We start from the raw sequence: 56,861 nt of genomic DNA, 5'->3' as shown, positions 1-56,861 counted from the left end.
GCCCTGCTTGACCATTTCAGCCAGCGCGCGGATTTCGCCCGCCTCGTTGCTGAAAGCCATGGTCTTGTAGGGATTGCTCCAGTCGCCCAGCACGCCGAGGCGGATGAAGTCGGCCTTTTGGCCTTCGATCTGCTCGGCGGCGTAGGTACGGCACAGCTCACGGGTCTTGTCCGAGGCCATGTTCTTGCCGTGGGTGGTTTCGACCTTGTGCTCGATGGGCAGACCGTGGCAGTCCCAGCCCGGGACATAAGGGGCGTCATAGCCCGCCAGGGTCTTGGAGCGGACGATGATGTCCTTGAGGATCTTGTTGACCGCGTGACCGATGTGAATGCTGCCGTTGGCGTAAGGCGGGCCATCGTGCAGGACGAACCTCGGGCGACCTTCGCCGATCTGCCGCAGCTTTCCGTACAGGTCGATGCTGTTCCAGCGCTGCAGCAGTTCCGGTTCGCGCTGGGGCAGACCGGCCTTCATCGGGAATGCCGTCTCTGGCAGGTTCAGGGTCGCTTTGTAATCGGTCATTTCAGTCCAGGCTCTTCAATTTGATTGAGTACCCTGCCAATAGGCACGGGCGGCAGCGACATCCGCATCGATCGCCGACTTCAACGCCTCCAGGGAGGCAAAACGCTGCTCATCACGCAGCTTGTGGTGGAAGGTCACGCTGATCCGCCGGTCGTAGAGGTCGGAGGAATAGTCCAGCAGATGGACCTCCAGGTGGGCGCGTCCGTCACCCTTCACGCTGGGGCGCACGCCGATGTTCGCAACGCCAGGCAGTTGCCTGCCTTCCAGCTCCACACTGACCAGGTACACACCATTGAGCGGGACGCGGCGGCGCTTGAGCTGCACATTGGCAGTCGGGGTACCCAGCTGGCGGCCGAGCTTCTGCCCGTGCAGCACACGGCCGGTAATGGTGAATGGACGCCCCAGCAGCCGCTCGGCAAGCACGAAGTCGCCCTCGGCCAAGGCTTGGCGCACGCGGGTGCTGCTGACCCGCAAGTCGTCCAGCTCAACAGTTGCAGCGGCTTCGACACTGAAACCTTCCGCTTCGCCGGCTTGCAGCAGGAAATCGAAATCACCGGCGCGGTCGCAGCCGAAACGGAAATCGTCGCCGATCTCCAAGTGCTTGGCGCCCAGCCCCTCGACCAGTACTGCATGCACGAATTCGGCGGCACTGAGCTCACGCAGGCGGTGGTTGAACGCCAGGCAGAGCACCCGATCCACCCCTTCACGAGCAAGCAGCTCGAGCTTGTCACGCAATCGTGTGAGGCGGACAGGAGCTGTGTCAGGGCCGAAGTATTCGCGTGGCTGCGGCTCGAAAATCACCACGCAAGTGGGTAAACCCAGCTCAGCCGCACGCTCGCGCAACCGCTTGAGAATGGCCTGATGGCCGCGGTGCACGCCGTCGAAATTGCCGATGGTGGCGACACAGCCCCGATGATGGGGCCGCAGGTTGTGTAAACCTCGAACCAGCTGCATAGCACAAGTCTTGTTCACAAAGTGGTCGATTATACGCACAGCCGAGGCTGGACAACAGGCGCTACAGGCCCGTCACCGCGACAAGCGGCGACGAGTCGCAACCCGAAGAGTCACACGGCCCGTCGTGCGAAGTCCCGAAGACGGAAGCCCAGCAGTGCCAGCATGCCGAAATAAGTGATCACACCCGCACCCACAAGGGCAGCCAGGCGCAGCAGGCGCTCGGCCATCCCCCCCTGCTCCCAGGCGGGCAGCAGGTACATCACCCCGAGCAGAACAGCACACATTGCCAGCACCGCGAGCAACAGTTTTGCGAGGAACTTCCCCCAGCCCGGCTGCGGCTGGAACAGCTGCTGCTTGCGCAACTGCCAGTAGAGCAATCCGGCGTTCATGCAGGCGGCGAGACTGATGGCCAGTGCCAGGCCGGCATGTTTCAGGGGGAAGACGAAGGCGAGGTTCATCAACTGGGTCGCCACCAGGGTGAAGATGGCGATCTTCACCGGCGTACGGATGTTCTGGCGCGCATAGAAACCGGGTGCCAGAACCTTGACCAGGATGATCCCGAGCAGACCCACGGCATAGGCGATCAGCGCGCGCTGGGTCATCAGCGCATCGATGGCGGTGAATTTCCCGTACTGGAACAGCGCCACGGTCAGCGGCTCGGCCAGCAACGCCAAGGCCAGGGTGCATGGCAATACCAGCAGGAAGCAGAGACGCAGGCCCCAGTCGAGCAACTGCGAGTAGGCATGGCGGTCGTCGCTGGCGTACGTCTTGGCCAGGGAAGGCAGCAGGATCGTCCCCAAAGCCACGCCAAGCACGCCTGACGGCAGTTCCATCAGACGGTCCGCGTAGTACATCCACGACACCGACCCCGCCGCCAGGAACGAGGCGAAGATGGTGTTGATGATCAGCGAGATCTGTCCTACGGATACCCCGAAGATCGCCGGCCCCATCTGTTTGAGTACGCGCCAGACGCCGGTATCTCGCAGATTCAGGCGCGGCAACACGAGCATACCGATGCGCTTGAGCGCCGGCAGCTGGTAGAGCAGTTGTGCCAGGCCGCCTACGAGCGTCGCCCAGCCAAGAGCCATGATCGGCGGGTCGAAATAGGGAGTCAGGAACAGCGCGAAGACAATCATGCTGACGTTCAACAGGGTCGGCACGAAAGCCGGAACCGCATACCGGTTCCAGGTGTTGAGGATGGCCCCCGCCAGGGAAGACAACGAAATCAGGAAAATGTACGGAAAGGTCACCCGCAGCAGATCGGTGGTCAGCGCGAACTTCTCGGGGGTGTCGGCGAAGCCCGGCGCGGTCACCCAGATCACCCACGGCGCCGCGAGTATGCCCAGCAGGGTCACCAGCGCCAGCACCAGCGTCAGCAGACCGGAGATGTAGGCGATGAACGTACGGGTCGCCTCCTCGCCCTGCTGGGTCTTGTACTCCGCCAGGATCGGGACGAATGCCTGGGAGAACGCCCCTTCGGCAAAGATGCGACGCAGCAGGTTGGGCAACTTGAAGGCGACGAAGAACGCGTCAGTGGCCATTCCCGCGCCGAAATAGCGTGCGACGATGGTATCGCGGACGAAACCCAGTACGCGGGAAAGCATGGTGATGGAGCTGACGGCCGCCAGCGACTTGAGCAGGTTCATTCAGGGGTCCGGACAGGTGTTGCACAGCCCTTAGGCAGTGCTGCCAGGGGACGGTCAAGGCTGCCGAGTGTAGAGTCCGTGCGGGATAAAAGCATCCAGCAAGAAAAGCTGACGCTCGTCGCCCGACCTGCCTGATCGCCCTTGACAAGGCCAGATCACGTCGGCATGATTCGCGGCCTTAATTTGATTCAATTCCCCAGTTTCGAGGAGCTTGACGGTGGCCAACACACCTTCTGCCAAAAAACGCGCCAAACAGGCTGAGAAGCGTCGTAGCCATAACGCCAGCCTGCGCTCCATGGTTCGTACCTACATCAAGAACGTGGTCAAGGCTATCGACGCCAAAGACCTGCCCAAGGCACAAGCCGCTTTCACCGCTGCTGTACCGGTGATCGACCGCATGGCCGACAAAGGCATCATCCACAAGAACAAAGCTGCTCGTCACAAGAGCCGCCTGAACGCCCACATCAAGGCGCTCGGTCAAGCTGCTGCCTAAGCTTGAGTTCTTGCGAAAAACCGGCCTTCTGGCCGGTTTTTTATTGCCTGCATTTTATGCAACAGGATCTGCATCCATGAAAAAGCCCGGAGATTCCGGGCTTTTCTTCGCTCTGGCATTAACTCAAGGCCGGTTCGGCCATGGAATGATCGGGATCGCGGTAACGGCATTCTGCGGACTGCCCTCGATTATGCGATCGCTGTAGACCAGATAGACCAGCGTATTGCGCTTGCGATCGAAGAAGCGCACGACCTGCATGGTCTTGAACACCAGCGATGTGCGCTCCTTGAATACCTCTTCGCCATCCTTGAGCTCGCCATTGAAGCGAATGGGCCCCACCTGACGACAGGCAATGGACGCCTCGGCACGATCCTCGGCCAACCCCAGACCACCCTTCACACCGCCAGTCTTGGCTCGCGAAAGGTAGCAGGTCACACCCTCCACCTTCGGATCGTCGAATGCCTCGACGGTAATCTTGTCATTCGGCCCCACCCACTTGAACACCGTGGATACCGAACCGATTTCCTCCGCGACAGCCACCAGCGGCATTGCCAGAAGCGCCACCACCATTCCCTTGATCAGTCGCATCTACCCCTCCAACTCAGACCAGAACCAGGTTGTCTCGATGCACCAACTCCGACTCATCGACATAACCCAGTAGCTTTTCGATGAGATCGGACGATTGGCCGATGATCTTCTGCGCCTCGAGCGCATTGTAATTGGCCAGGCCGCGGGCGATTTCCGCACCATCAGGCCCGACGCAAACGACCATCTCGCCGCGACGAAAGCTACCCTGGACGGCTTTCACGCCGACCGGCAGCAGGCTCTTGCGGTCTTCGCGGAGCGCCTTGACCGCCCCCGCATCGAGCACCAGGGTGCCACGGGTCTGCAGATGACCAGCCAGCCACTGCTTACGCGCGGCCAGCATGCCGCGCTCAGGCGCAAGCAGCGTGCCCAGACGCTCACCAGCCTTGAGGCGATCCAGAACACGCTCGATTCGCCCACCAACGATCACCGTATGGGCGCCGGAGCGAGCCGCCAGCCGCGCAGCGCGCAGCTTGGTCTGCATGCCACCGCGCCCCAGAGCACCACCGGTTCCGCCAGCCACAGCATCCAGCGCCGGGTCATCGGCACGGGCCTCGAAGATCAATTGAGCATCAGGATTGTGGCGAGGGTCTGCATCGAACATGCCGTCGCGATCGGTAAGGATCACCAACAAATCCGCCTCCACCAGGTTGGCCACCAGAGCCGCCAGGGTGTCGTTGTCACCGAAGCGAATTTCATCGGTAACCACGGTGTCGTTTTCGTTGATCACCGGAATCGCACCCAGCTCCACCAAAGTGCGCAGAGTGCTGCGAGCGTTCAGGTAGCGCTTCCGATCGGACAGGTCGTCGTGAGTCAGCAGGATCTGCGCAGTGTGACGGCCATGCTCGGCGAAACTGGACTCCCAAGCCTGGACCAGCCCCATCTGCCCTACGGATGCGGCAGCCTGCAGCTCGTGAACGGCGCTCGGACGGCTCTGCCACCCAAGGCGACTCATACCAGCCGCCACGGCACCGGAAGACACCAGCACCAGCTCCACCCCCGCATCACGCAAGGCCACCATCTGCTCGACCCAGACAGCCATTGCCGAGCGATCCAGCCCGCGACCGTCAGCCGTGAGCAAAGCACTACCAATCTTCACCACCCAGCGCTGCGCGCCAGTCACCTTGTCCCGCATATCGTCCAACCTTAGCTAGAAGGCCACGCGGCAAGGCGCGCGGCCATGCGAACACCCACAGCGCCGGGCGGCGCCGGGATCAGGGTACGTAGAAGATTTCCGGCCCGTCGCCGTCATCCTCGTCGTCATCGAAATCGTCGTCGTCATCGACGCCAGTGCTCTTCATGCCGGCACGACGCAGGGCACGCTGGTCATCCATAGCCTGCAGACGGGCACGCGCCTCGTCCTCGATGCGCTGATCCAGCTCGGCAAGCTGCTCGGCATACTCCGGCTCCTCGCTCATGCGCAAGGTGCGCTCGTCGAGGTAACGCATGATCTCCTGCGAGAGTGCCTCGGTACCCTCGCGCTCCAGCGCGGAGATCACGAACACCGGACCCTCCCACCCAAGACGCTCGAGCACAGCCTTCAGGCGCGCATCGCGATCATCATCAAGAAGCTGGTCAGCCTTGTTCAGCACCAGCCAGCGATCACGCTCGGTCAGAGCCGGACTGAAGCGCCCCAGTTCTTCGATGATGGTTGCGGCAGCCTCGGCCGGATCGCTCTCATCCAGCGGCGCCATATCGACGATGTGCAGCAACAGACGGGTCCGCGCCAGGTGCTTGAGGAAGCGAATGCCCAGGCCGGCACCTTCCGCGGCACCCTCGATCAGACCCGGGATATCGGCCACCACGAAGGACTTGAAACGCCCCACACTGACTACACCGAGGTTCGGCACCAGCGTGGTGAACGGGTAATCAGCCACTTTCGGCTTGGCGGCGGAAACAGCACGAATGAATGTGCTCTTGCCCGCGTTCGGCAGCCCCAGAAGACCGACATCAGCCAGCACCTTCAGCTCCAGCTTGAGATCGCGGGACTCGCCCGGCTTGCCCTTGGTGGTCTGACGCGGCGCGCGGTTGGTACTGGACTTGAAACGGGTATTGCCCAGGCCGTGCCAGCCACCCTGGGCAACCATCAGGCGCTGCCCCGGCTTGGTCAGGTCGCCAATGATTTCCTGGGTCGCAGCATCGATGATCGTGGTCCCCACCGGCACCGGCAGGATCAGGTCCTCGCCCTTGCGACCAGTGCAATCCTTGCTGCCGCCATTTTCGCCACGCTGGGCATCGAAACGACGGGTGTAGCGATAATCAACCAGGGTATTGAGGTTCGGATCGGCCTCCATGAACACGGAGCCGCCATCGCCCCCGTCACCACCGTTGGGGCCGCCCTTTTCAATGAATTTTTCGCGACGGAAACTCATCAGGCCATTGCCGCCGTCGCCCGCTTTTACAAAGATCGATACTTCATCGACGAATTTCATCAGGACGCCTCCCGCCACGGGGACGGGTTGAGTGAAACAAAGCACATAGGATACAGGGAACCCTGCTCAATGCAGAGTTTCCATGAAGCAGAAACGAAAAAGCCCCGTCGCAAGACGGGGCTTCTCCAGCGAAGTCGCAATCAGGCTGCGACGATGCTTACGTACTTGCGGCCGAAAGCACCTTTGACCTCGAACTTGATCACGCCGTCCACTTTCGCGAACAGGGTGTGATCCTTGCCCAGGCCAACGCCGACGCCGGCGTGGAACTTGGTGCCGCGCTGACGCACGATGATGTTGCCAGCTTTGACAACCTGGCCACCGAACAGCTTCACGCCAAGGCGTTTACTTTCTGAGTCGCGGCCGTTGCGGGTAGAACCGCCAGCTTTTTTGTGTGCCATGAGTCAAATCCTCCAAAAAGGAAATTAGGCCTGGATGCCGGTGATTTTGATTTCAGTGAACCACTGGCGGTGGCCCTGGCGCTTCATGTGGTGCTTACGACGGCGGAACTTGATGATGCGCACTTTGTCGTGACGGCCTTGAGAGACCACTTCTGCGACCACTTTGGCGCCATCAACAACCGGAGCACCGATCTTCACGTCTTCGCCATTGCCGATCAGCAGGACGCGGTCGAAAGTCACGGATTCGCCAGTGGCGATTTCGAGCTTCTCGACTTTCAGGAATTCACCTTCAGCGACTTTGTATTGCTTGCCGCCGGTAACGATAACTGCGTACATGGATTTTCTCCGTTAAACCTGCTCACCCGACGCTTTATAAAAAGAGGTATCGGTCGGCATGGCTGCATGGGGCCGGAACTGACGCCCGTGCAATTGCGTAAGGCAGGAAAATGCCCAAGGAAGTTCAGGGGCCGCGATTGTACGCAAGCCGAGATTACCGCGCAAGCACCGCCAGCGCTCGCCTTGACAGCCCCCGGCCCGGTCCCTAGCATGCCGCGCATCCCAACAGGAGCACATCTGGCCGATGCAACCCCAGGCTTTCTACCGCGTGGTGGCGGACGATTTTACCGCAGTCGACGACATCATTCGCCGGCAGTTGACCTCTCGCGTCCCCCTGGTGGAAAAGATCGGTGACTACATCGTCTCCGCCGGAGGCAAGCGCCTTCGCCCTCTGCTCGTACTGCTGAGCGGCAACGCTCTCGGTTTCGGTGGCGACCAGCTCCGCCTGCTGGCCGCCACCATCGAGTTCCTGCACACCTCCACCCTGCTCCACGATGACGTGGTGGATGCCTCCGGCCTGCGCCGCGGCCGTTCCACCGCAAACGCACTGTGGGGCAATGCGCCCAGCGTGCTGGTGGGCGACTTCCTCTATGCCCGCTCCTTCGAAATGATGGTGGAACTCGGCTCCATGCCGGTGATGCGCATCATTTCCCAGGCCACTCGGGTCATCGCCGAAGGCGAAGTGCTGCAGTTGTCGAAAATCCGTGACGCCAGCACCACCGAAGAAACCTATATGGAAGTCATTCGCGGCAAGACCGCGATGCTCTTCGAAGCCTCCACACACAGCGCCGCTGTGCTCGCCGGTGCAAGCACCGAGCAGTCCGAAGCCCTGCGCCAGTTCGGCGACGCCCTGGGCATCGCTTTCCAGTTGGTGGACGACCTGCTCGACTACCGTGGCGATGCAGCCACCCTCGGCAAGAACGTCGGTGATGATCTGGCCGAAGGCAAGCCCACCCTGCCGCTGATCGCCGCCATGCGCGACGGTACTCCGGAGCAGGCGAGCCTGGTGCGCAAGGCCATCCAGCAAGGCGGCAGCCAGGACCTGGAGGGTATTCGCGCTGCCGTGGAAGCAGCTGGTGCCCTTGACTACACAGCCCAACTGGCCCGCGACTACGCAGCCCGTGCCATCGCCTGCCTGGACACGCTGCCGGCCAATGCTTATCGCGATGCGCTGGTCGAGCTCACCGAGTTCGCAGTCGCGCGAACCCACTGAGGTTGAGCCAGCCGAAAAGCCCGTCCTGGTGACGGGCTTTTTTCTGCCTCGACGAAAAGCATCGACTAGCACTTGTTATTTATAAAATAAGAATTATTCTCATCTCGAAGATTTTCAAGGAGATGAGCCATGACCTACCTGATCGATGCCTGGCTGGATCGCCCCCACCCTTACCTGCGGATACTTCATCGGGAAACCGGTGAGGTCTGCGCCGTGCTGGAAGAAGAAGCCCTCGACGAACTGCGTGACCAGGGCGACCTCGACCTCGCCGGCCTCAACTCCAGCGAACCGCTGGTGCTCAAGGAACTGGTGCGCAACCTCTTCCTGTTCTGCTACGCCAGAGCATTGCGTCCGCACGGCGAGCTGCACTGAAGGTCATTTGGGAATCTGGATGACGCCAGGATGCGTCATCCGCAAGAGCGGCGCCCGGGCGCCGCTCTTGCAGCGAGGGCAAAGGCGCCCTCGCCGGTTCCTGGGCGTGTCAGGGGCGACTAACCCAGGGGTCGACTGGATCAGAGGATGTCCAGGAGTTCCACGTCGAACACCAGCACGCTGTGCGGCGGGATACTGCCGACAGCCTGGCCGCCGTAGGCCAGTTCGCTCGGAACGTGCAGGCGCCATTTGCTGCCGGCATTCATCAGTTGCAGGGCTTCGACCCAACCGGCGATCACGCCGCCAACCGGGAATTCGGCCGGCTGACCGCGATCGTAGGAGCTGTCGAACACAGTGCCGTCGATCAGGGTGCCGTGGTAGTGAGTCCGCACGGTGTCTTCAGCGGACGGCTTTGCGCCCTCGCCCGCTACCAGTACTTCGTACTGCAGGCCGGACGGCAGGACGGTCACGCCTTCGCGCTTGGCGTTCTCTTCCAGGTAGCTACGGCCGGCGCCAGCGGCGGCTTCGGCCTTGGCCGCGGCTTCTTCCTGCATGCGCTCACGGATCACGCGGAAGCTGGCGGACAGGGCGGCGCCATCAACACGGCTTTCCAGGCCCTGGAAGGCATCGCTGAGGCCAGCGATCACAGCTTCCAGACTCACGCCGGGCGGAGGATTGTCACGGATCTGGTCGCCGAGCTGACGGCCAATGCCATAGCTGACGCGGGTTTCGTCGGTGGAAAGATCGAGTTGGGACATGGCGGAACTCCGCTCCGGGAAAAAAGGCCGGCCAGACTAGCACAGCTTCCTTTCCCCGGCGCGGGCTCCCGCCGGCAACAACCGGGTCAGTGGGAGACGCGAGTGGAAATGGGCACGCGCACCGTGTCCTGGCTGTCCGCCTCCATCCCACACATCTCATCGTGCACCACACTGTGCACCAGATGGAACGGCAACTCCGGGAACTCGCGAAGCACTTCCCGCGCATGTTCCACCGAGCGCAGGTGCGTTGCATGCCCCTGGCCGTCGTCCAGATGATGGGTGCGGCCATCGATCCGGGCTTCCAGCAGGTAGATGCCGCCCTCCAGGGAGATCAGGTTGATTTCTTCGACGTGCCCGGCACGGGCATGACTACTGAGGTCGTGCAATTTCATGGCGTCGCCCTCGCTCGATGTACACCTCAAATCTAATGCACAGGAACCAATGGGGGCGGCAGATACGCAACCGCCCGTCCGCTTTTCAGCGGCCGGGCGGTCTGGATGGCGATTTCACCCGGTCAGTGGTCGTGCTTGGTCATCTTGTCCAGGTAACCCATGGCGAAGGCCGAGACGACGAAGGTCATGTGCAGGACGACGTACCACATGATCTTGTTGTTATCGATGTTCTGCGCGTCCATGAAAATGCGCAGCAGGTGGATGGATGAGATCGCTACGATGGATGCCGCTACCTTCATCTTCAGCGAGCCGGAGTCCATCTTGCCGAGCCAGCTCAGCTTCTCTTTGCTGTCGTCGATATCCAGTTGCGAAACGAAGTTCTCGTAGCCGGAGATCATCACCATCACCAGCAGGCCGCCCACCAGCGACATATCGATCAGCGACAGCAGCACCAGGATCAGATCCGCTTCGGTCTTCTCGAAGACGTGCGGCAGGATGTGCACGATTTCCTGGAAGAATTTCAGGGTCAGAGCCAACAGAGCCAGGGACAGGCCGAAGTAGATCGGGGCCAGCAACCAGCGTGCGGCGTACATCGAATTTTCTATAAAGCGTTCCATGGCTTCTCGTAGTCAGTAAAAAACCGGCCGCGAGTATAACTAGCTGTTTCCTACAGAAAAATAATGGCAGCACGGGGAGAAATATCCCCAAACACTGTGGATAAGTCTGTGGACCAGCACTGGAGCGTCTGGCGAACGCCGCTTCGGCCGCAGGCTTGCAGCCGCTGCACAAAAGCTGGCCAGCCGAAATCCGTCAGGTTTCAGGACGGAACTGGTAGTCACCAAGGTTTCGGCAACGTGTGCCATTGATGCGTCGCAGCTCACCCTGGAGATGCAGGCGCCAGATCGGCGGATCGTGGGCTTCGGTGTAGCCCTGCTCGGCCAGGCAATCGGCAATGGCGGAGAGTACCGACTCCGCCACGAGAGGCCCATGGAACGGGCCCTGGGCTTTGATTGCCGAGGGTTGCTCCCCCGACATCCCCGCTGCGCAGAGCAGCGTCCAGAGTCCATTCTCTCCCGCCAGCGGACGGATCACGCACTCGATCCGGGTCACGAGTCCCAGGCACTGGCGGGTAAGGCAGAGGTTGCGCGTCATGGCGGCTTTCCTCGCAGAGGCCTGTTTTCAGCCTACACCCGAGTTCAGACCTGCGAAAGCGCGATGCTTATCCACGTGAACTGTGGATAACCCTGTGTACAGGGTGAGGGAAAGGCGGTGGGGCGTTGGCTGACCGAGGCTCCTCCCTCACCGCTCAATGACTGACCAGCCACACCGGGCACCAACCCCGGCGTGGCGAGTCAGGGTTTGCTCACGACGGGCCCTGAGTCTTGTCCGGAACCGGCGCCTTGCCCGGCTCCTGCTTGGGGCCCTTGCGCGCAGGCTTGGGCGGTGCCGCAACCTTGGCGACGGCCTCCACCACCTCCTGGGCAAGTGCTGGTTTCTCTTCTTCCTCCAGCCCCATCTCGGCGATTTCCCGCAGTCGCGCCACGACGCGGGCGTTGACGCTGCCTTCAGGGAACTGGCCCTTGTCGTCCGGAACACCCGCCGGCTCGCCCACCAGCAGGCTCAGGGCCTCGTCGGCCTGGCGAACCGCGTAGACGTGGAAGCGGCCCTGGCGCACCGCCTCCAGCACGCGCTCGTCCAGCATCAGGGTGGTGACGTTCGCGTGAGGAATGATCACCCCCTGCTCGCCGGTCAGGCCGCGGGCCTCGCAGAGCCGGAAGAAGCCCTCGATCTTCTCGTTGACGCCACCCACCGCCTGCACTTCACCGAACTGGTTGATCGAGCCGGTGATGGCAAAGCACTGCTTGAGCGGCGTGCGCGAGAGAGCGGAGATCAGGGTGCAGGCCTCGCCAAGGGAAGCGCTGTCGCCGTCCACATAGCCGTAGGACTGCTCCAGGGCGATGCTCGCGGAGATTTCCAGGGGGAATTCCTGGGCATATCGGCTGCCGAGGTAGCCAGTAAGGATCATCACGCCCTTGGAGTGGATGGGCTGGCCCAGGTTGACCTCGCGCTCGATGTCGACGATGCCCGAGCTGCCCGGGTAGACGGTCGCGGAAATCCGCGCCGGCACACCGAACGCCGAATCGCCCACTTCCAGTACTGTCAGGCCGTTGCACTTGCCTACTGCGGCGCCAGCGGTGTCGATCAGGATGATGCCCGCCAGCATGTCGTCGAGGATGCGCGCGGAGACGCGGCCAGTCCGCGTGGCCTTGGCCTTGAGGGCGCGGTCGATATGATCGGCGTCGGTCAAGGGCTCATTCGCCAGCTGACGGATGAAGTCCGCTTCGCTGACCAGCTGGAACAGGTCGCCAATGCGCGCAGAAAGGCGGCCCTGGTGTTCGGCCAGACGGGCGCTGTAGGTCGCCAGACGGGCTACAGCTGCGGCAGTGAGGGGGGCCATGCCTTCTTCCGAGGTGCGGGTCTTCAGCAACTGAGCGAACTGCTCCAGGCTGTCGTCCGACAGGGCAATTTCCTCGTCGAAGTCCACGAGCACGCGGAACATCTCCTGGAAGTCGGGATCCAGGTCCTGCAGCGTGTAGTAGAGCTGGCGCGAACCGATGATCACCACCTTGACCTGCAGCGGGATCATCTGGGGTGTCAGGGTCACGGTGGCCAGGCGGCCGAGCTCCGCAAGGGGCGACTCCATCTTCAGCTTGCGCGACTGCAGTGCGCGTTTCAGGGCATCCCAGACGAAGGGTTCGCTCAGCAGTTTCTCGGCTTCCAGGATCAGGAAACCGCCGTTGGCCCGATGCAGCGCACCTGGGCGCAGCTGGCGGTAGCTGGTGTAGAGGGCACCCTGGTCGGTGCCGTACTCGATACGGCCGAACAGGTTGTCATAGGTGGGGTGCGGCTCGAATACCACAGGGGCACCGCCGCTGGCGTGATGGCCCACCACCAGGCTGGGGCAGTATTGCTCTTCCAGCAGCTCGCGACGCTGGGCGTCCGGCTTGTCGTCCAGCAGCTGGTCCACCACCGTCTTCAGCAGATTCACCTGCATGGCCTGCAGATAGGCCACCACGCCGGCATTCTCCGCGTACTTTTCCGACAGAGGCGAAAGCAGCGGTTGCAGTGCCTGGGTAATGGTTTCCTCGTTGAGATGGCGCAGCTGGTTGCTGGACTCGCGCTTCCACTGCGGCAGGCTGGACAGCTCCTCGTTCAGGCGCTCCTCCAGCAGGGAAATGTCGTCATGGAATCGATCGCGCTCGGCTTCATCCAGCTGGGCGAAGTCCGCTTCGTCCAGGGCCTTGCCGTCCTTCATGGGCGTGAAGGCGATGTTCGCGCTATCGCGATAGAGGGCGACATCCTTCTCCAGGGCCAGGCGCTCGATCACGTCCAGAGCACGGTCGTAACGCTGGTTGAAGGCGCGATCGATAGCGCTCTTCTTCTGTTGGAAAGTGGGCGTCTCGAATACCGCTGGGAAAGTAGCCAGCAGGTTATCCACCAGATGCTCGATGTCGCTGATGAAATCGTTCGCCTCGCCAGCCGGCAACTGCAAGGCCCGAGGCTCGCGGGGCTCTTCAAAGTGGTTGACGTAGAGCCAATCAGCCGGGGTTTCCAGGCGTTTGCCCTCGGCTTTGAGGTAGCGCTTGACGAAGGAGAAGCGGCCGGTGCCCGGCTCCCCCATCACATAGACGTTGTAACCGGGACGTGGCATCGCCACGCCGAACTGCAGGGCCTCCACCGCGCGCTCCTGGCCGAGCACGCCGCGGAAAGGCTCCAGATCTTCGGTCGACTTGAAACTGAACTGGTGGGGCTCGAAGGGACGGGTCAGCGCATCGGGCGCCAGTCGTAGGCTGGCAGCGAAGGAGTCAGGCATCGAGTGTCCTTAATGGCTCGGCAAGAAAGCAATGGCCGCATTCTGGCGCCGCCCTGACATCACTGGCAAGGCATAACGCCAGAGGTCTTCAATGGGGCAGGTCAGCGCAGCTCAGGCAGTACTCGGCCGCAGGTAGCACCGCCAGTCGCGCCGGCTCTATGGGCTCGCCGCAACGCTGGCAGTAGCCGTAGCTGCCGTCCGCCAGACGCAGCTTGGCCATGCCCACACGGCGCAGGGCAGCCTCGGTCTCGGCGAGGATGGCCGTCAGCACTTCGTCGTTCTCGCGCTCCCCCGCCTGTTCGGCGAAATCCGGTGAGTGGCTACTGGCCAGGTCTTCGCGAATCGAATTGGCGCGTGCGGTGTATTCCACTATCAGGGCGTCGAGGGCGGCCCGAGGGTCGGTGGTATTCATGCTGGAATCTCCCCTGTTCACTCCCTAAGTGTGGACGCTGTAACGCAGCCTGCACCCCGCTTGTGCAAACTTGCGCAAATGCACGTCTTAACCTTGCTTGACACCCGCCCCGGCGTTACCCAAAGCTCCGGGCGAATCTCTCACCAGGAAGAGCTGTGCCCTTGAAACGGATTTTCCCGTACCTCGCCCTGTGCATCTGGATCAACGCCCACGCCACTCCCCAGATCCCAGCCGAGCGCCTCGAGGCGCTGGCGAACAATCCCTATTGGATTGCCCTCGGCCATTACGAGACCGGAAAACTGGGTGGCTGGCGCAGCTATGTGGATGATCCCGACTTCTTCCTCGCCGAAGAGGGAGCGAGCGACCCGGCAGCCGAGCTACGTGCCACCCTGACGGCCCTCTACACGGCGACCGATCAAGGCGACAAGCATCCGCAATGTGTCTACCCCGCTCGCACCCGCTGGCTTCGAGAGCAGCTCCAGCTCAGCGACCTGCCGCAGCCGGTTTGCGGCGAATACAAGGCCTGGTACGCCGACATCAACCCGCACAGCACCGTTCTGGTATTCCCCGCCGCCTACCTGAACAGCCCCTCGTCCATGTTCGGCCACACGCTGCTGCGCATCGACCAGCCGGACATCCACGAAAACAACACGGCAATGCTCAGTTATGCGCTGAACTTCGGCGCATTCATCGAAGGGGCGGACAACAGCATCCTCTACGCCTGGAAGGGCCTGATGGGGGGTTACCCCGGCCTGTTCGCCCTGGTGCCCTACCGCGACAAGCTCAAGGAGTACAGCCGCCTCGAGAACCGCGACCTCTGGGAGTACCGCCTGAACCTCACCGCCGAGGAAACCGGGCGCATGGTGGAGCACGTCTGGGAGCTCAAGCAGATCCGCTTCGACTATTACTTCTTCGACGAGAACTGCTCCTACCGCCTGCTGGAACTGCTGGAGATCGCCCGCCCTGGAATCGAGCTCACAGACCAGTTCCCGATTACCGCCATCCCCACCGATACCGTGCGCGCGGTCAAGCAGGCCGGCCTGGTGGAATCGATCGACTATCGTCCCTCGCGAGAAAAGGAACTGCTGGCACGCGCCGAGCCGCTGAACCATGCCGAGCAACAATGGGTACGCCAGCTGGCCGAAAACGAAAAGCTGCTGGATGCCCCGGACTTCCTCGCCCTGCCCGCTCCACGCCGTGCCCTGATCCAGGACGCCGCCTTCCGCCTGGTTCGCTACCGCGCGACCGGGGAAGCGCGCAGCAGCGAAAACGCCACGCGCAGCTACAAGCTGCTGCGGAGCATCAATCGCAATCCGCCGCCGGAGCTGAGTCTGGACCGCCCCGGGCTGCCCGAGGAGGGCCACGAATCGCGTACCTGGCAACTGGGCGCTGGTACCCGTGAGGACCGTGCTTTCGCCGAGTACGGCCTGCGCATGGCCTATCACGACCTCAACGACAACCTGTCAGGTTTCCCGCTGGGTGCGCAGATCGAGATCCTCCAGCTCAAGCTGCGCCAGTACGAGGACAACCACTGGCAGTTGCAGCGCCTGGACCTGGCCACCATCCGTTCACTGACCCCACGCGGGGAACTGCTCAAGCCCCTGTCCTGGCAAGTGGCCGGTGGACTAGAGCGCGTGCTGGGCGAAGATGGCGACGAACGCCTGGTCAGCCATCTCAATGGTGGTGTCGGTGGCTCCTGGCAGCTTGATGAAGACGCCCTCGGATTTGCCCTGGCAACTGCTCGCATCGAGCACAACGAGGACTTCGCCCCCTTCGTCGCCACTGCAGCGGGCTTCAACACCGGCCTGCTATGGCACAACCCGCTGGGCAGCCTCAGCCTGGAGGCGGCCGGTGACTACTTCCACAACGGCGAGGTCCGCCGCCGGCTCTCCCTCAACCAGCAATGGGACATCTCCCGCAACCTCGGCTTGCGCCTGACAGCACAGCGGGAGTTCAGCCAGCTTGCCGCGCCAGTGAACGAAGTGATGCTCGAACTGAAGTGGTATCACTATTGATGGGTTTCCTACCTTAAAGAAACGCCGCGCGTCCCATCCCAAGGTGCCTGCCTTGTCACGGCGGCGGCAGCGATTACCGCCGGCGCAGCCATCTGTAAGATGCGTCGCCGGCCTGCCCCGACAGGCCCACAATAGATATCCACTCCTACCTGGCAGCACCGATGAAACCGAACAACTCACAACTGCTGGAAGTGGCCGGCGGCAAACCCATTCGCCTCTGGACGCAGGGCGTGCCGGTGGAGGACGAAGCTCGCCAGCAGTTGATCAACACCGCGAAGATGCCCTTCATCTTCAAGCACCTGGCGGTGATGCCCGACGTTCACCTGGGCAAGGGTTCGACCATCGGCAGCGTGATTCCCACCGTGGGCGCCATCATCCCCGCAGCTGTCGGCGTGGACATCGGCTGCGGGATGATCGCCGCCCTCACCTCCCTGCACGCCCGCGACTTGCCGGACAATCTCCACGGCCTGCGCAGCGCCATCGAACGCGCGGTCCCCCACGGAAAGACCTTCGGCAGGCGTGACCAGGGCGCCTGGGATGATGTACCGGACATCGCTGACCAGGCCTGGCGGCCGCTGGCCCGACGTTTCAAGGCCATTACCGCGAAGTACCCTCGCCTGGAAAAGACCAATAACCGGCATCACCTGGGCACTCTGGGAACCGGCAATCACTTCATCGAGGTCTGCCTGGACGAAACCGACCGAGTCTGGTTCATGCTGCACAGTGGCTCGCGTGGGGTCGGTAATGCTATCGGTACCCTGTTCATCGAACTGGCCCAGGCCGACATGCGCCAACACATCGCCAACCTGCCCGACCGGGACCTGGCCTACTTCGAGGAAGGCAGTCGACACTTCGACGACTACGTGGAAGCCGTGGGCTGGGCCCAGGACTTCGCCCGGCAGAACCGCTCGCTGATGATGCAGGCGGTTATCGAGGCTGCCCGCAAGGCGCTCAAGCGTTCCTTCGAGGCCAGCCTGGAAGCGGTGAACTGTCACCACAACTACGTGCAGAAAGAACGGCACTTCGGCCACGAGGTACTGGTGACGCGCAAGGGTGCGGTGTCAGCGCAGAAGGGCGAACTGGGCATCATTCCCGGCTCGATGGGCGCCAGGAGCTTCATCGTACGCGGCCTCGGCAATGAAGACGCCTTCTGCTCCTGCAGCCACGGTGCCGGTAGGGCCATGAGCCGTGGACGGGCAAAAAAACTGTTCACGGTGGAAGACCAGATCCGCGCCACCGCCCATGTCGAATGCCGCAAGGACAAGGATGTGATCGACGAGATCCCCATGGCCTACAAGGACATCGACGCCGTGATGGCAGCCCAGCGCGACCTGGTGGAAGTCGTGCACACCCTGCGCCAGGTGGTCTGCGTCAAGGGCTGAGCGCCTTGACGTTTTCATCACGCGCCTCGCGCTAGAGTCGCTCGCAACCCCCATTGCGCGTGCGCCCGCTTCCCGGCGCACGGGAGTCAACATGGCGTCGCGTCACGCCGCCCTCTTCATACTCATCAGCAGCCTGCTGGCAGGGTGTGAGTCCACCCATGACCACCTGATCGCCCAGGGTTATCCACCTGCATTCGCCGACGGTTTCGCCGATGGCTGCAGCAGCGGCCGCCAGGCCGCCGGAACCATCAGCGGAGAATTCCGCAAGGACGTACCGCGCTATCTCAAGGACGCAACGTACGCCGAAGGCTGGAGCGATGGTTTTCGTCAATGCCAGGCGCAGGTGCAGAGCGAGGAACGCCGCGAGTACGAGGATTGGCGCCGCGATCGGCACGACGATGAATGGGAACGGGACAGGAGCAACGCCATGGGGAGGGCGTTGCATCCGGATTGACGGCAAAGAATCTGTAGGGGCGAATGAGTTCGCCCCCACGAGGTCTGCCTCAGGAAACAGCAGCGTTACACCACACCTTGCGCCAGCATGGCATCAGCCACCTTCACGAAGCCGGCGATATTGGCGCCCTTCACGTAGTTCACCCGGCCGTTCTCCTCGCCGTAGCTCACGCAGGCGTGGTGGATGTTCTGCATGATGCCGTGCAGGCGCTGGTCCACTTCACCCGCGGTCCAGTGCAGGCGCATCGCGTTCTGACTCATTTCCAGGCCGCTGGTAGCAACGCCGCCGGCGTTGGATGCCTTGCCCGGCGCAAAGAGGATGCCCGCTTCGTGGAACAGGTCCACTGCGGCCAGGGTCGACGGCATGTTGGCGCCTTCGGCGACGCAGACACAGCCATTGGCCAGCAAGGCGCGAGCATCGTCGGCGTCCAACTCGTTCTGGGTCGCGCAGGGCAACGCGATGTCACAAGGCAGGGCCCAGGGACGCTGCCCAGACAGGAAGCGCAGACCCGGGGCGGAGAGCTCACTGAGACGGCCACGGCGGACGTTCTTCAACTCCATCGCTGCTTCCCACTGTTCGACGGTCAGACCCGCCTCGGCGAACAGGGTGCCTTCGGAGTCGGACAGCGAAATCACTTTGCCGCCCAGCTCCATCACCTTCTGCGCCGCGTACTGGGCCACGTTGCCAGAGCCGGAAATGGCCACGCGCTGGCCGTCGAAGCCACGACCGATGCCTTTGAGCATTTCCTGAGCGAAGTAGACGCAACCGTAGCCCGTCGCCTCCGGGCGGATCAGGCTGCCGCCGTAGGCCAGGCCCTTGCCGGTGAACACCGACGTGAACTCGTTGGACAGACGTTTGTACTGACCGAAGAGGAAGCCGATTTCACGGGCGCCGACACCAATGTCGCCGGCCGGCACGTCCAGGTCGGCGCCGATATGGCGGTAAAGCTCACTCATGAAGGACTGACAGAAGCGCATGACTTCGGCGTCGCTCTTGCCCTTGGGATCGAAGTCCGAACCGCCCTTGCCGCCGCCCATGGGAAGTGAGGTCAGGGAGTTCTTGAAGACCTGTTCGAAGGCGAGGAATTTCAGCACGCCCAGGTTCACCGAGGGATGGAAACGCAGGCCGCCCTTGTAGGGGCCGATGGCGCTGCTCATCTGCACGCGGAAACCACGGTTGACGCGGACCTGCCCTTGGTCGTCGACCCACGGAACCCGGAACAGCACGGCGCGTTCCGGCTCGACGATCCGCTCGACGATGCCGGCCTCCAGATACTGTGGATGGGTTTCAAGGAACGGCCAAAGGCTACGCAGTACCTCTTCCACGGCCTGATGGAACTCAGGCTGGTCGGGGTCGCGCTGCTTCAGGCGCAGCAGGAAGGCGTCGACAGATTGCGTCATGACTCTCACCAATTTCTTCTTTTGTGAACAATTTATGGCGCGAGACTCTACCAAGCCAGGCAGCACCTCGATAGGGCAAAATGACGCATATATGAATCTTTTTGGTGCAAAGAATATAAATCTTCACCAGCCGCAGTGAACTTACCTGCCAAAAGCCCAATTCCACGGGCACATAGAACGCACCCGTTCAAGCCATGAAGGCACCATCACAAAGCATCAACGCACCACAACGGACACTCAACCATTCATGCCTGATTGCTACATCGATGCCGGCGCTGCTGCCAGTCACGACTGGATACAATTCGCCATCTCAGGAACATGCGACGCGAGGAGAAATCATCGCGATGTGCCATATCGGCACTCATTGAGGAGTCCAAGGGATGCCCGGCCTGCGAAACGAACCCTGCACATTCATTGACACGGCACTTGGCGTCTTGATGCTGGGCAAGCTGATCACGCCAGCAGCAGCTCCAACGAACTGGATCGTCTCAAGCGCACTGTCGATGAGCAAAAGAGCCAGATGGATCAATTGAAGCGCAGCGTCGAAGACCTCAACCGCAAGGTGAAGTAACCCAAGGCGTGGGACGGGGCCTGAACGGTTCAGCGCCCCGCCGACGTGCGCAGCACCTCTCGGGGATTGATGCCCAGTGCACTGCGCTTGCCGCGCAGCACTACCGCGCCGTGGTCCGGCAGGGAATGCCAGACATCTTCCGCAACGCAGACACCGACGCCCATTGCCGCGTCGTCCAGCACCAGCTCCACCCGGAACTGGCAGCCGAGGCCGCCGTCATCCTTGTCCAGAACCCTGGCCGCGAACTCGGCGTCCTCCCCCAGCCACTGGGTGTAAAGCGCCGCCACCGGCACCTGCAGCGCGCCCCAGACCACCAGGATCAGTAGCGACCCCAGGACAGCGTGTAGCTGCCAGCGCGCACTGTCGGTTTCCAACTGAAAGAGGCTGACGAAACGCTCCCGCCAGGCCAGCCAGGCGTACAGCCCGCTGCCAGCCACGAGGGCACAGCCGACCGAACCGGCTTTCCAGGCAGGTGACGGGTAGAACGAGAAGTACAGGCCGCAGACCCCGAACAACGCCAGGGACGAGAGCCAGAACAGGTAGTGATTGAATCCCTTCATGGAGCCTCCTGAAACGACAACGGAGCCAAAGGGCTCCGTTGTCTTCTGCTGCCTGCCCGGTAAATTACTGGGCGAGCTTCTTGTAGCGCACCCGGTGCGGCTGGGCGGCAGCCTCGCCGAGGCGTTTCTTGCGGTCCGCCTCGAACTCGGTGTAGTTGCCTTCGAAGAAGGTCACCTTGCCGTCGTCCTCATAGGACAGGATGTGGGTGGCGATACGGTCCAGGAACCAGCGATCGTGGGAGATCACGATGGCGGCGCCCGGGAAGTCCAGCAGCGCTTCTTCCAGCGCACGCAGGGTTTCCACGTCGAGGTCGTTGGACGGTTCGTCGAGCAGCAGCACGTTGCCGCCCTGCTTCAGGGTCAGGGCCAGGTGCAGGCGGCCACGCTCACCACCGGAGAGGTCCTTGACGAACTTCTGCTGGTCGGCGCCCTTGAAGTTGAAGCGGCCGACATAGCTGCGCGACGGGACTTCATAGTTGCCGATCTTGATCTGCTCGAAACCGTCGGAAACCTGCTGCCAAACGGTCTTGGTGCCTTCCAGGCTGTCGCGGCTCTGGTCGACGCTGGCGATCTGCACGGTCTCACCGATGTCGATGGTGCCGGAGTCCGGTTGCTCCTTACCGGTGAGCATGCGGAACAGCGTGGACTTGCCCGCACCGTTGCCGCCGATCACGCCGACGATGGCGCCTTTCGGAATGCTCAGGGACAGGTCGTCGATCAGGACACGATCACCGTAGCCCTTGGTAACGTTGTGCAGCTCGATGACCTTGTCACCCAGGCGCGGACCGGCCGGGATGTAGATCTCGTTGGTTTCGCTGCGCTTCTGGAATTCCTGGGATTGCATTTCCTCGAAGCGTTGCAGGCGCGCCTTGGACTTGGACTGGCGAGCCTTGGCGCCCTGGCGAACCCACTCCAGCTCGGCCTTCATGGCCTTGGCGTGGGAGGCTTCCTGCTTGGCTTCCTGGGCCAGGCGGTTGGCCTTGGATTCCAGCCAGCCGGAGTAGTTGCCCTCGAAGGGGATGCCGTGGCCACGGTCCAGCTCGAGAATCCAGCCGGCTACGTTGTCGAGGAAGTAACGGTCGTGGGTAATGGCTACCACGGTGCCGGGGAAGTCGTGGAGGAAGTGCTCCAGCCAGGCCACGGAGTCGGCGTCCAGGTGGTTGGTCGGCTCGTCCAGCAGCAGCATGTCAGGGGCGGACAGCAGCAGGCGGCACAGGGCCACGCGGCGCTTCTCGCCACCGGAAAGGTGTTCGATCTTCGCGTCCCACTGCGGCAGGCGCAGAGCATCGGCGGCGACTTCCAGCTGGCGCTCCAGGTTATGGCCATCGGAGGCCTGGAGGATGGCTTCCAGCTTGGCCTGCTCGGCAGCCAGGGCATCGAAATCGGCGTCCGGCTCGGCGTAGGCGGCGTAGACCTCGTCCAGGCGGGCCTGGGCCTGCTTGATCTCGCCCACCGCCTCTTCGACGATGTCGCGCACGGTCTTGGTCGGATCCAGCTTGGGTTCCTGGGGCAGGTAGCCGACTTTGATGCCAGGCATCGGGCGGGCTTCACCATCGATCTCGGTATCCACCCCGGCCATGATGCGCAGGAGGGTCGACTTACCCGCGCCGTTCAGACCGAGCACGCCGATCTTGGCGCCCGGGAAGAAGGAAAGGGAAATGTCTTTGAGGATCTCACGCTTCGGGGGCACGACCTTGCCGACCCGGTGCATGGTGTAGACGTATTGAGCCATGACTGACCTTGGTGCTGTGACGAATGTGGAATAAGGCGGGGAGCGACTATCAGGGAACAGGCGCTCCCGCGCGCGTGCGGCAAAGCTACCGGAATGCACCGGGGAGGGCAAACGACACTCGTCGGTCGTACTGGCACTTTGCATGCCTTCAGGGCATGCTAGCCGCCCGCGCCCCATGTGGCACGGGACACCCCGTCACCTGCCAATCGAGCAGTAGCAGGAACGCCACGCTTGCCAGTCAGCTCCCGCCCTCCGACCCAGCATGAGCCAGGACATCTCCTGGCCAGCGCGCCCGCGCGCGGCTCGGTCAAGGGACTGCTGGTCGGTCTCGTGCTGCTGATGCTCGCACTACTCCTCTGGCAGCTGCATCAGGAGTACCGCCAGCTGCAGGACGGCGCCCGGGAGCGCAACTACACGCTGACCCGCGAGCTGGCCAGCCACCTTGAGCTGGTCATGCAGATGAAGGCCGACGCGGTGCTTGCACTGCTTCGCCAGCAACCGACCAGGCCCGAGGTCGAAGACGAGCGACTGGCCGAACTTGAGCTCGTGCGCCCCATCCTGCCAGCGATCACCAGCCTGGCCTGGCTCAACCCCAATGGCGGCGTACTGGCAGATACCCAGGCCGACAGCGACGATGAACTGTTCCTCGCCAGCCTGGCCCAGCGTAGCGAGGGCCAGACCTATCACTTCGCCTTCAGCACCGCGGGTCGAGGCGAGGTCTACCTGATCCTGCGCCAGTCGCCGCTGCCCGAGCCCAGCGGCTACTGGGCCCTGCGCCTGGACGCCGAGGCCATTCGCACCTGGCTGCTCAAGCACGAAGACCGCAATTACCGCTGGCTACTGGAAGACCATTTCCTGCAGCGGGTCCTGGCGCAAAGCGGCAAATTCAGCCACAGCAATCCCATCGTGATGCCCGTGACCGCCGAGCAGGAAGGGCAGACCATCCTCGTTTCGGCGCTCAAGAACAGCGATTGGCAATTGCGAGCGCTGCACGACGAGCGCCAGGTACGCGCCCGACTGCTGCCTGAACTGCTCAGCAAACTGCTGCTGTTCCTCATCAGCGCCAGCCTGGCGTTGATCGCCCTCTACTACCTGCAGCGCGAGCAACGCGGCCTGCGCGAACTCAACGCCGCATCACGACGCTCGCTGCGCCAGGCTGCCAGTGCCCTTGGTGTGATCGAGGAGCGTGTGCTGGTGACCCAGGTAGACGGCCGCCTGAGCTACCTCAACCCCCAGGCCGAGACCATGTTCGGCATCAGCGGCGAAACCGCCCAGGACCACCACCTGCTGGCCCTGCTGCCGGGCCTGGACCCGCTGCTGCTCAATGCGCCGAACCTGGACCACGAACTGGGTTCGGACCTGGTGCAGTTTCGGCGCAACGGCGAGACGCGCCTGCTGGCTGTCACCCGTAACGATCTCAATGACGGTAGCCAGCTGCTCGGCTATGTCTGGGTGGTGCGCGACGTCACTGAAGAGCAGCACGCACTGCGCGTACTGCAGGAAACCCGGCGTCGCTACCAGGACATCTTCGAGGGCAGCGGCATCGCGCTCTGCGTGCTGGACCTCGCCGATCTGCGCAAGTACCTGATCCAGCAAGGTATGCGCGATCACGCCAGCCTCGCGGCATGGTTCAAGGACAATCGCGAACGTCACGCCGAACCGCTGCGCCTGCTGCGTATCACCGAGGTGAACCAGGTGGCCATGCGCCTGCTGGAAGTCAGCAGCAGCGAGCAGGCCTGGTGCCAGTTGATCGGCACGCACCCACTGCGTGAGGGCGGCATCCGCTTCCAGGTGATGGCCGCCCTGCTGGGAGGCAACAGGCACCTGGAAATGGAAAGCCAGATCGTCACGGCCCAGGGACAGGTGAGACACATCTGGCTGGTGCTGCACCTGCCGGACATGATCCAGGACCTCGAAGCCGTCACCCTCAGCATCAGCGACATCACCAGCCGCAAACAGGTCGAGCTGTCGCTGATCGAACGTGAGCGATTCTGGTCCGACGTGGTGCTGGCGGTGCCCGATACCCTTTATGTGCACGACATCATCAGCAAACGGGTGATGCTCACCAACAATCGCCTTGCCCAACAGCTGGGCTACAGCCGAAAAGATGTGCGCAAGATGGGCGAGCGCTTCTGGGAGGAAGTGCTACATCCCGACGACGCCGAACAGTACTGGCGCGTGCGCAGCCTGCAGCAGGTAGTGGGCGATGGCATGCTTCTGCAGTGCCAGTTGCGCTGGCGACACAAGGACGGAAGCTGGCACTGGTTCGATGTGCGCGAGCAGGCCCTGGCCCGCGACGACAAGGGCCGCGTCAGCCGCCTGATCGGCGTGGCGAAAGACATCACCGAGCAAATCGAAGCCACCGAGTCCATGCGCGAGAGTGAACGCCGCTACCGCATGCTGGCCGAAAGCATCAGCGACGTGATCTTCACCACCGACAGCGAACTACAGCTCAACTACGTCAGCCCCTCGGTCCAGCCAGTACTCGGCTATAGCGCTGACTGGGCCATCGCCAACGGTTTCCAGGGAATGGCGGCCGACCCACGGCAAATGCTCGAGCTGTTCGATCAGCTTGAGCAGATTCGCAGCGCCCTGGGCAACCCCCAGCGCCTGGCCGAACTGCGCAACCAGATGCCGGCGCGGCTGTTCCTTTTCGACTGCATGCGTGCCGATGGCCAGAAGATCCCGGTGGAACTGCGCACCATGCTGATGTGGGACGAATACGGGCGCTTCGAAGGCATGCTCGGCGTCGGTCGGGACATCAGCCAGCAACGCCGCGCCGACAAGGATCTGCGCATGGCGGCTACGGTGTTCGAGCACTCCACCTCGGCCATCCTCGTCACCGATCCGGCGGGTTACATCGTCCAGGTCAACGAAGCCTTCTGCCGCATTACCGGCCACAAGGCCGACGAAGTGCTGGATCAGCTGCCATCGATGCTCACCGCCGACCGCCAGCAGGCCAATCAGCTCAACTACATCATTGGCCAACTCAACCAGCGCGGCAGTTGGGAAGGCGAGATCTGGCTCAAGCGCCACGAAGGCGACACCTACCCCGCCTGGGTCGGCATCACCGCCGTGCACGACGAAGACGGTGACCTGGTCAGCTACGTCTGCTTCTTCAGCGACATCAGCGAGCGCAAGGCCAGCGAGCAGCGCATCCATCGCCTGGCCTACTACGACGGCCTGACCCACTTGCCCAACCGCACGCTTTTCCAGGACCGGCTGCATACGGCCCTGCAGTACGCCGAGCGGCACCAGGAATGGGTGGTGCTGATGTTCCTCGATCTCGACCGTTTCAAGCCGATCAACGACTCCCTCGGTCACGCCGCCGGCGATCGCATGCTTAAGGATGTCGCCGTGCGCCTGGCGGCCTGCGTTCACGATGACGACACCGTGGCGCGCATGGGCGGCGACGAATTCACCTTGCTGCTGCAGCCACGCGCCACCCGAGAAGGCGCCCTGAACCGGGCCGTGCATGTCGCCGAACAGATCCTCGACAGCCTGGCCCGCCCCTTCGTTCTCGAAGGCCGCGAGTTCTTCGTCACTGCGAGCATCGGCATCGCCCTCGCGCCCCAGGACGGCCGCGAGCTGAGCCAATTGATGAAGAACGCCGACACGGCGATGTACCACGCCAAGGAACGCGGCAAGAACAACTTCCAGTTCTACCAGGCGGATATGAACGCCCGCGCCCTGGAACGCCTGGAACTGGAGAGCGATCTGCGTCACGCCCTGGAGCAGGGCGAATTCCTTCTCTACTACCAGCCGCAGTTCTCCGGCGACGGCAAGCGCCTGACCGGAGTGGAGGCCCTGCTGCGCTGGCGCCAGCCCAAGCGCGGGTTGGTACCGCCTGGTGAGTTCATTCCGGTGCTGGAAGAGCTCGGTCTGGTGGTGCAGGTAGGCGACTGGGTACTGAACGAAGCCTGCCGCCAACTCAAGGCCTGGCACCAGGAGAAGATTCGCCTGCCGAAGATTTCGGTGAACATTTCCGCCCGCCAGTTCGCCGACGGACAACTGGCCGAGCGCATCGCCGCCATCATCGAAGACAGTGGCCTGCCACCGGCCTGTCTGGAGCTGGAATTGACCGAGAGCATCCTGATGCGCGACGTGGCCGAAGCCATGGACATCCTCGAGAACCTCAAGCGCCTGGGCCTGTGCATTGCGGTGGACGACTTCGGCACCGGCTACTCATCGCTCAACTACCTCAAGCAGTTCCCCATCGACGTACTGAAGATCGACCGCAGCTTCGTCGACGGCCTGCCCGATGGCGAGCGCGACGCACAGATCGCCCGCGCCATCATCGCCATGGCCCACAGCCTGAACCTGGCGGTGATCGCCGAAGGCGTGGAGACCCACGCCCAGCTCGAGTTCCTTCGCGAACACGGTTGCGACGAAGTCCAGGGCTACCTCTTCGGCCACCCGATGCCGGCGGCGCGCTTCGAGCACCTGTTCGGCAGCAGTGCCAACTTCATCCTCAGCTGAGTCGGCGTTCAGTTCCGCACAAGCGCTGGCCATGAGGGCCACTTGTCTGTCACATGACCGACCTTCATATGCCAGCCAGCGACCTATCAGGTAGAATGCGACCCTTTCCTAGCACCGATCCTTATGAGGACCGCCATGTTCAGCCGTGATTTGACCCTCGCCCGCTACGATGCCGACCTGTTCGCCGCCATGGAGCAAGAAGCCAAGCGCCAGGAAGAGCACATCGAGCTCATCGCCTCCGAGAACTACACCAGCCCGGCGGTGATGGAAGCCCAGGGCTCCGTGCTGACCAACAAGTACGCCGAAGGCTACCCGCACAAGCGCTACTACGGTGGCTGCGAATACGTCGACATCGTCGAGCAACTGGCCATCGACCGCGCCAAGGAACTGTTCGGCGCCGACTACGCCAACGTTCAGCCACACGCGGGCTCCCAGGCCAACGCTGCCGTCTACCTGGCGCTGCTCAATGCCGGTGACACCATCCTCGGCATGAGCCTGGCCCACGGCGGCCACCTGACCCACGGCGCCAGCGTGAGCTCCTCCGGCAAGCTGTACAACGCCGTACAGTACGGCATCGATGCCAATGGCCTGATCGACTACGACGAAGTCGAGCGCCTGGCCGTCGAGCACAAGCCGAAGATGATCGTCGCCGGCTTCTCCGCCTACTCCCAGGTTCTGGACTTCCCGCGCTTCCGCGCCATCGCCGACAAGGTAGGCGCCTACCTGTTCGTCGACATGGCCCATGTTGCCGGTCTGGTCGCCGCTGGCGTCTACCCGAACCCGGTTCCGTTCGCCGACGTGGTCACCACCACCACCCACAAGACCCTGCGCGGTCCGCGTGGCGGCCTGATCCTCGCTCGCAAGAACGAAGAGATCGAGAAGAAGCTGAACTCCGCTGTATTCCCGGGCGCCCAGGGCGGTCCGCTGGAGCACGTGATCGCCGCCAAGGCCGTGTGCTTCAAGGAAGCCCTGCAGCCTGAGTTCAAGACCTACCAGCAGCAGGTCCTGAAAAACGCCCAGACCATGGCCCAGGTCTTCATCGACCGTGGCTTCGACGTGGTTTCCGGCGGTACCCAGAACCACCTGTTCCTGCTGTCGCTGATCAAGCAGGACATCACGGGTAAAGACGCCGACGCCGCCCTGGGTCGCGCCTTCATCACCGTGAACAAGAACTCGGTACCGAACGACCCGCGTTCTCCGTTCGTCACCTCCGGCCTGCGTATCGGCACCCCGGCGGTCACCACTCGCGGTTTCAAGGAAGCCGAGTGCCGCGAACTGGCCGGCTGGATCTGCGACATCCTCGAGAACATGGGCGACGAGTCCGTGATCGACGCGGTTCGCGAGAAGGTCAAGGCCATCTGCGCCAAGCTGCCGGTTTACGGCAAGTAAGCGACAGAGCAACGAGAAAGCCCGGCAAATGCCGGGCTTTTTTGTGGGTGTTCAGCTCGTACCGGATTGGCAATCCGGTACGAGTCGGCTTCGACATAGGTGACCCGTTCATTGCCGAGTGGACTTCCACTTTCTGTTTCGTCTTCCCAGGCGAGTCCCTTCCTCAATCGGCAGATGGCCGCACCCGGAAAGAAGCCAAAGGGCTTGCCCCTGCATCCGGCCCCGGCTTCGCCGGGGTGCCCTCCCTCCATCATTGCGCTGGGCTTACTGAAGAGGCGGAGTCGCTGCCCCACCTCCTCTGCAAACCTTCAGGCGATACCCACGCATCAGCATTGTTCTGCCACTTCCGGTGCGAGTCCCCCCTCTACCTCGGGGAGAGGGACGGGGGTGAGGGAAGCCCGCGCCTCTCGCGCAATCTTGCCAATCGAGGATGAGACCTTGATCTGGAAATCCGCATACCTCCAAGGCCTCAGGATGCTCCACCCCTCACAACGCAGTACGCGCCGCCTTGATCTGCTGCCACAGCGCGTCGACGTGCGTTTTCTGCTCTGGCTTCAGGCGCTCCAGGAAGTACAGGCGCTTTCGCTCTGCCTGGTCGGGCACCAGCATCGGTTGCTCCTGCGCCAGCCGGGCCATTTCCGGCGAATCTGCCGCCATGGGCGAATAGAAGCGCGATGCCAGGGCATTGCGCCGCGCATTCTCGGGCTTCAGCAGATAGTCGATGAACCGGTAGGCAAGGTCGGGCCGCGCGGCATTGGCGGGAATCGCCAGGCTGTCGATAAACACCAGGGCACCCTCATCAGGAATCCGAAAACGCAGCGCAGGGTTCTTTTCCGCCGCCGTCAGCGCATGTCCAACCCAGGCCATGGCCACACAGAGCTTGCCGCTGGCGAGGTCGCCGACATAGCCGTCGTTGTCCAGGTTACGGAACTGCCCCTGCATGGCCAGCAACTGCTTGCCGGCCTGGTCAATCTGCCGGGTGCCTGCCTTGCTCAGGTTACGGCCTCGATAGTTGAGCCATAGTGAAAGGGTCTCCTCCGGTGCATCCAGCATTCCCAGGCCGCAGCCCGCCAGGCGCGATCGCTGCTGCTCGTCGAAGAGCAGGCTCCAGCTGTTTGGCAAGGCACCGCCAAGCGCCGCTTCAGCCAGGGACGGATTGCTCACCAGGCCAACCGAGCCCCAGAGATAGGGCACCACGTAGCGGTTCGCAGAATCGAATCCGGCCAGCATGGCCAGCAGTGCAGGGTCCAGGCTGCCGTAATGGGGCAACTGAGCGAAATCCAGAGACTGCAGGCGCTTTTCGCCGATCAACCTTGTGAGCTGGAAATGCGAGGGCACCACCAGGTCGTACTGCGCCGACCCGGCCAGGGCCGCATCCAGGTCAGCGGCAGTATTGAAAGTGGTGTACTCGACGCGAATCCCGCTTTCACGCTGGAAAGCGGCGAGCACCTCGGGATCGATGTAGTTGGTCCAGTTGTAGACCCGCAAAACCTCTTCGGCCTGGGCAAACGCGGTCAGCAACGTGCACAGCAACAGGCAGAACGTCTTCTTCATGGTTCCCTCCCGCCCTGCTCCGTTGAGGGCTGGGAAGGATTAGAACCATCACCATCGACGGCGTCGTGATCGTGCGTGCCAGTCACTTGTGTCTGGCTGCCGGATTGTTGGGACTGCGGGCCGGTTCGCACCGGGCCCAGGTGGCACGTCACGTGGAGTGGACCGCGCTTCACCGGTCCAGCAACTGAGCACAAAAAAAAGCGCCACGACAACGCGTGGCGCTCCTTGCCTCTGCCTTTCAGCTCAGCAACAACGCACGGGCCGTCCCTTGCCACCGCCGTAACGCGCCTCCTGGCGCTCGCGGAAGAACTCCTCGTAAGTCATTACCGGCTTGTCCGGGTGCTTGTTGTGCATGTGTTCGACGTAATTGTCGTAGTCGGGCATGCCCACGAGCATTCGCGCGGCCTGCCCGAGGTATTTCCCCATGCGGCTCAAGTCATTGAACATACGCGCGGCCTCCTCATGCGTCCGGAATCGGCTGGAACGGCGATTCCTTGTCGGTGCGCTCCGGTTTCATCCAGGCGCTGCGTCCCACCTTGATGGCGTAGAACAGGATGCTCAGTACCACGAAGAGGAACAGCACGGTCAGGGTCGCGTTGGTGTAGGCGTTGAAGATCACATGCTGCATCTGGGTAATGTCCTTGGCCGGTGCCATGATCTGGCCAGCCTCGAGCGCATCGCTGTACTTCTTGGCCAGGGCCAGGAAACCAACGGCCGGGTTCGGGTCGAGCAGCTTGATCAGGCCCGCAGTGGTGGTGCAGATCAGCAGCCAGGTGGCCGGAATCAGCGTCACCCAGACGTAGCGCTGGCGCTTCATCTTGATCAGCACCACGCAACCCAGCATCAGGGCGATGCCCGCCAGCATCTGGTTGGAAATGCCGAACAGCGGCCACAGGGTGTTGATACCGCCCAGCGGGTCGATCACGCCCTGGTACAGCAGCCAGCCCCACATGGCCACGCAACCGGCGGTGGCGATGACGTTGGCGGTCCAGGACTCAGTGTTGCTGAGTGTCGGTACGAACTCACCCAGAAGGTCCTGCAGCATGAAGCGCCCGGCACGGGTACCGGCGTCCACCGCGGTGAGGATGAACAGTGCCTCGAAGAGGATCGCGAAGTGGTACCAGAAGGCCATGGTGTTCTCACCCGGCAGCACCTGGTGAAGGATCTGCGCGATACCCACGGCCAGAGTCGGCGCACCACCGGCGCGGGCCAGGATGGTGTGCTCGCCGATGTCCTTGGCGGTGGCCTCCAGTGCCTCGGGCGTGATGGCGAAGCCCCAGTTGCTGACCGCCGCGGCCACGCTGGCGACATCCGCACCTACCACGGCAGGCGGGCTGTTCATGGCGAAGTACACACCCGGCTCGATCACCGAGGCGGCGACCATGGCCATGATGGCGACGAAGGACTCCATCAGCATGCCGCCGTAGCCGATGTAGCGGGCATGGGACTCACTGGACAGCAGCTTGGGTGTGGTGCCGGAACTGATTAGCGCGTGGAAGCCGGAAACGGCGCCGCAGGCGATGGTGATGAACAGGAAGGGGAACAGGGCGCCCTTCCACACCGGACCGGTGCCGTCGACGAACTGGGTCAGCGCCGGCATTTTCAGTTCCGGCATGGTGATCAGGATGCCGATGGCCAGCGCGACGATGGTGCCGATCTTCAGGAAGGTCGACAGGTAATCACGTGGCGCCAGCACCAGCCACACTGGCAGCACGGCGGCCACGAAGCCGTAGCCGATCAGCATCCAGGTGATCTGCACACCGGTGAAGGTGAAGGCCGGGCCCCAGACCGGGTCAGCAGCCACCTGGCCACCCAGCCAGATGGATGTCAGCAGCAGCACCACGCCCACCACCGAAATCTCACCGATGCGCCCCGGGCGGATGTAGCGCATGTAGATGCCCATCAACATCGCGATGGGGATGGTGGCCATCACGGTGAACATACCCCACGGGCTTTCGGCCAGGGCTTTCACCACGATCAGCGAGAGCACCGCGAGGATGATGACCATGATCAGGAAAGCGCCGAACAGCGCAATGGTGCCAGGGACCTGCCCCATTTCCTCGCGCACCAGCTCGCCAAGGGACCGGCCGTCTCGACGACTGGAAATGAACAGCACCATGAAGTCCTGCACCGCACCGGCCAGCACCACGCCGGCGATCAGCCAGAGCGTGCCGGGCAGGTAGCCCATCTGCGCGGCGAGTACCGGGCCCACCAGCGGACCGGCACCGGCAATGGCGGCGAAGTGGTGACCAAAGAGCACATGCTTGTTGGTCGGAACGTAGTCCAGACCGTCGTTATGGATGATCGCCGGTGTGGCACGGGCGGGGTCGAGCTGCATCACCTTGTTGGCGATAAACAGGCTGTAGTAGCGGTAGGCAACCAGATAAAGGGCAACGGCGGCCACCACAATCCACAGGGCGTTGATCGCTTCGCCGCGACGCAACGCGACGACGCCCAGAGCACAGGCGCCGACCACAGCCAGCACTGCCCATGGCAGGTGGCGCAGGACGCTGTTGTTATTGTTCATAGGAAGCTCCGAATGGATGGACAAACAAGCTGCCGCACAAGCTTAGTCCGTCTGGAGGCAACCGGTGGCTGGCCACCGTCTGCAATGACCCTTTGCACGACCGGGGGCTAGAAAAAAGCCGGGCATTGCCCGGCTCTTTTATGCGCTGCGGAACTTAACTCGGCTGCTTGGCATAGCGGGCCAGCTGGTGGTCGCGGCTCATCACGTCCAGGGTCGCGGCAAGTACTTGCTCCCCGGTGACGTCCGAGCCGGAGAAGATGGTAGAGAAATTGGCCTGGGTGACCTGGGCGAAGTGCGCGCGGTCGCCCTGTTCGATACCCAGCAGGGTCGCATAGGCATCCAGTGCCTCGCCCTTGCCCTGGGCCATGTCTTCGGCAATGTTGTCCAGCATGCCGTTCATGGCCAGCAAGGACCGGCCTCCATAGCCAATGCGGACGCTGGAATCGCAACCGTTGGTCCCCGAAGTCAGGCCGAAGGTGGCATTACCTGACGTACCGTTGGTGGTGGTGGCCAGCAGGTGTGGCACGAGGCCACGCTGACCTTCGAACACCATGTTGCCCCAGCCGCAGCCGCCACCCCCGGCCTGGTCCGCTTGTGCAGCCAGACTCGCCGCACTCAGCAGTCCTACGATCAACCCCTTGCTCAGCAGTCGCTTATCCATATTCTGCGCTCCGCATGGATTTATAGAGAAACCGCCTAAGGAGCTTTGGTGACGGATGGGGAACTGTCAAACCAGCGCCGGCAGGCCTTGCCGGCACCTGGGAATGCGGATGTAATTCGCCGCACTCCGGCTCGAATGCCCAAGGACACCGCCCCAGTGCGCGTCGCATCCATGCCTGTCCCCTATCTCCGTGTCGCCCTCGCCCTTCTGCTGCTCGGCGAGGCTGGCTGTCGGCCGGAAATACCACAAGCGCTCGACCAGCAGCTCTACATCTGGCAACGCCAATGGCGGCCCGCCCACGCAGATGCGCTGGCTGCCAGCCGCGCCGACTTTTCTACCCTTCGGGTGCTCGCCGCCCAGGCCCATCCCGGCGCAGGCTGGTCTCGTATCAGGGTGAATGCAGGGATGCTCAAAGCCGATGGCCGTCCGCTGGTGGCCGTCGTGCGGCTGGATGGCCAACTGCCGGAGCTGGACCTACAGCGCACCCGCGACGATATCCTCGCGCTGATGAACGACTGGCGCGCGCTGGGCCTCGCCGTGCAGGGGCTGGAGATCGACCACGATTGCGCCAGTGCACGCCTGCCAGCCTATCGCGCCTTCCTCGGTGAACTGCGCCAAGCGCTGCCAACGGAGCTGAAACTCAGTATTACCGCCCTGCCCGCCTGGCTCGACAGCCCCGCCCTCGTCGATTTGCTGCGCGAGGTGGACAGCAGCGTGCTGCAGGTCCATGCAGTCAACGCCCCGGCGAACGGACTGTTCGACCCTGCCCGCGCCCTGACCTGGACCCGGCGCTGGAGCCAGATCAGCGACCGCCCCTTCCAACTCGCCTTGCCCGCCTATGGCATCGCCCTGGTGAACGGCGTGGTGGAAAGTGAAAGCCCGCTGGCGCTTGCCGGACCGCGCCGTGAACTACAGGCAGACCCGCGGCAACTGGCCGAATTGCTCACCGAACTACGGCAGACGCCTCCCGCGCACCTGGCCGGCGTCATCTGGTTCCGCCTGCCGCTGGCCGGCGACCGTCGTGCCTGGCCGCTCGACACCCTCAAGGCTGTAGCGCGCGGCGACGAGCTATACGCGGATATCCGGCCACAGGTCAGTCAGCATGGGCCGCTCCACGAACTGGTCCTGAGCAATCAAGGCAACCTTGCCGCCGCGTTGCCGGAACGCATCGAGCTGCCGGCGCAAGCCTGCGATGCTGCCGATGCCCTGGCCGGCTATCGCCTGGAACGTACGGCCAGTGCCCTGGTATTCACCCGCCACACCGAAGGCCAGCTCTCCGCCGGCCAGCAACGTGCCCTGGGTTGGGCACGCTGCCAGCAAGTCGATCAAGGAGGATCCCATGTCTACCCCTGAACGCAGCCGGCGACTGGCGCTGGCCATTGCACTCTGCCTGCCGGTATTGAGTGCCCAGGCCTGCGGGCCGGATTTTCCCCTGAGCCTGCTGGGCGACCGTGCGCAGACCCTGGCCGAACTGCCTGAGGGCAACTTCGCGTTCGAAGCGGCGCGTCTGGGCAAACCGGTGCCCGGCCTCGGCCAGTCCGGCGATGCCACCCTGGCGGGCTACTGGGACGACGGTGGAGAGCGATACCTCCAGCAGCGCGACGAGATCGAACAGAAGGAACTGGGAGACACCCTCTACCAGCAGATAAAACGCCTGCGTACGTTGACTGACTCCCGCCAGGTCGAAGACCAGGGCCAGGAGCTGCCCGCAGAGCTGCGCCTCTACAGTGCCGGCGCGGTGGCCTTCGCCCAGCAGGACTACCTGCTGGCCAGCGACTACTTTCGCCGCGTGCTGGAACTTCCGGCGGACCAACGCCGCTTGCGCGGTACCTGGGCCGCCTACTCCCTGGGGCGAGCCCAGGCCAATCTGAGCCGCCCCGAAGGCGTACCCGTCGAAGCAACCCAGCGCAGTGAGGAAGATCAGCGCCTGTTCATGCAGGATGCAGCCCAGTCCGCGCGGGAAGCGTTCCAGCAGACTCGCCAGCTCGCCATCCAAGGCTATGCCGACCCGCTGGAACTGGGCATCGCCAGCCTCGGCGAGGAAGCCCGCCTGGACTACCTGGCCGGTGACTGGGCCAGCGCCATCCGTCTCTATGCCAGCCAGACGGCCCATCGATCCAGTACCGGCTACAGCTCCCTGCGCCAACTCGCTGGCGAACTGGCGCGCATGCCCAACGAGGAGCTGGCGCCACTGCTGGCCCTACCCGAAGTGCAGCACCTGCTCACCGCTCGCCTGCTCAGCCGCATCGACGGTGAGCAGAGCGGTGATGAACGCATCAGTACGCTACTGATCGAGAACGCTGGTGCCGACCTGGCCAATGCCGATCGCCTGGCCGCCCTGAGCTACCAGTTCGGGCGCTACTCTGAGGCCGAGCACTTCGTCGCCAAGGCCGGCGACAGTGGGCTTGCCTGGTGGCTGCGGGCCAAGCTGGCCTTGCGCGATGGCGACGCGACCCGCGCCACCGAGGCCTATGCCAAGGCCGCGCGGGCCTTCCCGAAGGAAGAAGACTGGGGCTACCGGCGCACCGCAGATTGGGATTGGGAGGACGTGAAGCCGCGCTGCCGAGTGGACGGCGAGAACGCCATCCTTTCGCTCCAGCGCGGCGACTATCTGGACGCCTTCGACCTGCTCTGGCACAGCGGCGATATCTACTGGTGGGACAGCGCCACCATCGCCGAGCGCGTGCTGACCCTGGAAGAGCTCAAAGGCTATGTCGACGCCAAGGTGCCAGAGCCCAAGCCGCAGACTGCGGAAGAGCGCGAGAACTACCAGCCACGCCCGGTCGCGGCCCAACTGCGCAACCTTCTGGCCCGGCGTCTGCTGCGCGAAGGCCATTACAACGAGGCATTGCCCTACTTCGATGATGTTGAACTGCGCGAAACCGCCCGTCGCTATGGCCAGGCCCGCGAGGAGGCGGATAACCGCTGGACCGCTACCGGGCGCGCCGAAGCCCTCTATAAAGCCGCGCTGATCGCCCGCGAGCAGGGCATGGAACTGCTGGGTTACGAGATGTCGCCAGACTTTCACAGCCTAGGCGGCTCCTTCGCCCTGCTCCAGGTGGGGCAACAGCAAGCGGGCGACCTGCTGAGTGCAGACGAAGCCAAGCGACAGAACGACAACCTCGCCCAGCCCAACACCCGCTATCACTATCGCTGGGTCGCCGCGCATCTGGCCGGGCGGGCCGCCGACCAGTTGCCGCAAAATAGCCAGGCCTTCGCCGCGGTGCTGTGCAAGGCAACCGGCTTCCTGCTCAGCAGCAATCTGGAAGACGCGCGCGGCTACTACCGGCGTTATGTGCAGCACGGCCCGTATGTGCCCTGGGCAGCCAATTTCGGACGGAACTGCGAGGAGCCTGACTTCGACGCCGCGGGCAAGCGTGTCTGGGAGGAGCGCGGGAAGCAACTGCGCAACAGCTTGCGCCCCTACAAGTACCTGCTCGCCGGGGCTGGAGCGCTGATCCTGGCCCTGTCGTTTTTCTGGTTCAGGCGTCGCCGCGGCGAATGAACAGTCTCGTTGGCCTTGGCTATAGTGGATGAAATCTCTCAGGAGCATGACCATGAGTGAAATCGCCAGCGACCGTCGGCGCTTCCACCGCATCAACTTCGACGCCGCCACTACAATCAACCAGGGCGACAAGCGCTGGTCGGCGGTGCTGCACGACATTTCTCTCAAGGGCTTGCTGGTGATCCGCCCGGCTGACTGGGATGGCGATCCGGCAAGGCCGTTCGACGTGCGCGTCGATCTGGGCGCAGACGCCAAGGTCGAGATGGAAGTGGAACTGACTCGCGCCCAGGGCGACCAACTTGGATTCGTCTGCCGCCATATCGACCTCGACTCCATCAGCCACCTGCGTCGCCTGGTGGAACTCAACCTGGGTAGCGAAGAACTGCTGGAACGTGAACTGACGGCACTGGGCGAGGAGTAGCCCGCCGGGCTGAAGCTCCCTATAGGGGCGAATTCGTTCGCCAAGCAGATCGCAGTTCTGCCAAAGGTCCCTCACCCCCAGCCCTCTCCCAAAGGGAGAGGGCACTCTCCGTGCAAGTAATGACCTTCTCGCTTTTCCTGTAGGGGCGAATTCATTCGCCTAGCAGGTCGCAATTCTGCCAAAAAGTCCCCACCCCAGCCCTCTCCCAAAGGGAGAGGGGGCTGTCCGTGCAATCAATTGGCTTTTCGCTCTTCGTGTGGGAGCGAATTCATTCGCGAAAACTACTCGAACAGCGCATCCAACGCCTGCTCCAGGCGCGTCACCGCGACCACGGTGAGGCCCGGCGGATCTTCCTTGGGGGCGTTGCCCTTGGGCACGATCGCCCGCTTGAAACCATGCTTGGCGGCTTCCTTCAGGCGCTCCTGGCCGCTGGGCACCGGACGTACCTCACCGGACAACCCCACTTCACCGAACACCAGCACATCATGGGCCAGGGGGCGGTTGCGCAGACTGGAGATGATGGCGGCGATCAGCGCAAGGTCGGAAGCGGTCTCAAGTACCTTCACACCGCCAACCACGTTGAGGAACACATCCTGATCGTAGGTCGGGATGCCGCCGTGCCGGTGCAATACCGCCAGCAACATGGCCAGGCGGTTCTGGTCCAGCCCCAGGGTTACCCGTCGCGGGTTGGCCAGGTGGCTGGTGTCGACCAGCGCCTGAACCTCCACCAGCATGGGCCGCGAGCCTTCCCAGGTCGCCATTACCACGCTGCCGGGCACGGACTCCTGAGCGCGTGTGAGGAAGATCGCCGAGGGGTTGGAAACCTCCTTCAGGCCTTTGTCCGTCATGCCGAACACGCCCAGCTCGTTGACCGCACCGAAACGATTCTTCACCGCCCGCAACAGGCGCAGTCGGCCGTCGGACTCGCCCTCGAAATAGAGCACGGTGTCCACCATGTGCTCCAGCACGCGCGGGCCAGCCAGGGCGCCTTCCTTGGTCACATGGCCGACCAGGAAGATCGCCGTGCCACTCTGCTTGGCGAAACGCACCAGCAGTGCCGCACTCTCGCGGACCTGGGCCACGCCGCCTGGGGCGGACTGCAATTGCTCGGTGAAGATAGTCTGGATGGAATCGATCACCATCACCTTGGGCTGCTCGACCCGCGCGGTGGCGATGATGCTTTCGATGCAGGTCTCGGTCATGACCTTCAGCTTGTCTTCCGGCAAGCCCAGGCGGCGGGCACGCATGGCGACCTGTTGCTGGGACTCCTCACCGGTGACATAGAGCGCGGGCAGACGCGTGGCGATGTTGCAGAGGGTTTGCAGGAGGATGGTGGATTTGCCGATGCCCGGATCGCCGCCGATCAGAACCACCGACCCGTCCACCAAGCCACCACCGAGCACCCGATCAAGCTCGGTGGAAGCGGTGGAAAAACGCGGCATTTCTTCAACGCTGACCTCGGCCAGGGTCTTGATCTGCGCCTGCTGGCCGGCCCAGCCGCCGCGCCCCCCGGAGGTAGCGGCGGCGCCCTCCAGCACGGTTTCCACCAGGGTGTTCCAGGCCCCGCAGTCAGCACACTGGCCGGCCCATTTGGGGAAGGTAGCGCCGCACTCGGTGCAGCCGTACATGCGCTTGGCCTTGGCCATCAGCGAACTCCGTCAGAAAAACGAAAGCCCGCATGATAGCGGATCAGCCTCGGCAACCGCCGCCGCAGTTGCAGCATTGGCCGCTAGCGCGCCGACGCTGGCGCTCGAGATCCTGGCTCAGGCCGTCCAGGCGCATGTGCAGGGCGCTAAGGCTGGAGCCGTCCAGCGGCTCGCTGCCTTCCTCGACGCGAGCGATGCGACGTTGCAGCAGATCGTACTGTTGTTGCAGGCGGTCGAGACGCTCGATGGCTTCCTGGCGCTCAGGGGAGAGAGACGACGCGGACGAAAAATCCGCGCCGGACGAGAGGTTAGTAGCAGGCATGGGACTGGCTCCGGATAGAGGGTGAGCCAGCCTATCCGGCCTCCTTCCTGGCGCTGTTGACCCCGATCAAATCAAAGTGTCAGCCCTTGGCACTCTTGAGCATCCGGGCGATTTCGTCCTTCAGGGCAACCCTCTGCACCTTCAAACCGTGCAGGATGTTGTCATCGAGGGCCTTGTTGCCGTCCTCGACTTCGTAGATTTGCGAATCCAGATCCTGGTACTCCCCCGCCAACCGGGCAAAGTGCGCATCGCTCTGCAGCAGTGCGCGCATGGTGTCCTTGAACTCTGGGAATTCACGGTTGAGCGGGTGGTGTTCTAGTGGCATGGCAGCGACCCTCCTCTTGCAGCCTCACTCTCAGGCTAGACCAGGGACCACAGGCGGAAAGCGCCGCCTGACGGAAACCTCACCCGGACTTGGCACTGCCACCTCCGGCCCCTAGCATGAGCACCGGCACAAGGAGGTGGCCGTCGCTGGCAGCCTCGACCTGCTGAATTACACTTCAGCGTTGAATCCAGAACCTCAGGGAGTGAAACATGAGCTTGCTCAACGAATTCAAAGCCTTCGCCGTCAAAGGCAACGTGGTCGACATGGCCGTTGGCATCATCATTGGCGCTGCCTTCGGCAAGATCGTCTCGTCCTTCGTGGGCGACGTGATCATGCCGCCCATTGGCCTGCTGATCGGCGGGGTCGACTTTTCCGACCTGGCCATCATCCTCAAGGCCGCCGAGGGGGAAATCCCGGCTGTAGTGTTGAGTTATGGCAAGTTCATCCAGACAATCCTCGACTTCGTGATCGTCGCCTTCGCCATCTTCATGGGGGTGAAAGTGATCAACAAACTCAAACGCGAAGAAGCCGCTGCTCCCGAGCTGCCACCGGCGCCCTCCCCCGAGGAAACCCTGCTGACCGAGATACGTGACCTGCTGAAAGCCCAGGGGGACAAGCAGCCCTGAGTTGCCCGAGGCGTCCTGTGTGGAAGCGAATTCATTCGCGAATCCAACTGACCTCAGCAAAAGAAAAGGGCCGCATCGCGGCCCTTCTTCATTTCGCGACTGAAGTCGCTCCCATAAGTGATCAGGTTGCTGTTGTCAGCGGCTTGAGCAGCAGGCGATTGACCCGCCGCTCCTTCACTTCGATCACCTGCAACTGCCAGCCTGCGACTTCCAGGGAGTCACCGATGACCGGCAGGCGATCCAGCAGACTCATGGCCAGGCCTGCGAGGGTCTGGTAGTCCTCTCCGGGCTTGGCGGCAAAGCCGACGCGCTCCCCCAGCAGGCTGAGGTTCACCGCACCACTGACCTTCCAGCCCTCATCGCACGGTTCGATATCCAGGCCATCCACCTCACTGGCGTCAGGCAGCTCACCGGCGATGGACTCGAGTATGTCGGTCATGGTCAGCAGCCCCTCGAAGCCGCCGAATTCGTTGACGACGAACGCCACGTGGGTAGAGGCCTTGCGCATTTCTTCCAGGGCGCCCAGTACGGAAGCGCTCTCCGGCAGGTTCGGCGGAATCCGCAGCATCTGCTCGAACTCCGGCTCCTGCCCCTGCAGCAACTCGCGCAGCAGTTCCTTCTTGTGCACATAGCCCAGGGGCTCATCCACATCGCCGCCCCGGATCACCAACAAGCGCGAGTGCGGCGAACGCAGCAGGGCGTCACGGATGCTTTCGCGCGGGTCGTCGAGATCGATGCGCTCCACCTCGCTGCGATTGGTCATCAGCGTACGGACCTGGCGCTCCGCCAATCCCAGTACGCCGCTGATCATGATCCGCTCACGACGGTCGAAGGGCACCTTGCCAGCGTCGCCGCCATCCAACAGGTCGGCGATTTCCTCGCCTACTTCATCGGCCTCCACGCCACGGCCACCCAGCAGGCGGAGCACGGCGTGGGCAGTTCGCTCACGCACGCTGCGGTCGCCCTGGAGCTGGCGCTTGCGGCGCCAGCGCACCAGTTGGTTGGCAGCCTCGATCAGCAGCGAGAAGCCGATGGCGGCATACAGGTAGCCTTTCGGGATATGGAAGCCCAAGCCTTCGGCGGTCAGGCTGAAACCGATCATCATCAGGAAGCCCAGACACAGCATGATCACCGTTGGGTGGGCGTTGACGAAGGCAGTCAGCGGCTTGCTGGCGATGATCATCAGGCCGATGGACACCACCACCGCGATCATCATCACTTCCAGGTGTTCGACCATGCCCACGGCGGTAATCACCGCGTCCAGGGAGAACACCGCATCCAGCACCACGATCTGCGCCACTACCGGCCAGAACAAGGCGTAGGCACGGCTGCCACCCTGGCTGTGAACGCGGCCTTCCAGGCGCTCGTGCAATTCCATGGTGGCCTTGAACAACAGGAACACACCACCGAACAGCATGATCAGATCACGGCCGGAGAAGCTCTTATCGAACACCTCGAACAGCGGCGTGGTGAGGGTGACCAGCCAGGAAATACTGGCCAGCAAACCCAGGCGCATCAGCAGGGCCAGGGACAGGCCGATCAATCGCGCACGGTCGCGCTGATGGGGGGGCAGCTTGTCGGCCAGGATGGCGATGAACACCAGGTTGTCGATACCGAGGACGATCTCCAGGACGATCAGAGTCAGCAGGCCCAGCCAGGCCGTAGGGTCAACTATCCATTCCATAGGGATCAGGCTCTCGAACCAGGTTTACGGGCAGGCGCAAACGGCGCCTGCGGGCGCTGCATCGACATGCACGAAGAGTGGGCAGCGGGACGCTGCAATTCGAAATGGCGTGCGTAGACGCCGGCGGGAAGGGGGGCGGCCGCACCCGGGGTTGCAGGGGGCGGCTTACAACTATCGCTGTCCATTGGTTTCCAGTTCGGATAAACGAACCGCAAATGCTAGGTCAGAAATCATCCAGCGCTAAGTAGGGAATTTTTACCATTCATGTACGAAATCTCTCAGCGCCTGCGAAACAGTGGCCTTGGCTCTATCACCGAACGGCCATAAAGCACACTCACACCCGCCAATCCCTTCAGCGCATCCTCGGCGGATTTATCCTCGCGAACGGCAAAGGCGTCGAAGCCGCACTGACGCATATGGCTGAGTTGGTCACGCAGCACATCACCGACCGCACGCAGCTCACCGCGCCAGCCCAGGCGGGTACGCAGCAGGTAGGCCTGGCTGTAGCCGCGGCCGTCACGGAAGCTGGGAAAGTCGACGGCGATCAGGGGCACTCCTTCCAAGAGCGGTGCCAGCGGCTCGACTTCATCGTCCGGTTGCAGCAACAATCCGTCGCGGCCGTCGCGCTCACGCCAGAGCGCCAGCGGCAGGATCAGTTGCCCATCCGGCAAGGTTTCGCCCGCCTCGCGCGCCAGGGTCCAGGTGTCTTCCACCAGGCGAGCCTCACCATCCACAAGTTTGATCAGGTTGTTCATGCCGGTACCCCCACTTTGGCGTAGACCCGTTCCTTGAAGGGATCCAGGCCGATGCGCCGCACCGTATCGACGAAGCGTTCCTCCGGCTCGCGATAGTCGCGGAAGGTTTCCACCACCTTTTCGATCACGTCCGGCACCTCGTCAGCGCTGAAGGAAGGTCCGATCACCTTGCCCAGTTCGCTGTCCATGCCCTGGGCGCCCCCGAGGGTGATCTGGTACCACTCGCTGCCGCCCTTATCCACACCGAGGATGCCGATGTTGCCGATGTGGTGATGACCGCAGGCGTTCATGCAGCCGGAGATGTTCAGGCTGAGCTCACCCAGATCCTGAAGTGCCGCTGGATCAACGAAGCGCGCCTGGATGGCCTGGGCGATGGGGATGGACTTGGCGTTGGCCAGGGAACAGTAGTCGCCGCCCGGGCAGGCAATGATGTCGGTGAGCAGGCCGATGTTGGCGGTCGCCAGGCCACAGTCGCGGGCCTTCAGCCAAAGTGCGTGCAGGTCGGCCTTGCGCACGTCGGGCAGCACCAGGTTCTGTTCGTGGGCGATGCGGATTTCACCGAAACCGAAGCACTCGGCCCAGTCGGCTACTGCCTCCATCTGGACGTCGGTGACATCTCCGGGCGGGGCATCCGGTCCCGGCTTGGTGGACAGCACGACGGCGGCGTAGCCCGGAACCTTGTGCGGTTGCAGGTTGCGCGCACACCAGCGGGCGAATTCCGGGTCCCGCGCCAGTTGGCTGCCGAAGTCCAGGTCGGCCTCATCCAGGCGGGCATAGGACGGTGCATCGAAGCTGCTGGCAACGCGCTGGTACTCAGCCTCGGTCAACTCGGCCGGGCCCTCCTTCAGGTGCTGCCACTCGGCTTCCACCTCGCGGGCAAAGGCTTCGATACCCAGCGCCTTGACCAGGATCTTGATCCGCGCCTTGTACTTGTTGTCGCGCCGGCCGTGGCGGTTGTAGACGCGCAGGATGGCTTCGACATAGGACAGCAAGTGTCGCCAGTGCAGGCCGTCACGAATCTGCTGACCGAGGATCGGTGTGCGGCCGAGGCCGCCGCCCACCAATACCCGCAGGCGCATTTCGCCCGCATCGTCGCGGTACAGGTAAAGGCCGATGTCGTGCATCTGCACGGCGGCTCGATCCTGCTCGGCTGCGCAGAGCGCGATCTTGAACTTGCGCGGCAGGAAGAGGAATTCCGGATTGATGGTGGACCACTGGCGGAGAATTTCCGCCAGTGGTCGCGGGTCCAGCAACTCGTCGGCGGCCACCCCGGCGAAGGCTTCGGTGGTGATGTTGCGCACGCAGTTGCCGGATGTCTGGATCGCGTGCATCTCCACCTCGGCCAGTTGCTGGAGGATGTCCGGCACCTCGGCCAACTCGATCCAGTTGAACTGGATGTTCTGCCGGGTGGTGAAGTGGCCATAGCCGCGATCATGTTCGCGGGCGATTCGCGCCAGGCAACGCATCTGGCTGGACGACAGCGTTCCGTAGGGGATGGCGACCCGCAGCATGTAGGCGTGCTTTTGCATGTAGAGGCCGTTCTGCAGACGCAGCGGCAGGAACTCTTCCTCGGAAAGCTCGCCGCTGATACGCCGCGCCACCTGGTCGCGGAATTGCGCCACACGCTCCTGCACCAGGGCGCGGTCGTAGTCGTCGTAGTGGTACATGCAAGCGGGCTCCAGCAAGGCGGGCGGGGGCCTTCACTATGGGCGCGCGAGCCCGGCGTAAACAGCTTCAGGTCCGTCTCAAAAAACCATATCAGATTGACTTGCAGGAGCGAGCTTGCTCGCGAATGCCGGCGGTTCGCGAGCAAGCTCGCTCCTACAAGGCGCCAGCCGATCTGAGCACTAAAAAGTGCGTTTATCTGAGTCTGTTTCCCCAGCGACGGGGTTTCCAGAATGGCGGCCGCTCAGTCTTCTCAACCGAAAGGCCCGCACATGAACACCGCAATCCCGGAACCGACCTACGACTACAAGGTGGTTCGCCAGTTCGCCCTGATGACGCTCGTCTGGGGCATCGTCGGCATGGGCATGGGCGTGTTCATCGCCGCCCAGCTCGTCTGGCCGGCGCTGAACCTCGACCTGCCCTGGACCAGCTTCGGCCGCCTGCGCCCGCTGCACACCAACCTGGTGATTTTCGCCTTCGGCGGTAGTGCCCTGTTCGCTACCAGCTACTACACGGTGCAGCGCACCTGCCAGGCACGATTGTTCGGTGGTGGGCTTGCTGCCTTCACCTTCTGGGGCTGGCAGGCACTGGTGGTGATCCTCCTGGTCACCCTGCCCCAGGGCCTGACCACTACCAAGGAATACGCCGAGGTGGAGTTCACCGGCGCGGTATGGATGGGCATCGTCTGGATCGCTTACGCGGTGGTGTTCTTCGGTACGGTGATGAAGCGCAAGACCAGGCACATCTATGTGGGCAACTGGTTCTTTGGCGCCTTCATCGTGGTCACCGCGATGCTGCACATCGTCAACCACATGGCCATTCCGGTGAGCTGGTTCAAGTCGTACTCGGTCTATTCCGGCGCTACCGACGCCATGGTGCAGTGGTGGTACGGGCACAACGCCGTGGGCTTTTTCCTGACTACCGGCTTCCTCGGAATGATGTACTACTTCATTCCCAAGCAGGCCGGGCGCCCGGTGTACTCCTACCGCCTGTCCATCGTGCACTTCTGGGCACTGATCACCCTGTACATCTGGGCCGGCCCGCACCACCTGCACTACACCGCCCTGCCGGACTGGGCCCAGTCCCTCGGCATGGTGATGTCGATCATCCTGCTGGCGCCGAGCTGGGGCGGCATGATCAACGGCATGATGACCCTCTCCGGGGCCTGGCATAAGTTGCGCGAGGACCCGATCCTGCGCTTCCTCGTGGTGTCGCTGGCCTTCTATGGCATGAGCACTTTCGAAGGCCCGATGATGGCCATCAAGACCGTAAACGCGCTGTCCCACTACACCGACTGGACCATCGGCCACGTACACGCCGGAGCGCTGGGCTGGGTGGCGATGATCACCATCGGCTCGCTCTACCACCTGATCCCGCGCCTCTACGGCCGCGCGCAGATGCACAGCACCGGCCTGATCAACGCCCACTTCTGGCTGGCCACCATCGGCACCGTTCTGTACATCGCCTCCATGTGGGTCAACGGCATCACCCAGGGCCTCATGTGGCGCGCGGTGAACGAGGATGGCACCCTCACCTATTCCTTCGTCGAAGCGCTGGAAGCCAGCCACCCCGGATTCGTGGTGCGCATGGTGGGTGGCATCTTCTTCGTCACCGGCATGCTGCTGATGGCCTGGAACACCTGGCGCACGATCCGCGTCGGTGATACGCGCGCCACCGACGCGGTCCCGCAGGCGGTGGCCCATGGATAGCGAAAGCGCATACGCCCTGCTTAGCCTGGCTGCCCTGACCTTCTTCTACCTCGCCATCCAGGCCAGCCTGGGTGGCAGGAGCCAACGCCAACTGGACGAAGCCACCATGCTGCCCTTTGCCGACGACGAGCCCGTAGCCAGGCGAATGGAACGCGCCACCGCCCGCAGCAGCACGGGGTGCAGCTGTCCGGGTCGGTGTGATGGGGGGTGCGAGCGGCGAATAGAACTGGATGCCTGAGGTGAAGAACACCTGTAGGGGCAAATTCATTCGCATCTACAGGCCGGAGGTCTGCCCTGCGAAGCCGGTGAGGGGCAGCGGAGCTGCCCTTGGCGATTGAAATCGCCCCTCCAAGCTATTCATCCGCCACACACTACCTACCAGTAGTTCTCCACCGCCACCTGCCCCGGCCGGCGGGTCAGGCTCAGGTTCATGTCGCGCTTTTTCAGCACCGCGCGGGTGTCGTCGATCATCTGCGGGTTACCGCAGAGCATCACGCGGGAGTGCTCCGGGGTGAGTTCCAGGCCGGCGGCGCGTTCCAGCTCGCCGTTCTCGATCAACGTAGTGATACGCCCATGCAGCGCGCCGGGCACTTCCTCGCGGGTCACCACAGGGATGTACAGCAGCTTGTCGGCCACGCCTTCCAGGTAATCGCGGTTCTTCAGGTCGTCAATCAGCGGCTGATAAGCCAGCTCCGCAGCCTGGCGCACGCTGTAGACGAGGATGATCCGTTCGAAACGCTGCCAGACCTCCAGGTCCTGGAGGATCGACAGGAACGGCGCCAGCCCAGTGCCGGTAGCCAGCAGCCAGAGGTCGCGACCATCGACGAAACGGTCGAGGGTGAGGAAGCCGAAGGACGTCTTGTCCACCATCAGGGTGTCGCCTACCGCGAGGCGCGACAGCTCGCTGGTGAATTCGCCCCCCGGTACGACGATGGAGAAGAACTCCAGGTGCTCGTCATGGGGCGCCGAAACCATGGAATAGGCGCGCCAGACGGTGCTGCCGTCGGCCTTGGTCACGCCCAGGCGGGCAAACTGCCCGGCTCTGAAGCGATACCCCGCGTCACGGGTCGTGCGCAGGGTGAACAGGCTGGGCGTCAGGGTCTCGACATCCAGCAGGGTCTGACGGGTGAACTTCTCTTCGCTGGCGGTCATACTCCGCTCCCACTCTTTCCGATTCGTTCAAAGGCCGCTTCAGTGTCTCGCAAAGCGGCCTTCAGAAACACCGCCGGTTCTTATGCCTATATTTGCTACGCCCTTTGCCCAGCTCGATCTCGTTCGCCAGCCCGAACAGCAGGACGACCCGCTGCAGGCCTTCGATGCCGCCGATGAGTACCTGCTCAACCACCTGCACGAACAGGGCATCGCCAGCGATACGCGCATCCTGGTACTGAATGACAGCTTCGGCGCGCTGGCCGCCAGCCTGGCCACCCACGCGCACGTCACCAGCAGCGGCGACTCCCACCTCGGCCACATCGCCCTGCAACGCAATCTGGCACGCAACGAACTGGATGCCGGGCGCGTGCGCTTCGTGGCCGCCAGTGAACTGGCCGAAGGCCCGTTCGACCGGGTACTGGTGCGCGTTCCCAAAACCCTGGCACTGCTGGAGGAACAACTGATCCGCCTGCATGGCCAACTCGCCCCCGGCGCCACGGTGGTAGCCGCGGGTATGGTCAAGCACCTGCCCCACGCCGCTGGCGACCTGCTGGAGAAATACATCGGCCCGATGCAGCCATCTCTGGCGGTGAAGAAGGCACGCCTGCTGATCGCCACGGCCGAACAGAAGCCGGCACCTGCTTCGCCCTACCCCACCCGCTACCAACTGGACCAGCCACGCCTGACGCTGATCAACCACGCCAACGTGTTCTGCCGCGAAGGCCTGGACATTGGCACCCGTGCCTTTCTTCCGCACCTGCCGCGCAGCCTGGCGGATATCCGTGCGGCAGACCTGGGCTGTGGCAATGGCGTTCTCGGCATCGTTTATGCGCTGGCCAACCCGCAGGCGCAGATGACCCTGGTGGACGAGTCCTACATGGCCGTGCAGTCGGCGAAGGAGAATTGGCGCGCGGCCCTGGGCGAACGCCCTGCGGATATCCGTGCAGGCGACGGTCTGGCAGAGCAGCCGGGGGACTCGCTGGACCTGGTGCTGTGCAATCCGCCGTTCCACCAGCAGCAGGTTGTAGGCGATTTCCTCGCCTGGCGCATGTTCGTGCAAGCGCGCAATGCACTGGTGAAAGGTGGCGAGCTATGGATCGTGGGCAACCGCCACCTGGGCTACCACGCCAAGCTCAAGCGTCTGTTCCGGGGCGTGGAGCAGGTGGCGGCGACACCGAAGTTCGTGGTGTTGAAGGCGAGCAAATAGCTGCACCAGGCCACTGAAACCCTGTAGGGGCGAATTCATTCGCCCCTACAAGTAATGAGAGAGCACGCCTAGTGCGTACTCAACCCCGCCGCCGTCATGAACATCCGCAGCACGTAGGCCACAGCGCCAAGCGCCAACACGCTGAGGGCCCAGATACCCACCAGCCAGCCGAGGCGCTGCCAAAGCGGTTTCTTCTCTGACTTATCCACAGGCCGCTCCTAGTGGTAGCCGTCTTCCTGGGTCACCTTGCCGCGGAACACGTAGTAGCTCCAGGCGGTGTACATCAGGATGAAGGGGATGATGAACAGCGCGCCCACCAACATGAACCCCTGGCTCTGCGGCGGTGCCGCTGCTTCCCAGATGGAAATGGACGGTGGGATTACGTTGGGCCAGAGGCTGATGCCCAGGCCGCTGTAGCCGAGGAAGATCAGCACCAGCGTCAGCACGAAGGGCGAGTGGTGGGCGTTGTTCGCCACGGCGCGCAGCAACGCCCAGGTGCACACCAGCACCAGGATCGGTACCGGCATGAACCAGAACAGGTTGGGCAGACTGAACCAGCGGGTAGCGATTTCCTCGTGGGCCAGCGGCGTCCAGATGCTGACGAGGCCGGTAATCGCCAGCATCACCAGCACCAGCGGTCGCGCCAGGTCGTGCATCTGCTGCTGCAAGCGGCCTTCGGTCTTCATGATCAGCCAGGTGCAGCCGAGCAACGCGTAAGCGGCGATCAGACCCAGGCCGCAGAACATCGGGAAAGGCGCCAGCCAGTCCAGCGAGCCACCGGCAAAGGTGCGGTTCACCACCGGGATGCCCTCGATGAACGCGCCCAGCGCAACACCCTGGAAGAACGTGGCGGCGATGGAACCGCCGATGAACGCCTTGTCCCACAGGTGGCGCTTGGCCGGCTTGGCCTTGAAGCGGAACTCGAAGGCCACGCCACGGAAGATCAACCCCAGCAGCATCAGGATCAGCGGCAGGTAGAGCGCCGAAAGCACCACCGAGTACGCCAGCGGGAAAGCGCCGAACAGGCCGGCGCCCCCCAGGATCAGCCACGTCTCGTTGCCGTCCCAGACCGGCGCGACGGTGTTCATCATCACGTCGCGCTCGCCGTCATCCTTGACGAAGGGGAAGAGGATGCCGATTCCGAGATCGAAACCATCCATCACCACGTACATCATCACGCCGAAGATGATGATGATCGCCCAGATCAGTGAAAGATCGACGCCCATGGTTCAGCTCCTTACCTCGGTAACATTGTCGTCATCGTCCATACCCTCTTCGGTCGCCGAGAGCGGGCGTGCAGGCGTGCGGTGCTGGCCGGGGCCGCCGATACCCTGTTCCTTGCCCTCGTGGGTGACCGGGCCCTTGCGCACCAGGCGCATCATGTAGCCCAGGCCCGCGCCGAAGAGCACGAAGTACACCACCACGAAGCTCACCAGGGTCAGGCTCATCTGCGTCACGCTGTGGTTGGACACCGCATCGGCCGTGCGCATCAAGCCATAGACCACCCAGGGCTGGCGGCCCATCTCGGTGGTGAACCAGCCGGCGAGGATCGCGATCAACCCGGACGGGCCCATCCACAAGCACAGGTAGAGGAACGGCCGGGACTGGAACAGCCCGCCGCGCCAGCGCAGCCACAGACTCCAGATGCCGGTGAGGATCATCAGCATGCCCAGGCCCGCCATGATGCGGAATGACCAGAACACCACAGTGGAGTTGGGCCGGTCTTCCTTGGGGAACTCCTTCAGCGCCGGTACCTGCTTGTCCAGGCTGTGGGTCAGGATCAGGCTGCCGAGATAGGGAACCTCGACCTTGAAGCGGGTTTCCTCACGCTCCATGTCCGGCCAGCCGAAGAGGATCAGCGGGGTGGCTTCGCCACTGCTGTTGTCCCAGTGGCCTTCCATCGCGGCGATCTTCGCCGGCTGGTGCTTGAGGGTATTGAGGCCGTGCAGGTCACCGATGAACGCCTGTACCGGGGCCACGATCAGCGCCATCCACATGGCCATGGAGAGCATCTTGCGGATCGCCGGGTTGTCGCGGCCGCGCAGCAGGTGCCAGGCCGCCGAGGCGCCGACGAAGAAGGCGGTGGCGAGGAAGGCGGCGGTGGCCATGTGCAGCAGGCGATAGGGGAAGGACGGGTTGAAGATCACCGCCAGCCAGTCCACCGGTACCACGCGGCCGTCGATGATCTCGAAGCCCTGCGGGGTCTGCATCCAGCTGTTGGAGGCGAGGATCCAGAAGGTGGAAATGATGGTGCCGATGGCCACCATCACCGTGGAGAAGAAGTGCAGGCTCGGACCCACGCGATTCCATCCGAACAGCATGACGCCGAGGAAGCCGGCCTCGAGGAAGAACGCGGTGAGCACCTCATAGGTCAGCAGCGGCCCGGTGACCGCGCCGGCGAAGTCGGAGAAGGCGCTCCAGTTGGTACCGAACTGGTAGGCCATGACCAGGCCCGAGACCACGCCCATGCCGAAGTTCACGGCGAATATCTTCGACCAGAAGTGATAGAGGTCGCGGTAGACCTCCTCGCGGGTCTTCAGCCACAACCCTTCCAGGACGGCGAGGTAGCTCGCCAGGCCGATGGTGATGGCCGGGAAGATGATGTGGAAGGACACGGTGAAGGCGAACTGCATTCGGGCGAGATCGAGAGCCTCCAATCCGAACATGGCGAATCCTCTAATCAGATTGATACGGGTACAGGTCCCGAACGACTCCATCGGATAGAGGAGCCGGGCCGGACCGAATTGTTCTTGTGGGGTCTGCTGCGACTGGATGCGGGCCAGGTCGGCCCTTCACAAACCCGCGCCGGGGGTTTTGACGCGGATCAAGCAATGCATAGAGAGTAGCCGGTCAAGGCATTTTGGAAGCTGTGGTTCGTTGCCGCGCGACAGGTTGCCGCGCGGCCGCGCGCCGCATGGAGTGCGGGGGACTGTAGGTTGTGGCAGAGCGCAGCGAAGCCCAACGACGCGCTTGTTTCGGATTTGCTGGGTTTCGCTGCGCTCTACGCCAACCTACGGTAGAAGTGCCTCGGGGCTGTCCACATCCCGCAGCACCCCCGGATCGTCCACCCCAACCGCCACCCAGGCGGCCGCATGGGCACGCAGAACCCGGCGCGCCCCTTCATCGCCGGTCAAGGCGCAGAGTTCCGGCCAGAATTCCCGGCCGAACAGCACGGGATGACCACGCTCATCGTGATGGACAGGGAAAACGATACGGCCCGGCGCAGCCTTGCCCAGTAGCGCGCGGAGGCTGGATTCAGCGATCCAGGGCATGTCCCCGAGCAATACGGCGATGGCGTCGGCCTCGCCATTGGCAAGTGCCCGCGCACCGGCCGCGAGGCTGTGGCCCATGCCCCGCCCGGCATCTTCACAAAGGATGATGTTGCAGCCCTCCGGCAACCCCAACACCGTCGGGTCGTCCTCCGGGCGCAGCACCACTTGCACCTCGTCGAACACCGTCCTGGCCCGCTCAAGACTGGCTGCCAGCAGCGTGCGGCCGTCGGCCAGGGTGGCGCGACGCTTGTCGCTGCCAAAGCGGGTACCGAAGCCAGCGGCGAGGATCAGGGCGGGGACATTGGACATCCTTCATCTCCCGGGGCGATGGAACTGTAGGGGATTGGTGCGACTGACTTCGTTTGATCAAACCCTTTCCCGCGCAATCCCATTACGAACCCGCAGGATATCCGCGAGCACCGCCAGGGCGATTTCGGACGGGGTCTTGCTGCCCAGGTTGAGGCCGATGGGAGCAATGATGCGGTCGAGTTCCGCCTCGTTCAGGCCGCCGATCCGCCGCAGGCGCTCCATACGCTTGGCGCTGGTGGCCATCGAGCCCATCACGCCGATGTAGAAAGCCTCGGTGCGCACCGCTTCGATCATCGCCAGATCGTCGATCTTAGGATCGTGGGTCAGGGCGACCACGGCGGTATCGGCATGACAACCGCCCAGGCGGATGAACTCCGAGGGCAGTTCGCGGCGGATTTCCACGCCCGGCAGCTCGACGCCCTGCAGCGCCTCGTCACGCGGGTCGCAGAGCACCACTTCAAAGCCCAGGCTCTGGCCAAACTCGGCGCATACCTGGGCCACCGTGGAGTAACCCGCCAGCAGCAGGCGCTGGGCGGCACCGACGCGCAGGTGCAGCAGGTCGCCCAGGCGCTCCACCCGCGGGCCATGCTCGCGGTCCGGCAACAACCGACGCGCGCCCTCGGGCAGGGCGACCTCGCGGATCAAGCGGCGCTGGCCGGCCAAGGCCGTTTCCAGCTCTCGCAGGTGCGCCTGGACATCACAATCGGAGGGCAGGTTTTCCACCAGCACGTCGAGAATGCCGCCGCAGGGCAGACGGATCGACGAATGGGTATCGCTGCCGTCGCCATAACGCACCAGCTGAACTGGCTCGGCGAAGGCACCGGCGACCAGGCGTTCGAGGAAGTCATCCTCGACACAACCGCCCGACAGCGAGCCGATCCAGTGCCCGTCGGCGGTGGCCGCCAGCAGGGAACCCGGCGCGCGAGGCGCCGAGCCATAGGTCGCGAGGACCGTGCAGAGCCACACGCGCTGGCCAGAAGCGGACCACTCCAGCGCCTTGCGCACCACCAGCAGATCGAGGTGTTGCATCGTGGGAAATACCCTAATCAGTGAGACGACAGGACCTCGCCGCGCAGCTCCGACACCCGCTCAGGGCTCACCTCTCCCTCAAGTCCGCCCCAGGTCTGGCGCAGGTAATTGAGCAGGTCGCGCATCTGGCCGTCGTCGAGTTTATCCCTGAAGCCGGGCATTGGCTGCATCCGTTCGAAACCGGTGAACTGCTGTTCGCGAATGCCGTCGTCGATCACCCGTAGCAGGTTGCGGGAATCCGCCAGGCGCAGGGTGGTGTTGCCGTTCATGGCAACCGCCACGTGCGGCACGCCCTCTCCTGCCGCGCCATGGCAACCGGCACAGACGTTGAGGTAGTCCTGGCGACCGCGAGCGGCGCTTTCGCCCAGTTTCGCCTCGGCCACGGCGGCTATCTTGCGCGGCGCCGGCGGCTCTTCGCCCAGCAGGTAGGTGGCCATGGCGCGGTGATCATCCTGAGGCAGGTACTGAGTGCTGTGGTGCAGCACCGGGTACATCTCGTTGAATACCGAACCCTGATCGCTGATGCCGTGCTTGAGGAAGGTGGACAAGTCGTCCGTGGTCCAGCCGCGCTCGGCCAGGTCCTTGGCCAACAGGCTCGGTGCCTCGTAGCCGAGGATCACGCCGCCGGTCATGCGCAGGTCCTGCTGCAGGGCACCCAGCGCGTTACGCGGGGTATGGCACTCGCCGCAGTGGCCGAGCACTTCCACCAGGTACTGCCCGCGCTGCCACTCCTCGCCCTTGCCATCAGCCGCTTCGAGCTGCACCCGGTTCTTATAAAGCATGTTCCAGAAGGTCATGCCGAAGCGGACGTTGAACGGGAAGGCCAGGTCGGTCTTCGGGCTCGGTTTGGCAATGGGCTCCAGGCTCATCAGGTAGGCGTAGATGGCGTCGGAGTCTTCACGCTTGAGCAGGTGGTACGAGGTGTAGGGCATGGCGGGGTAGAGCTTGCCACCGTCCTTGCGCTCACCCTGGGTCACCGCCTTGAAGAACTCGTCGGCACTGTACTGACCGATGCCGTGCTCCTTGTCCGGCGTGATGTTGGTGCCGTAGATGGTGCCGAACGGCGACACCAGCGGCAGACCGCCCGCGTACTCGGCACCGCCTTCGATGCTGTGGCAGGCCACGCAGTCGGCGGCGCGGGCCAGGTACTTGCCGCGCTCGATCAGCGCCTTGTCCGCGGGCTGTTCAGCGGCAGGGGCAGTCAGGGGCAGCAGCAGCGCCGCGAGGAGAATTGCACGCATCCTTAACCCTCCTTGACCAGGCCGAGGCCTTCCACCACTTCGCGCGCGGCGTTGTAGTAGCGGACATAGCCGGTGCAACGGCAGATGTGGTTGCCCAGGGCGTGTTCGATCTCCCCTTCCAGTTCGCTGCGTTTGACCGGCTGGCGCTGGAGCTTTTCCACCAGCACGGTGGCAGCGTTGACGTAGCCGGGGGTGCAGTAGCTGCACTGGAAGGCGAACTGGTCGATGAACTTCTGCTGGATCGGGTTCAGCTCGGTGACTTCACCCTTGGCATCGCGCTTGGCGTGGCCTTCGATGGTGCGCACCTTCTTGCCATCGAAGAAATGCGCGCCAGTAATGCAGGTGCGGATCTCCTCGCTGGTGCCATCGGGCTTGTCGAGGATCGCCACGCAGGCGTGGCAGATACCCTGGCCGCAGCCCAGGCGCGAACCGGTCAGGTTCAGGTGTTCGTGGAGGAACTCGATCATCATCAGGTCGTCATCCACGGTGAACGGACCGATGGCCTGGCCGTTGAGGGTCATGCTGAGGGCGCGCTTAGCCATGGAGGGCCTCCTTGATGCGGGCGGGAGTCAGGGGAAGGTCGCGCAGGCGCTTGCCGGTGGCGTGTGCCACGGCGTTCACGATGGCTCCGACGACGGGGATCATCACCACTTCGGCGATGCCCTTGGCCGGATCGCTGGGCGACAGCGGCGGAAGGATTTCGGCGGTCTGCTTCCAGACCGCACAGTCCTTGGCGCGAGGCAGCTGGTAACGGTTGAAGTTCCAGGTGCCCTCACCGGGGCCGCCCTCGTACAACGGCATTTCTTCCAGCAATGCGTGACCAATGCCCATGGAGATACCGCCTTCGAGCTGGCCGCGCACCAGCTCCGGCACTATGACCCGGCCGCACTCGAGCCAGGAGTGATGATTGATCACTCGCGCTTCGCCACTGCCCTTGTTCACCTTCAATTCGACCAGGGTCGCCACCGGGCTGTAGTAGGTGACCATGGCGTTGTTCAACTGGGTTGGCGGATAGGTGATGGCGGTACGGTCCAGCAGGTGGTAGCCGTGGCTGGTCATCTTCGCCTTCTTCTCCTTGGCGGCACCGTCACCGTACTTAACGGCCACGGCGTCCAGCGGGAAGGTGTCGCGCTTGCCGTCGATCTCGAACTCGCCCTCGGCCCAGGCCCAGCGGTTGAAGCCGTGGACGCTGACACCCGTGACCAGGCCAAGTTCATGGGCCTTGTGCGCCAGCAACTCGAACGGAATGGGCGGCAGGCCATTGGCGGTCAGCTTGCCTTCGACCCAGTTGGCGTCTTCGCGGCGCACCACGTAAGGGTTGGCCAGGCCGCCGAACTCGCCACGGCCCCAAATGCTCAGCGCCGCCGGCCACAGGCCGTGGTTGAAGAGGATGCGTGCCGCTTCGCGGGTGCCGTGTCCTGAGTAGTAGGCCGAGTTGGTGGCCGAGGACGGCGAGGCCAGCTTGCCGACCCAGCGCGGGTTCTTCAGCGCGGCGTCCTGTTCGGACTGGCTTATCAGGTAGGGGTTGCCGCTGGTGGTCAGGTCCAGTTCGGCCCACTCGGTGTCGCCGGTGCGGATTTCATGCGCCGGACGGCCCAGGTAGTCAGCCACCAGCAGCGCCTGGGAGGTGGCCATGCCGGTGCCCATGTCGATGGCGATCTGGCGCAGCGTCACGCGGCCATCGGCAGTGAACTCGATGCTGGCCATCGGCGCCTCGGAGCCGGTGCCGAAGTCCTTCTGGCAGATGGCGAAGCCGACGCCGTAGTAGTTGTCCGGGTCTTTCGCCTCTTCCTCGCGCTTGCGTGCATCGCGGTACTTCCAGACCTCGTGCTGCGCGACCTTGTCGAGGATTTCCTCCAGGCGCAAGGCACCGGCGGGAATGGCGCCCTGGGTGTTCTTCATGCCGGACTTGAAGACGTTCTTGCGGCGCAACTCAATGGGGTCGACGCCCAGGCGCGCGGCGACCTCGTCCACCATCATCTCGGTGGCGGCCATGGTCTGCAGGGTGCCGTAGCCGCGCATGGAGCCCGCTTCGACGCCACGTGAGTGATAGGCGGTGGCGGCCAGGTCGCTCTGCGGCAGGTAGTAGATGGACTGAGCGGCGGTGGCGCCCACGGCGGCTACCGAGGGGCTGTAGTTGATGCGGCCGCCGCCGTCGACGTCCATGTGGGCGCGGAAGATCTGGAACGACAGGTCGTCCTTCTTCACCGCCAACTGGTAGTGCATGTCGAAGGGGTGACGCTTGATGCCGCTCTGGAACTGCTCGTAGCGGTCATTGGCCAGGCGCACCGGCACGCCGTCGCCATAGATGGCGGCCAGGGCGGCGTAGAACACGAAGATGTTGTTGTCCTTGGAGCCGTAGCCCACGGTGTAGCCGGGGTGCATATTCAGTTTTTGCACCTTGAAGCGCGACGGCGCCAACATGTGCGCGGTCTGCTCGGCCACTTCGAAGGGGCACTGGGTGGCGACGACGAAATGCAGGGTGCCGGTAGCCGGGTCGTACCAACCGTTGCCGTTGTCCGCTTCCAGGGCGGCCGGCTCGATGGACTGGGTCTTGAAGCGCTCGTCGAAGACCATCCAGCCTTCCGGCGGATTGGCCAGCTTCGACTGCATCTGCTCGGCGTGGTAGATGCCCTGGGCGGTCAGGTCGCCCGCCGGGTTGCCGGCGCCCCAGGTGGGTTTGCGCTCACGGATCAGCGGGAACAGCATGCTGTCCTTCAGGCTGGAGAAGGTATCCGGCTCGAAAGGCGTGGCACCGCCAACGCGCACGAAGCGGAAACTGCCGTAGGGGTCGCGCTGGTACAGCGGAGCCTGGGCGCCGTAGCGCACCACCTTCTCGTTGAACTTGAGGATGTTCTTCGCGCGGCGGTAGCGGTCGAAATCCT

General features: G+C 63.4%; 51 protein-coding genes (2 of these 51 only partly in view). 15 read left to right on the top strand and 36 right to left on the bottom strand.

The genetic code is table 11. The annotated features are described in order from the left end of the window. The 3 genes from ileS to murJ form a co-directional block, all read right to left on the bottom strand. Positions 1–519: the beginning of an isoleucine--tRNA ligase gene (ileS, locus tag SA496_RS02225; protein ID WP_330114982.1), read on the bottom strand. Its footprint begins 2,316 nt before the window's first position; the window shows 519 of its 2,835 coding nt (coding positions 1–519); it begins with the start codon at positions 517–519; its stop codon lies off the left edge, out of view. Between the two features lie 15 nt (positions 520–534). Then, positions 535–1,473, bottom strand: a complete 939-nt coding sequence (ribF, locus tag SA496_RS02220; protein WP_330114981.1) for a bifunctional riboflavin kinase/FAD synthetase — start codon at positions 1,471–1,473, stop codon at positions 535–537. 110 nt (positions 1,474–1,583) lie between these two features. Beyond that, positions 1,584–3,119, bottom strand: a complete 1,536-nt coding sequence (gene murJ, locus SA496_RS02215) for a murein biosynthesis integral membrane protein MurJ (protein ID WP_153921564.1) — start codon at positions 3,117–3,119, stop codon at positions 1,584–1,586. Positions 3,120–3,336: 217 nt separating this feature from the next. Between murJ and rpsT the strand changes: the two genes are divergently transcribed. Beyond that, positions 3,337–3,612, top strand: a complete 276-nt coding sequence (gene rpsT / locus SA496_RS02210) for a 30S ribosomal protein S20 (protein ID WP_069082204.1) — start codon at positions 3,337–3,339, stop codon at positions 3,610–3,612. A 123-nt stretch (positions 3,613–3,735) separates the two neighbouring features. Here the strand turns inward: rpsT and SA496_RS02205 are convergent, their stop codons facing one another. The 5 genes from SA496_RS02205 to rplU all read right to left on the bottom strand — a co-directional run bounded on the left by SA496_RS02205 (position 3,736) and on the right by rplU (position 7,363). After that, positions 3,736–4,200: a CreA family protein gene (locus tag SA496_RS02205; RefSeq protein ID WP_120652998.1), complete on the bottom strand. Its 465-nt coding sequence runs from the start codon at positions 4,198–4,200 to the stop codon at positions 3,736–3,738. 13 nt (positions 4,201–4,213) lie between these two features. Next, on the bottom strand, positions 4,214–5,332 hold the full coding sequence (gene proB / locus SA496_RS02200) for a glutamate 5-kinase (RefSeq protein ID WP_330114980.1): 1,119 nt from the start codon (positions 5,330–5,332) through the stop codon (positions 4,214–4,216). Between the two features lie 79 nt (positions 5,333–5,411). After that, complete coding sequence (gene cgtA / locus SA496_RS02195; RefSeq protein WP_330114979.1) at positions 5,412–6,629, bottom strand: Obg family GTPase CgtA; 1,218 nt, start codon at positions 6,627–6,629, stop codon at positions 5,412–5,414. A 140-nt stretch (positions 6,630–6,769) separates the two neighbouring features. Continuing rightward, positions 6,770–7,027: a 50S ribosomal protein L27 gene (gene rpmA / locus SA496_RS02190; protein ID WP_120653000.1), complete on the bottom strand. Its 258-nt coding sequence runs from the start codon at positions 7,025–7,027 to the stop codon at positions 6,770–6,772. Between the two features lie 24 nt (positions 7,028–7,051). After that, positions 7,052–7,363 (bottom strand): 50S ribosomal protein L21, encoded by a 312-nt coding sequence (gene rplU / locus SA496_RS02185; RefSeq protein ID WP_120653001.1) that lies wholly within the window; start codon positions 7,361–7,363, stop codon positions 7,052–7,054. 244 nt (positions 7,364–7,607) lie between these two features. Here rplU and SA496_RS02180 point away from each other — a divergent pair, with 244 nt between their 5' ends. After that, a complete protein-coding gene (locus SA496_RS02180) occupies positions 7,608–8,576 on the top strand; it encodes a polyprenyl synthetase family protein (protein ID WP_330114978.1) in 969 nt (322 codons plus the stop codon). Between the two features lie 129 nt (positions 8,577–8,705). Beyond that, positions 8,706–8,948 carry a PA4570 family protein gene (locus SA496_RS02175; protein WP_120653003.1) on the top strand — a complete coding sequence of 81 codons (243 nt, stop codon included), beginning with the start codon at positions 8,706–8,708 and terminating at the stop codon, positions 8,946–8,948. Positions 8,949–9,088: 140 nt separating this feature from the next. On the opposite strand, the gene SA496_RS02170 is transcribed toward SA496_RS02175, so the two are convergent. The 6 genes from SA496_RS02170 to SA496_RS02145 form a co-directional block, all read right to left on the bottom strand. Further along, positions 9,089–9,706, bottom strand: coding sequence for an FKBP-type peptidyl-prolyl cis-trans isomerase (locus SA496_RS02170; protein ID WP_120653004.1), 618 nt, complete (start codon positions 9,704–9,706; stop codon positions 9,089–9,091). A gap of 86 nt (positions 9,707–9,792) precedes the next feature. Beyond that, the gene (locus tag SA496_RS02165) at positions 9,793–10,098 is read right to left on the bottom strand and encodes a DUF6482 family protein (RefSeq protein WP_120653005.1); all 306 of its coding nucleotides are present in this window, start codon (positions 10,096–10,098) and stop codon (positions 9,793–9,795) included. A gap of 122 nt (positions 10,099–10,220) precedes the next feature. Then, positions 10,221–10,715 carry a TIGR00645 family protein gene (locus SA496_RS02160; RefSeq protein WP_120653006.1) on the bottom strand — a complete coding sequence of 165 codons (495 nt, stop codon included), beginning with the start codon at positions 10,713–10,715 and terminating at the stop codon, positions 10,221–10,223. A 193-nt stretch (positions 10,716–10,908) separates the two neighbouring features. Then, complete coding sequence (locus tag SA496_RS02155; RefSeq protein ID WP_028629637.1) at positions 10,909–11,250, bottom strand: PA4575 family protein; 342 nt, start codon at positions 11,248–11,250, stop codon at positions 10,909–10,911. Between the two features lie 211 nt (positions 11,251–11,461). Further along, positions 11,462–13,972, bottom strand: coding sequence for a Lon protease family protein (locus SA496_RS02150; RefSeq protein WP_120653007.1), 2,511 nt, complete (start codon positions 13,970–13,972; stop codon positions 11,462–11,464). 88 nt (positions 13,973–14,060) lie between these two features. Then, positions 14,061–14,384: a TraR/DksA family transcriptional regulator gene (locus SA496_RS02145; protein WP_120653008.1), complete on the bottom strand. Its 324-nt coding sequence runs from the start codon at positions 14,382–14,384 to the stop codon at positions 14,061–14,063. 161 nt (positions 14,385–14,545) lie between these two features. Here SA496_RS02145 and SA496_RS02140 point away from each other — a divergent pair, with 161 nt between their 5' ends. From SA496_RS02140 to SA496_RS02130, 3 genes are all read left to right on the top strand, one after another. Beyond that, positions 14,546–16,399: an Lnb N-terminal periplasmic domain-containing protein gene (locus SA496_RS02140; protein ID WP_442965071.1), complete on the top strand. Its 1,854-nt coding sequence runs from the start codon at positions 14,546–14,548 to the stop codon at positions 16,397–16,399. Between the two features lie 161 nt (positions 16,400–16,560). Next, positions 16,561–17,781 carry an RtcB family protein gene (locus SA496_RS02135; RefSeq protein ID WP_120653010.1) on the top strand — a complete coding sequence of 407 codons (1,221 nt, stop codon included), beginning with the start codon at positions 16,561–16,563 and terminating at the stop codon, positions 17,779–17,781. A 91-nt stretch (positions 17,782–17,872) separates the two neighbouring features. After that, positions 17,873–18,235, top strand: coding sequence for a hypothetical protein (locus SA496_RS02130; protein WP_120653011.1), 363 nt, complete (start codon positions 17,873–17,875; stop codon positions 18,233–18,235). 65 nt (positions 18,236–18,300) lie between these two features. On the opposite strand, the gene gdhA is transcribed toward SA496_RS02130, so the two are convergent. From gdhA to ettA, 3 genes are all read right to left on the bottom strand, one after another. After that, positions 18,301–19,635, bottom strand: a complete 1,335-nt coding sequence (gdhA, locus tag SA496_RS02125; protein WP_330114976.1) for an NADP-specific glutamate dehydrogenase — start codon at positions 19,633–19,635, stop codon at positions 18,301–18,303. Positions 19,636–20,235: 600 nt separating this feature from the next. Further along, a complete protein-coding gene (locus SA496_RS02120; RefSeq protein ID WP_120653013.1) occupies positions 20,236–20,766 on the bottom strand; it encodes a hypothetical protein in 531 nt (176 codons plus the stop codon). A 64-nt stretch (positions 20,767–20,830) separates the two neighbouring features. Further along, on the bottom strand, positions 20,831–22,498 hold the full coding sequence (gene ettA / locus SA496_RS02115) for an energy-dependent translational throttle protein EttA (protein WP_120653014.1): 1,668 nt from the start codon (positions 22,496–22,498) through the stop codon (positions 20,831–20,833). A gap of 339 nt (positions 22,499–22,837) precedes the next feature. Here ettA and SA496_RS02110 point away from each other — a divergent pair, with 339 nt between their 5' ends. Both SA496_RS02110 and glyA read left to right on the top strand, forming a co-directional pair. Next, positions 22,838–26,977, top strand: a complete 4,140-nt coding sequence (locus SA496_RS02110; RefSeq protein ID WP_330115613.1) for a sensor domain-containing protein — start codon at positions 22,838–22,840, stop codon at positions 26,975–26,977. A 135-nt stretch (positions 26,978–27,112) separates the two neighbouring features. Beyond that, positions 27,113–28,366: a serine hydroxymethyltransferase gene (gene glyA, locus SA496_RS02105; protein WP_120653015.1), complete on the top strand. Its 1,254-nt coding sequence runs from the start codon at positions 27,113–27,115 to the stop codon at positions 28,364–28,366. A 486-nt stretch (positions 28,367–28,852) separates the two neighbouring features. Here the strand turns inward: glyA and SA496_RS02100 are convergent, their stop codons facing one another. From SA496_RS02100 to SA496_RS02085, 4 genes are all read right to left on the bottom strand, one after another. Continuing rightward, a complete protein-coding gene (locus SA496_RS02100) occupies positions 28,853–29,920 on the bottom strand; it encodes an extracellular solute-binding protein (RefSeq protein WP_120653016.1) in 1,068 nt (355 codons plus the stop codon). Positions 29,921–30,163: 243 nt separating this feature from the next. Beyond that, positions 30,164–30,367: a YbdD/YjiX family protein gene (locus tag SA496_RS02095; RefSeq protein WP_120653017.1), complete on the bottom strand. Its 204-nt coding sequence runs from the start codon at positions 30,365–30,367 to the stop codon at positions 30,164–30,166. A 13-nt stretch (positions 30,368–30,380) separates the two neighbouring features. Continuing rightward, complete coding sequence (locus SA496_RS02090) at positions 30,381–32,447, bottom strand: carbon starvation CstA family protein (protein ID WP_120653018.1); 2,067 nt, start codon at positions 32,445–32,447, stop codon at positions 30,381–30,383. 154 nt (positions 32,448–32,601) lie between these two features. Continuing rightward, complete coding sequence (locus SA496_RS02085) at positions 32,602–33,108, bottom strand: DUF3015 domain-containing protein (RefSeq protein WP_120653019.1); 507 nt, start codon at positions 33,106–33,108, stop codon at positions 32,602–32,604. A gap of 171 nt (positions 33,109–33,279) precedes the next feature. On the opposite strand from SA496_RS02085, the gene SA496_RS02080 reads away from it, so the two are divergent. Genes SA496_RS02080 through SA496_RS02070 form a run of 3 tightly spaced genes read left to right on the top strand, consistent with a single transcriptional unit; the run spans position 33,280 to position 37,034 of the window. Then, positions 33,280–34,461 (top strand): DUF3142 domain-containing protein, encoded by a 1,182-nt coding sequence (locus SA496_RS02080; RefSeq protein ID WP_330115612.1) that lies wholly within the window; start codon positions 33,280–33,282, stop codon positions 34,459–34,461. Further along, positions 34,448–36,613, top strand: coding sequence for a hypothetical protein (locus tag SA496_RS02075; RefSeq protein WP_330114975.1), 2,166 nt, complete (start codon positions 34,448–34,450; stop codon positions 36,611–36,613). The genes SA496_RS02080 and SA496_RS02075 overlap by 14 nt, the downstream gene beginning before the upstream one ends. A 52-nt stretch (positions 36,614–36,665) precedes the next feature. Beyond that, a complete protein-coding gene (locus SA496_RS02070; protein ID WP_330114974.1) occupies positions 36,666–37,034 on the top strand; it encodes a PilZ domain-containing protein in 369 nt (122 codons plus the stop codon). A gap of 281 nt (positions 37,035–37,315) precedes the next feature. Here the strand turns inward: SA496_RS02070 and radA are convergent, their stop codons facing one another. The 3 genes from radA to SA496_RS02055 all read right to left on the bottom strand — a co-directional run bounded on the left by radA (position 37,316) and on the right by SA496_RS02055 (position 39,327). After that, positions 37,316–38,680, bottom strand: coding sequence for a DNA repair protein RadA (gene radA, locus SA496_RS02065; RefSeq protein ID WP_120653022.1), 1,365 nt, complete (start codon positions 38,678–38,680; stop codon positions 37,316–37,318). A gap of 43 nt (positions 38,681–38,723) precedes the next feature. Then, positions 38,724–39,002 carry a hypothetical protein gene (locus SA496_RS02060; protein ID WP_120653023.1) on the bottom strand — a complete coding sequence of 93 codons (279 nt, stop codon included), beginning with the start codon at positions 39,000–39,002 and terminating at the stop codon, positions 38,724–38,726. Positions 39,003–39,081: 79 nt separating this feature from the next. Next, positions 39,082–39,327, bottom strand: coding sequence for a YdcH family protein (locus tag SA496_RS02055; RefSeq protein ID WP_120653024.1), 246 nt, complete (start codon positions 39,325–39,327; stop codon positions 39,082–39,084). A 209-nt stretch (positions 39,328–39,536) separates the two neighbouring features. On the opposite strand from SA496_RS02055, the gene mscL reads away from it, so the two are divergent. Continuing rightward, positions 39,537–39,953, top strand: coding sequence for a large-conductance mechanosensitive channel protein MscL (gene mscL / locus SA496_RS02050; protein ID WP_120653025.1), 417 nt, complete (start codon positions 39,537–39,539; stop codon positions 39,951–39,953). 121 nt (positions 39,954–40,074) lie between these two features. Here mscL and SA496_RS02045 read toward each other — a convergent pair whose 3' ends face one another. The 3 genes from SA496_RS02045 to SA496_RS02035 form a co-directional block, all read right to left on the bottom strand. After that, positions 40,075–41,637 carry a TerC family protein gene (locus tag SA496_RS02045; RefSeq protein WP_120653026.1) on the bottom strand — a complete coding sequence of 521 codons (1,563 nt, stop codon included), beginning with the start codon at positions 41,635–41,637 and terminating at the stop codon, positions 40,075–40,077. Between the two features lie 278 nt (positions 41,638–41,915). Continuing rightward, positions 41,916–42,392, bottom strand: a complete 477-nt coding sequence (locus SA496_RS02040; protein WP_153921589.1) for a DUF934 domain-containing protein — start codon at positions 42,390–42,392, stop codon at positions 41,916–41,918. Next, entirely contained in the window at positions 42,389–44,059 is a 1,671-nt protein-coding gene (locus SA496_RS02035) for a nitrite/sulfite reductase (protein ID WP_153921592.1), read from the bottom strand. Before SA496_RS02035 ends, SA496_RS02040 begins: the two co-directional genes overlap by 4 nt. Before the next feature lie 270 nt (positions 44,060–44,329). Here SA496_RS02035 and ccoN point away from each other — a divergent pair, with 270 nt between their 5' ends. Together ccoN and SA496_RS02025 are read left to right on the top strand one after the other, a co-directional pair. Further along, on the top strand, positions 44,330–45,766 hold the full coding sequence (ccoN, locus tag SA496_RS02030; protein WP_280359355.1) for a cytochrome-c oxidase, cbb3-type subunit I: 1,437 nt from the start codon (positions 44,330–44,332) through the stop codon (positions 45,764–45,766). Further along, positions 45,759–46,004 carry a cbb3-type cytochrome c oxidase subunit 3 gene (locus tag SA496_RS02025; protein ID WP_153921595.1) on the top strand — a complete coding sequence of 82 codons (246 nt, stop codon included), beginning with the start codon at positions 45,759–45,761 and terminating at the stop codon, positions 46,002–46,004. The genes ccoN and SA496_RS02025 overlap by 8 nt, the downstream gene beginning before the upstream one ends. 137 nt (positions 46,005–46,141) lie before the next feature. On the opposite strand, the gene SA496_RS02020 is transcribed toward SA496_RS02025, so the two are convergent. Beyond that, on the bottom strand, positions 46,142–46,918 hold the full coding sequence (locus tag SA496_RS02020) for a ferredoxin--NADP reductase (RefSeq protein WP_120653031.1): 777 nt from the start codon (positions 46,916–46,918) through the stop codon (positions 46,142–46,144). A gap of 82 nt (positions 46,919–47,000) precedes the next feature. On the opposite strand from SA496_RS02020, the gene SA496_RS02015 reads away from it, so the two are divergent. Next, positions 47,001–48,125, top strand: a complete 1,125-nt coding sequence (locus SA496_RS02015) for a methyltransferase (RefSeq protein WP_120653032.1) — start codon at positions 47,001–47,003, stop codon at positions 48,123–48,125. A gap of 68 nt (positions 48,126–48,193) precedes the next feature. Here SA496_RS02015 and SA496_RS02010 read toward each other — a convergent pair whose 3' ends face one another. The 8 genes from SA496_RS02010 to SA496_RS01975 all read right to left on the bottom strand — a co-directional run. Further along, complete coding sequence (locus SA496_RS02010; protein WP_120653033.1) at positions 48,194–48,334, bottom strand: DUF2474 domain-containing protein; 141 nt, start codon at positions 48,332–48,334, stop codon at positions 48,194–48,196. A 9-nt stretch (positions 48,335–48,343) separates the two neighbouring features. Continuing rightward, positions 48,344–49,351, bottom strand: coding sequence for a cytochrome d ubiquinol oxidase subunit II (gene cydB, locus SA496_RS02005; RefSeq protein ID WP_120653034.1), 1,008 nt, complete (start codon positions 49,349–49,351; stop codon positions 48,344–48,346). Positions 49,352–49,354: 3 nt separating this feature from the next. Next, on the bottom strand, positions 49,355–50,791 hold the full coding sequence (locus tag SA496_RS02000; RefSeq protein ID WP_330114973.1) for a cytochrome ubiquinol oxidase subunit I: 1,437 nt from the start codon (positions 50,789–50,791) through the stop codon (positions 49,355–49,357). A gap of 345 nt (positions 50,792–51,136) precedes the next feature. After that, complete coding sequence (locus SA496_RS01995) at positions 51,137–51,706, bottom strand: nucleotidyltransferase family protein (RefSeq protein ID WP_120653036.1); 570 nt, start codon at positions 51,704–51,706, stop codon at positions 51,137–51,139. A 57-nt stretch (positions 51,707–51,763) separates the two neighbouring features. Beyond that, positions 51,764–52,735 (bottom strand): XdhC family protein, encoded by a 972-nt coding sequence (locus SA496_RS01990; RefSeq protein WP_120653037.1) that lies wholly within the window; start codon positions 52,733–52,735, stop codon positions 51,764–51,766. A 17-nt stretch (positions 52,736–52,752) separates the two neighbouring features. After that, a complete protein-coding gene (locus SA496_RS01985) occupies positions 52,753–53,976 on the bottom strand; it encodes a cytochrome c (protein ID WP_330114972.1) in 1,224 nt (407 codons plus the stop codon). 2 nt (positions 53,977–53,978) lie between these two features. Beyond that, positions 53,979–54,518: a (2Fe-2S)-binding protein gene (locus SA496_RS01980; protein WP_120653039.1), complete on the bottom strand. Its 540-nt coding sequence runs from the start codon at positions 54,516–54,518 to the stop codon at positions 53,979–53,981. Beyond that, positions 54,511–56,861: the 3' portion of a xanthine dehydrogenase family protein molybdopterin-binding subunit gene (locus tag SA496_RS01975; protein WP_330114971.1), read on the bottom strand. The gene runs 478 nt beyond the window's last position; the window shows 2,351 of its 2,829 coding nt (coding positions 479–2,829); its start codon lies off the right edge, out of view — the gene reads right to left on this strand; the stop codon is at positions 54,511–54,513. Before SA496_RS01975 ends, SA496_RS01980 begins: the two co-directional genes overlap by 8 nt.

Origin of the sequence: Pseudomonas sp. JS3066 (genome assembly GCF_036328175.1) — a bacterium.
Lineage (GTDB): Bacteria > Pseudomonadota > Gammaproteobacteria > Pseudomonadales > Pseudomonadaceae > Metapseudomonas.
The sequence above is the reverse complement of the archived record's forward strand: the minus strand, read 5'-3'. Positions and strand labels throughout refer to the sequence as shown.

Excerpts from the sequence above, each read along its gene's own strand:
- ribF (WP_330114981.1), bottom strand. The coding sequence starts at position 1,473 with ATGCAGCTGGTTCGAGGTTTACACAACCTGCGGCCCCATCATCGGGGC.
- murJ (WP_153921564.1), bottom strand. The coding sequence starts at position 3,119 with ATGAACCTGCTCAAGTCGCTGGCGGCCGTCAGCTCCATCACCATGCTT.
- SA496_RS02205 (WP_120652998.1), bottom strand. The coding sequence starts at position 4,200 with ATGCGACTGATCAAGGGAATGGTGGTGGCGCTTCTGGCAATGCCGCTG.
- proB (WP_330114980.1), bottom strand. The coding sequence starts at position 5,332 with ATGCGGGACAAGGTGACTGGCGCGCAGCGCTGGGTGGTGAAGATTGGT.
- cgtA (WP_330114979.1), bottom strand. The coding sequence starts at position 6,629 with ATGAAATTCGTCGATGAAGTATCGATCTTTGTAAAAGCGGGCGACGGC.
- rpmA (WP_120653000.1), bottom strand. The coding sequence starts at position 7,027 with ATGGCACACAAAAAAGCTGGCGGTTCTACCCGCAACGGCCGCGACTCA.
- rplU (WP_120653001.1), bottom strand. The coding sequence starts at position 7,363 with ATGTACGCAGTTATCGTTACCGGCGGCAAGCAATACAAAGTCGCTGAA.
- SA496_RS02180 (WP_330114978.1), top strand. The coding sequence starts at position 7,608 with ATGCAACCCCAGGCTTTCTACCGCGTGGTGGCGGACGATTTTACCGCA.
- SA496_RS02175 (WP_120653003.1), top strand. The coding sequence starts at position 8,706 with ATGACCTACCTGATCGATGCCTGGCTGGATCGCCCCCACCCTTACCTG.
- SA496_RS02170 (WP_120653004.1), bottom strand. The coding sequence starts at position 9,706 with ATGTCCCAACTCGATCTTTCCACCGACGAAACCCGCGTCAGCTATGGC.
- SA496_RS02165 (WP_120653005.1), bottom strand. The coding sequence starts at position 10,098 with ATGAAATTGCACGACCTCAGTAGTCATGCCCGTGCCGGGCACGTCGAA.
- SA496_RS02160 (WP_120653006.1), bottom strand. The coding sequence starts at position 10,715 with ATGGAACGCTTTATAGAAAATTCGATGTACGCCGCACGCTGGTTGCTG.
- SA496_RS02155 (WP_028629637.1), bottom strand. The coding sequence starts at position 11,250 with ATGACGCGCAACCTCTGCCTTACCCGCCAGTGCCTGGGACTCGTGACC.
- SA496_RS02150 (WP_120653007.1), bottom strand. The coding sequence starts at position 13,972 with ATGCCTGACTCCTTCGCTGCCAGCCTACGACTGGCGCCCGATGCGCTG.
- SA496_RS02145 (WP_120653008.1), bottom strand. The coding sequence starts at position 14,384 with ATGAATACCACCGACCCTCGGGCCGCCCTCGACGCCCTGATAGTGGAA.
- SA496_RS02135 (WP_120653010.1), top strand. The coding sequence starts at position 16,561 with ATGAAACCGAACAACTCACAACTGCTGGAAGTGGCCGGCGGCAAACCC.
- SA496_RS02130 (WP_120653011.1), top strand. The coding sequence starts at position 17,873 with ATGGCGTCGCGTCACGCCGCCCTCTTCATACTCATCAGCAGCCTGCTG.
- gdhA (WP_330114976.1), bottom strand. The coding sequence starts at position 19,635 with ATGACGCAATCTGTCGACGCCTTCCTGCTGCGCCTGAAGCAGCGCGAC.
- SA496_RS02120 (WP_120653013.1), bottom strand. The coding sequence starts at position 20,766 with ATGAAGGGATTCAATCACTACCTGTTCTGGCTCTCGTCCCTGGCGTTG.
- ettA (WP_120653014.1), bottom strand. The coding sequence starts at position 22,498 with ATGGCTCAATACGTCTACACCATGCACCGGGTCGGCAAGGTCGTGCCC.
- SA496_RS02110 (WP_330115613.1), top strand. The coding sequence starts at position 22,838 with ATGCTCGCACTACTCCTCTGGCAGCTGCATCAGGAGTACCGCCAGCTG.
- glyA (WP_120653015.1), top strand. The coding sequence starts at position 27,113 with ATGTTCAGCCGTGATTTGACCCTCGCCCGCTACGATGCCGACCTGTTC.
- SA496_RS02100 (WP_120653016.1), bottom strand. The coding sequence starts at position 29,920 with ATGAAGAAGACGTTCTGCCTGTTGCTGTGCACGTTGCTGACCGCGTTT.
- SA496_RS02095 (WP_120653017.1), bottom strand. The coding sequence starts at position 30,367 with ATGTTCAATGACTTGAGCCGCATGGGGAAATACCTCGGGCAGGCCGCG.
- SA496_RS02090 (WP_120653018.1), bottom strand. The coding sequence starts at position 32,447 with ATGAACAATAACAACAGCGTCCTGCGCCACCTGCCATGGGCAGTGCTG.
- SA496_RS02085 (WP_120653019.1), bottom strand. The coding sequence starts at position 33,108 with ATGGATAAGCGACTGCTGAGCAAGGGGTTGATCGTAGGACTGCTGAGT.
- SA496_RS02080 (WP_330115612.1), top strand. The coding sequence starts at position 33,280 with ATGCCTGTCCCCTATCTCCGTGTCGCCCTCGCCCTTCTGCTGCTCGGC.
- SA496_RS02075 (WP_330114975.1), top strand. The coding sequence starts at position 34,448 with ATGTCTACCCCTGAACGCAGCCGGCGACTGGCGCTGGCCATTGCACTC.
- SA496_RS02070 (WP_330114974.1), top strand. The coding sequence starts at position 36,666 with ATGAGTGAAATCGCCAGCGACCGTCGGCGCTTCCACCGCATCAACTTC.
- radA (WP_120653022.1), bottom strand. The coding sequence starts at position 38,680 with ATGGCCAAGGCCAAGCGCATGTACGGCTGCACCGAGTGCGGCGCTACC.
- SA496_RS02060 (WP_120653023.1), bottom strand. The coding sequence starts at position 39,002 with ATGCCTGCTACTAACCTCTCGTCCGGCGCGGATTTTTCGTCCGCGTCG.
- SA496_RS02055 (WP_120653024.1), bottom strand. The coding sequence starts at position 39,327 with ATGCCACTAGAACACCACCCGCTCAACCGTGAATTCCCAGAGTTCAAG.
- mscL (WP_120653025.1), top strand. The coding sequence starts at position 39,537 with ATGAGCTTGCTCAACGAATTCAAAGCCTTCGCCGTCAAAGGCAACGTG.
- SA496_RS02045 (WP_120653026.1), bottom strand. The coding sequence starts at position 41,637 with ATGGAATGGATAGTTGACCCTACGGCCTGGCTGGGCCTGCTGACTCTG.
- SA496_RS02040 (WP_153921589.1), bottom strand. The coding sequence starts at position 42,392 with ATGAACAACCTGATCAAACTTGTGGATGGTGAGGCTCGCCTGGTGGAA.
- SA496_RS02035 (WP_153921592.1), bottom strand. The coding sequence starts at position 44,059 with ATGTACCACTACGACGACTACGACCGCGCCCTGGTGCAGGAGCGTGTG.
- ccoN (WP_280359355.1), top strand. The coding sequence starts at position 44,330 with ATGAACACCGCAATCCCGGAACCGACCTACGACTACAAGGTGGTTCGC.
- SA496_RS02025 (WP_153921595.1), top strand. The coding sequence starts at position 45,759 with ATGGATAGCGAAAGCGCATACGCCCTGCTTAGCCTGGCTGCCCTGACC.
- SA496_RS02020 (WP_120653031.1), bottom strand. The coding sequence starts at position 46,918 with ATGACCGCCAGCGAAGAGAAGTTCACCCGTCAGACCCTGCTGGATGTC.
- SA496_RS02015 (WP_120653032.1), top strand. The coding sequence starts at position 47,001 with ATGCCTATATTTGCTACGCCCTTTGCCCAGCTCGATCTCGTTCGCCAG.
- cydB (WP_120653034.1), bottom strand. The coding sequence starts at position 49,351 with ATGGGCGTCGATCTTTCACTGATCTGGGCGATCATCATCATCTTCGGC.
- SA496_RS02000 (WP_330114973.1), bottom strand. The coding sequence starts at position 50,791 with ATGTTCGGATTGGAGGCTCTCGATCTCGCCCGAATGCAGTTCGCCTTC.
- SA496_RS01995 (WP_120653036.1), bottom strand. The coding sequence starts at position 51,706 with ATGTCCAATGTCCCCGCCCTGATCCTCGCCGCTGGCTTCGGTACCCGC.
- SA496_RS01990 (WP_120653037.1), bottom strand. The coding sequence starts at position 52,735 with ATGCAACACCTCGATCTGCTGGTGGTGCGCAAGGCGCTGGAGTGGTCC.
- SA496_RS01985 (WP_330114972.1), bottom strand. The coding sequence starts at position 53,976 with ATGCGTGCAATTCTCCTCGCGGCGCTGCTGCTGCCCCTGACTGCCCCT.
- SA496_RS01980 (WP_120653039.1), bottom strand. The coding sequence starts at position 54,518 with ATGGCTAAGCGCGCCCTCAGCATGACCCTCAACGGCCAGGCCATCGGT.